General features: G+C 53.7%; 52 protein-coding genes, 1 tRNA gene, 1 other RNA gene and 1 pseudogene (2 of these 55 cut by a window edge). 26 read left to right on the top strand and 29 right to left on the bottom strand.

Annotated elements, in window-relative coordinates:
• A protein-coding gene (rpoD, locus tag AC0XWG_RS10435; RefSeq protein WP_028017129.1) for an RNA polymerase sigma factor RpoD crosses the window boundary here: on the top strand, positions 1-1294 show its 3' portion. It extends 554 nt beyond the left edge of the window; the window shows 1294 of its 1848 coding nt (coding positions 555-1848); its start codon lies beyond the left edge, outside the window; the stop codon is at positions 1292-1294.
• Between the two features lie 88 nt (positions 1295-1382).
• Here the strand turns inward: rpoD and mug are convergent, their stop codons facing one another.
• Positions 1383-1889, bottom strand: a complete 507-nt coding sequence (gene mug, locus AC0XWG_RS10430; RefSeq protein ID WP_028021370.1) for a G/U mismatch-specific DNA glycosylase — start codon at positions 1887-1889, stop codon at positions 1383-1385.
• Positions 1890-2013: 124 nt separating this feature from the next.
• Here mug and AC0XWG_RS10425 point away from each other — a divergent pair.
• Positions 2014-2089 (top strand) — tRNA-Ile (locus AC0XWG_RS10425).
• A 296-nt stretch (positions 2090-2385) separates the two neighbouring features.
• Here the strand turns inward: AC0XWG_RS10425 and AC0XWG_RS10420 are convergent.
• Positions 2386-2874, bottom strand: coding sequence for a hypothetical protein (locus AC0XWG_RS10420; protein ID WP_032666808.1), 489 nt, complete (start codon positions 2872-2874; stop codon positions 2386-2388).
• Between the two features lie 525 nt (positions 2875-3399).
• Here AC0XWG_RS10420 and AC0XWG_RS10415 point away from each other — a divergent pair.
• Positions 3400-4224 carry a hypothetical protein gene (locus tag AC0XWG_RS10415; protein ID WP_028017127.1) on the top strand — a complete coding sequence of 275 codons (825 nt, stop codon included), beginning with the start codon at positions 3400-3402 and terminating at the stop codon, positions 4222-4224.
• An 89-nt stretch (positions 4225-4313) separates the two neighbouring features.
• On the opposite strand, the gene AC0XWG_RS10410 is transcribed toward AC0XWG_RS10415, so the two are convergent.
• Positions 4314-4997 (bottom strand): outer membrane protein, encoded by a 684-nt coding sequence (locus AC0XWG_RS10410; RefSeq protein WP_028017126.1) that lies wholly within the window; start codon positions 4995-4997, stop codon positions 4314-4316.
• 367 nt (positions 4998-5364) lie between these two features.
• Here AC0XWG_RS10410 and AC0XWG_RS10405 point away from each other — a divergent pair, with 367 nt between their 5' ends.
• On the top strand, positions 5365-6534 hold the full coding sequence (locus AC0XWG_RS10405; protein ID WP_128348157.1) for a coiled-coil domain-containing protein: 1170 nt from the start codon (positions 5365-5367) through the stop codon (positions 6532-6534).
• On the opposite strand, the gene AC0XWG_RS10400 is transcribed toward AC0XWG_RS10405, so the two are convergent.
• Positions 6535-7299, bottom strand: coding sequence for a siderophore-interacting protein (locus AC0XWG_RS10400; RefSeq protein WP_134708011.1), 765 nt, complete (start codon positions 7297-7299; stop codon positions 6535-6537).
• 146 nt (positions 7300-7445) lie between these two features.
• Between AC0XWG_RS10400 and AC0XWG_RS10395 the strand changes: the two genes are divergently transcribed.
• Positions 7446-7940, top strand: a complete 495-nt coding sequence (locus tag AC0XWG_RS10395) for a PadR family transcriptional regulator (protein ID WP_049007650.1) — start codon at positions 7446-7448, stop codon at positions 7938-7940.
• On the opposite strand, the gene AC0XWG_RS10390 is transcribed toward AC0XWG_RS10395, so the two are convergent.
• Together AC0XWG_RS10390 and AC0XWG_RS10385 are read right to left on the bottom strand one after the other, a co-directional pair.
• The gene (locus AC0XWG_RS10390) at positions 7937-9496 is read right to left on the bottom strand and encodes a methyl-accepting chemotaxis protein (protein ID WP_475680564.1); all 1560 of its coding nucleotides are present in this window, start codon (positions 9494-9496) and stop codon (positions 7937-7939) included. The two genes, AC0XWG_RS10395 and AC0XWG_RS10390, sit on opposite strands and share 4 nt — an antisense overlap.
• Positions 9497-9832: 336 nt before the next feature.
• A complete protein-coding gene (locus AC0XWG_RS10385; RefSeq protein WP_134708013.1) occupies positions 9833-11353 on the bottom strand; it encodes a methyl-accepting chemotaxis protein in 1521 nt (506 codons plus the stop codon).
• Positions 11354-11788: 435 nt separating this feature from the next.
• Between AC0XWG_RS10385 and ygjG the strand changes: the two genes are divergently transcribed.
• The gene (gene ygjG / locus AC0XWG_RS10380; protein WP_049007648.1) at positions 11789-13168 is read left to right on the top strand and encodes a putrescine aminotransferase; all 1380 of its coding nucleotides are present in this window, start codon (positions 11789-11791) and stop codon (positions 13166-13168) included.
• Between the two features lie 36 nt (positions 13169-13204).
• Here the strand turns inward: ygjG and lsrG are convergent, their stop codons facing one another.
• From lsrG to lsrA, 6 genes are read right to left on the bottom strand one after another with little or no spacing between them, the layout of a single operon-like run.
• Positions 13205-13498 carry a (4S)-4-hydroxy-5-phosphonooxypentane-2,3-dione isomerase gene (lsrG, locus tag AC0XWG_RS10375; RefSeq protein ID WP_008503162.1) on the bottom strand — a complete coding sequence of 98 codons (294 nt, stop codon included), beginning with the start codon at positions 13496-13498 and terminating at the stop codon, positions 13205-13207.
• On the bottom strand, positions 13495-14382 hold the full coding sequence (gene lsrF, locus AC0XWG_RS10370) for a 3-hydroxy-5-phosphonooxypentane-2,4-dione thiolase (protein WP_028017118.1): 888 nt from the start codon (positions 14380-14382) through the stop codon (positions 13495-13497). The genes lsrG and lsrF overlap by 4 nt, the downstream gene beginning before the upstream one ends.
• An 11-nt stretch (positions 14383-14393) precedes the next feature.
• Positions 14394-15395, bottom strand: a complete 1002-nt coding sequence (gene lsrB / locus AC0XWG_RS10365; protein WP_028017117.1) for an autoinducer 2 ABC transporter substrate-binding protein LsrB — start codon at positions 15393-15395, stop codon at positions 14394-14396.
• A gap of 1 nt (position 15396) precedes the next feature.
• On the bottom strand, positions 15397-16374 hold the full coding sequence (gene lsrD, locus AC0XWG_RS10360) for an autoinducer 2 ABC transporter permease LsrD (RefSeq protein ID WP_128348162.1): 978 nt from the start codon (positions 16372-16374) through the stop codon (positions 15397-15399).
• The gene (gene lsrC, locus AC0XWG_RS10355) at positions 16375-17406 is read right to left on the bottom strand and encodes an autoinducer 2 ABC transporter permease LsrC (protein ID WP_475680563.1); all 1032 of its coding nucleotides are present in this window, start codon (positions 17404-17406) and stop codon (positions 16375-16377) included.
• Positions 17403-18890 carry an autoinducer 2 ABC transporter ATP-binding protein LsrA gene (lsrA, locus tag AC0XWG_RS10350; RefSeq protein WP_475680773.1) on the bottom strand — a complete coding sequence of 496 codons (1488 nt, stop codon included), beginning with the start codon at positions 18888-18890 and terminating at the stop codon, positions 17403-17405. The genes lsrC and lsrA overlap by 4 nt, the downstream gene beginning before the upstream one ends.
• A gap of 215 nt (positions 18891-19105) precedes the next feature.
• Here lsrA and lsrR point away from each other — a divergent pair, with 215 nt between their 5' ends.
• The 3 genes from lsrR (at position 19106) to AC0XWG_RS10335 (ending at position 23889) form a co-directional block, all read left to right on the top strand.
• Complete coding sequence (gene lsrR, locus AC0XWG_RS10345) at positions 19106-20077, top strand: transcriptional regulator LsrR (RefSeq protein ID WP_028017113.1); 972 nt, start codon at positions 19106-19108, stop codon at positions 20075-20077.
• Between the two features lie 32 nt (positions 20078-20109).
• On the top strand, positions 20110-21702 hold the full coding sequence (gene lsrK, locus AC0XWG_RS10340) for an autoinducer-2 kinase (protein ID WP_475680562.1): 1593 nt from the start codon (positions 20110-20112) through the stop codon (positions 21700-21702).
• Between the two features lie 165 nt (positions 21703-21867).
• Positions 21868-23889 carry an oxidoreductase gene (locus AC0XWG_RS10335; RefSeq protein ID WP_475680561.1) on the top strand — a complete coding sequence of 674 codons (2022 nt, stop codon included), beginning with the start codon at positions 21868-21870 and terminating at the stop codon, positions 23887-23889.
• Here AC0XWG_RS10335 and rlmG read toward each other — a convergent pair.
• Positions 23886-25022, bottom strand: a complete 1137-nt coding sequence (gene rlmG, locus AC0XWG_RS10330) for a 23S rRNA (guanine(1835)-N(2))-methyltransferase RlmG (protein ID WP_475680560.1) — start codon at positions 25020-25022, stop codon at positions 23886-23888. The two genes, AC0XWG_RS10335 and rlmG, sit on opposite strands and share 4 nt — an antisense overlap.
• 82 nt (positions 25023-25104) lie before the next feature.
• Between rlmG and AC0XWG_RS10325 the strand changes: the two genes are divergently transcribed.
• The 4 genes from AC0XWG_RS10325 to sstT all read left to right on the top strand — a co-directional run bounded on the left by AC0XWG_RS10325 (position 25105) and on the right by sstT (position 29347).
• Positions 25105-25608: a YgjP-like metallopeptidase domain-containing protein gene (locus tag AC0XWG_RS10325; protein WP_475680559.1), complete on the top strand. Its 504-nt coding sequence runs from the start codon at positions 25105-25107 to the stop codon at positions 25606-25608.
• 70 nt (positions 25609-25678) lie between these two features.
• Positions 25679-26677, top strand: coding sequence for a Gfo/Idh/MocA family protein (locus tag AC0XWG_RS10320; protein WP_108090505.1), 999 nt, complete (start codon positions 25679-25681; stop codon positions 26675-26677).
• Positions 26678-26929: 252 nt separating this feature from the next.
• Positions 26930-27895, top strand: a complete 966-nt coding sequence (locus AC0XWG_RS10315) for a TerC family protein (protein WP_028017107.1) — start codon at positions 26930-26932, stop codon at positions 27893-27895.
• 210 nt (positions 27896-28105) lie between these two features.
• Complete coding sequence (gene sstT / locus AC0XWG_RS10310) at positions 28106-29347, top strand: serine/threonine transporter SstT (RefSeq protein WP_475680558.1); 1242 nt, start codon at positions 28106-28108, stop codon at positions 29345-29347.
• Positions 29348-29433: 86 nt separating this feature from the next.
• Here sstT and AC0XWG_RS10305 read toward each other — a convergent pair whose 3' ends face one another.
• Complete coding sequence (locus AC0XWG_RS10305; protein ID WP_128348167.1) at positions 29434-30921, bottom strand: UxaA family hydrolase; 1488 nt, start codon at positions 30919-30921, stop codon at positions 29434-29436.
• Between the two features lie 17 nt (positions 30922-30938).
• Positions 30939-32351 carry a glucuronate isomerase gene (gene uxaC / locus AC0XWG_RS10300; RefSeq protein WP_475680557.1) on the bottom strand — a complete coding sequence of 471 codons (1413 nt, stop codon included), beginning with the start codon at positions 32349-32351 and terminating at the stop codon, positions 30939-30941.
• A gap of 477 nt (positions 32352-32828) precedes the next feature.
• Here uxaC and AC0XWG_RS10295 point away from each other — a divergent pair, with 477 nt between their 5' ends.
• From AC0XWG_RS10295 to AC0XWG_RS10245, 11 genes are all read left to right on the top strand, one after another.
• Positions 32829-34127: an MFS transporter gene (locus tag AC0XWG_RS10295; RefSeq protein ID WP_028017103.1), complete on the top strand. Its 1299-nt coding sequence runs from the start codon at positions 32829-32831 to the stop codon at positions 34125-34127.
• Positions 34128-34244: 117 nt separating this feature from the next.
• Positions 34245-35021: a transcriptional regulator ExuR gene (exuR, locus tag AC0XWG_RS10290; protein WP_028017102.1), complete on the top strand. Its 777-nt coding sequence runs from the start codon at positions 34245-34247 to the stop codon at positions 35019-35021.
• A 343-nt stretch (positions 35022-35364) separates the two neighbouring features.
• Positions 35365-36027 carry a DedA family general envelope maintenance protein YqjA gene (gene yqjA / locus AC0XWG_RS10285; RefSeq protein ID WP_028017101.1) on the top strand — a complete coding sequence of 221 codons (663 nt, stop codon included), beginning with the start codon at positions 35365-35367 and terminating at the stop codon, positions 36025-36027.
• A 2-nt stretch (positions 36028-36029) separates the two neighbouring features.
• A complete protein-coding gene (mzrA, locus tag AC0XWG_RS10280) occupies positions 36030-36413 on the top strand; it encodes an EnvZ/OmpR regulon moderator MzrA (protein WP_028017100.1) in 384 nt (127 codons plus the stop codon).
• 143 nt (positions 36414-36556) lie between these two features.
• Positions 36557-36925: a DUF1090 domain-containing protein gene (locus AC0XWG_RS10275; RefSeq protein ID WP_028017099.1), complete on the top strand. Its 369-nt coding sequence runs from the start codon at positions 36557-36559 to the stop codon at positions 36923-36925.
• A gap of 29 nt (positions 36926-36954) precedes the next feature.
• Positions 36955-37260 carry an ElaB/YgaM/YqjD family protein gene (locus AC0XWG_RS10270; protein ID WP_028017098.1) on the top strand — a complete coding sequence of 102 codons (306 nt, stop codon included), beginning with the start codon at positions 36955-36957 and terminating at the stop codon, positions 37258-37260.
• A gap of 2 nt (positions 37261-37262) precedes the next feature.
• Positions 37263-37661, top strand: a complete 399-nt coding sequence (locus AC0XWG_RS10265) for a phage holin family protein (RefSeq protein ID WP_128348169.1) — start codon at positions 37263-37265, stop codon at positions 37659-37661.
• The gene (locus tag AC0XWG_RS10260; RefSeq protein ID WP_028017096.1) at positions 37658-37954 is read left to right on the top strand and encodes a YqjK-like family protein; all 297 of its coding nucleotides are present in this window, start codon (positions 37658-37660) and stop codon (positions 37952-37954) included. Before AC0XWG_RS10265 ends, AC0XWG_RS10260 begins: the two co-directional genes overlap by 4 nt.
• 203 nt (positions 37955-38157) lie before the next feature.
• Positions 38158-38550 (top strand): DoxX family protein, encoded by a 393-nt coding sequence (locus AC0XWG_RS10255; RefSeq protein ID WP_023309292.1) that lies wholly within the window; start codon positions 38158-38160, stop codon positions 38548-38550.
• 74 nt (positions 38551-38624) lie between these two features.
• Positions 38625-39611 carry a glutathione S-transferase family protein gene (locus AC0XWG_RS10250; protein ID WP_028017094.1) on the top strand — a complete coding sequence of 329 codons (987 nt, stop codon included), beginning with the start codon at positions 38625-38627 and terminating at the stop codon, positions 39609-39611.
• A gap of 107 nt (positions 39612-39718) precedes the next feature.
• Positions 39719-40084: a DUF805 domain-containing protein gene (locus AC0XWG_RS10245; RefSeq protein ID WP_028017093.1), complete on the top strand. Its 366-nt coding sequence runs from the start codon at positions 39719-39721 to the stop codon at positions 40082-40084.
• Positions 40085-40125: 41 nt separating this feature from the next.
• Here the strand turns inward: AC0XWG_RS10245 and AC0XWG_RS10240 are convergent, their stop codons facing one another.
• Positions 40126-41028: a LysR family transcriptional regulator gene (locus tag AC0XWG_RS10240; RefSeq protein WP_028017092.1), complete on the bottom strand. Its 903-nt coding sequence runs from the start codon at positions 41026-41028 to the stop codon at positions 40126-40128.
• Positions 41029-41132: 104 nt separating this feature from the next.
• Between AC0XWG_RS10240 and AC0XWG_RS10235 the strand changes: the two genes are divergently transcribed.
• Complete coding sequence (locus AC0XWG_RS10235; RefSeq protein ID WP_028017091.1) at positions 41133-41834, top strand: pirin family protein; 702 nt, start codon at positions 41133-41135, stop codon at positions 41832-41834.
• A 32-nt stretch (positions 41835-41866) separates the two neighbouring features.
• On the opposite strand, the gene AC0XWG_RS10230 is transcribed toward AC0XWG_RS10235, so the two are convergent.
• The 8 genes from AC0XWG_RS10230 to tdcA form a co-directional block, all read right to left on the bottom strand.
• Positions 41867-43171 (bottom strand): L-cysteine desulfidase family protein, encoded by a 1305-nt coding sequence (locus AC0XWG_RS10230; RefSeq protein ID WP_128348170.1) that lies wholly within the window; start codon positions 43169-43171, stop codon positions 41867-41869.
• 20 nt (positions 43172-43191) lie between these two features.
• Positions 43192-44523, bottom strand: coding sequence for an SLC5/6 family protein (locus AC0XWG_RS10225; protein ID WP_475680556.1), 1332 nt, complete (start codon positions 44521-44523; stop codon positions 43192-43194).
• Between the two features lie 261 nt (positions 44524-44784).
• Positions 44785-45195: a Spy/CpxP family protein refolding chaperone gene (locus tag AC0XWG_RS10220; protein WP_049007632.1), complete on the bottom strand. Its 411-nt coding sequence runs from the start codon at positions 45193-45195 to the stop codon at positions 44785-44787.
• Positions 45196-45347: 152 nt separating this feature from the next.
• Positions 45348-47642 (bottom strand): formate C-acetyltransferase, encoded by a 2295-nt coding sequence (gene pflB / locus AC0XWG_RS10215; protein ID WP_128348171.1) that lies wholly within the window; start codon positions 47640-47642, stop codon positions 45348-45350.
• Between the two features lie 15 nt (positions 47643-47657).
• Positions 47658-48866: a propionate kinase gene (gene tdcD, locus AC0XWG_RS10210; protein ID WP_475680555.1), complete on the bottom strand. Its 1209-nt coding sequence runs from the start codon at positions 48864-48866 to the stop codon at positions 47658-47660.
• Positions 48867-48896: 30 nt separating this feature from the next.
• The gene (gene tdcC / locus AC0XWG_RS10205) at positions 48897-50228 is read right to left on the bottom strand and encodes a threonine/serine transporter TdcC (protein ID WP_028017082.1); all 1332 of its coding nucleotides are present in this window, start codon (positions 50226-50228) and stop codon (positions 48897-48899) included.
• Positions 50229-50237: 9 nt separating this feature from the next.
• Positions 50238-51227: a bifunctional threonine ammonia-lyase/L-serine ammonia-lyase TdcB gene (gene tdcB, locus AC0XWG_RS10200; protein ID WP_475680554.1), complete on the bottom strand. Its 990-nt coding sequence runs from the start codon at positions 51225-51227 to the stop codon at positions 50238-50240.
• A gap of 116 nt (positions 51228-51343) precedes the next feature.
• Positions 51344-52174, bottom strand: a complete 831-nt coding sequence (gene tdcA, locus AC0XWG_RS10195; protein WP_475680772.1) for a transcriptional regulator TdcA — start codon at positions 52172-52174, stop codon at positions 51344-51346.
• A 35-nt stretch (positions 52175-52209) separates the two neighbouring features.
• Here tdcA and AC0XWG_RS10190 point away from each other — a divergent pair, with 35 nt between their 5' ends.
• Positions 52210-53178, top strand: coding sequence for an IS5 family transposase (locus tag AC0XWG_RS10190; RefSeq protein WP_000654811.1), 969 nt, complete (start codon positions 52210-52212; stop codon positions 53176-53178).
• Between the two features lie 55 nt (positions 53179-53233).
• Here AC0XWG_RS10190 and AC0XWG_RS10185 read toward each other — a convergent pair.
• The 5 genes and pseudogenes from AC0XWG_RS10185 to rnpB form a co-directional block, all read right to left on the bottom strand.
• Positions 53234-53329, bottom strand: a pseudogene (locus AC0XWG_RS10185) (transcriptional regulator TdcA); the annotation flags it as partial.
• Between the two features lie 795 nt (positions 53330-54124).
• On the bottom strand, positions 54125-54529 hold the full coding sequence (locus AC0XWG_RS10180) for a hypothetical protein (RefSeq protein ID WP_128348172.1): 405 nt from the start codon (positions 54527-54529) through the stop codon (positions 54125-54127).
• Positions 54522-55955 (bottom strand): PAAR domain-containing protein, encoded by a 1434-nt coding sequence (locus AC0XWG_RS10175; protein ID WP_128348173.1) that lies wholly within the window; start codon positions 55953-55955, stop codon positions 54522-54524. Before AC0XWG_RS10175 ends, AC0XWG_RS10180 begins: the two co-directional genes overlap by 8 nt.
• Positions 55955-56428 carry a PAAR domain-containing protein gene (locus tag AC0XWG_RS10170; RefSeq protein ID WP_128348174.1) on the bottom strand — a complete coding sequence of 158 codons (474 nt, stop codon included), beginning with the start codon at positions 56426-56428 and terminating at the stop codon, positions 55955-55957. Before AC0XWG_RS10170 ends, AC0XWG_RS10175 begins: the two co-directional genes overlap by 1 nt.
• 361 nt (positions 56429-56789) lie before the next feature.
• An RNA gene (gene rnpB / locus AC0XWG_RS10165) (RNase P RNA component class A) lies at positions 56790-57115 on the bottom strand; it runs 51 nt beyond the window's last position.

Raw genomic sequence — 57115 nt, 5'->3', positions numbered from 1 at the left:
TGAACTGTCTCAGGAAGAGATGGATGATGACGAAGACGAAGATGAGGAAGACGGCGACGACGACAGCAGCGATGATGACAACAGCATCGACCCTGAACTGGCGCGTGAGAAGTTTGCCGAACTGCGTACCCAGTACGAAGTGACGCGTGACACCATCAAAGCGAAAGGCCGCAGCCATGCCGCCGCTCAGGAAGAGATCCTGAAACTGTCTGAAGTGTTCAAACAGTTCCGCCTGGTGCCAAAACAGTTCGACTACCTGGTGAACAGCATGCGCGTGATGATGGATCGCGTACGTACCCAGGAACGCATCATCATGAAGCTGTGCGTTGAGCAGTGCAAAATGCCGAAGAAGAACTTCATCACCCTCTTCACCGGCAACGAAACCAGCGAAACCTGGTTCAACGCAGCTATCGCGATGAACAAGCCGTGGTCTGAAAAACTGCACGACGTGAAGGACGATGTGCATCGTGGCCTGCAGAAGCTGCAACAGATTGAAGAAGAGACCGGCCTGACCATCGAACAGGTTAAAGACATCAACCGTCGTATGTCCATTGGTGAAGCGAAAGCCCGCCGTGCGAAGAAAGAGATGGTTGAAGCGAACTTGCGTCTGGTTATCTCTATCGCTAAGAAATACACCAACCGTGGTCTGCAGTTCCTGGATCTGATTCAGGAAGGCAACATCGGTCTGATGAAAGCGGTAGATAAGTTTGAATACCGTCGTGGCTACAAGTTCTCCACCTATGCAACCTGGTGGATCCGTCAGGCGATCACCCGCTCTATCGCGGATCAGGCGCGCACCATCCGTATTCCGGTGCATATGATTGAGACCATCAACAAGCTCAACCGTATTTCTCGCCAGATGCTGCAGGAGATGGGTCGCGAACCGACGCCGGAAGAGCTGGCTGAGCGCATGCTGATGCCAGAAGACAAAATCCGTAAAGTGCTGAAGATCGCCAAAGAGCCAATCTCCATGGAAACACCAATCGGTGATGATGAAGATTCGCATCTGGGTGATTTCATCGAGGATACCACCCTCGAGCTGCCGCTGGACTCTGCCACCACCGAGAGCCTGCGTGCCGCTACGCACGACGTTCTGGCTGGCCTGACCGCCCGTGAAGCAAAAGTTCTGCGTATGCGTTTCGGTATCGACATGAACACCGACCACACGCTGGAAGAAGTGGGTAAACAGTTTGACGTTACCCGCGAACGTATCCGTCAGATCGAAGCGAAGGCGCTGCGTAAACTGCGTCATCCAAGCCGCTCTGAAGTGCTGCGTAGCTTCCTGGACGACTAACCAGTCCTGACAGTGAAAAAGCTCCCTTCGGGGAGCTTTTTTTTTGTTTATTCCCTCTCAGGGCGAGGGCATCAGGCCGGAGAGGCCCCTAAAGCCCCCGCACCATCAACGCCTCATCCAGCTCCCGATAAGCCTCTACCAGCTTATCCAGTGTTGCTCTGTTGAGCCCGCTCGGGTTCGGCAACACCCATACCTGCGTAACGCCAATCATAATGCTCTGCTTGCCCCACTTCGTTCCACGCTGGCTAAACGCCTGCTCGTAGGCCTGCTTACCGAGGATTGCCAGAGCTGCCGGCTGATAATCGTCTATTTTCTTGATCAGCTCCCGCCCGCCGCTACGCAGTTCATGCAGGTTGACCTCCGTTGCCTGCACCGTAGGACGCTCGACCAGCATGGTGATACCGCAGCGCGTATCCAGAAGGTGTTGCTCTTCTTCGGGCTTGAGCAAACGGTCAGTAAACCCCGCCTGATGGATAACCTTCCAGAAACGATTCCCCGGATGGGCGAAGTGAAAACCGGTGTGCGCCGAGGACTTACCCGGGTTAATTCCGCAGAACACCACCCGCAGGCCAGGGGCCAGAATGTCGTTGATCATCTTTACTCCCACTGATACATCATTATGGAAGTATAAAGGATTGATTATGCATTGTTTATAAAAACAGCAGGCAGGTTTGAATGGCTGGATTGCTGCAAGGAGTTACTTTATAATTCACCGCCACGGCCCCTTAGCTCAGTGGTTAGAGCAGGCGACTCATAATCGCTTGGTCGCTGGTTCAAGTCCAGCAGGGGCCACCAAATTTTAGCTTTATAATCATATAATTAAGCCACTCTAGTGAGTGGCTTTTTTGTTGTGGGAATTGCGAGTGTCCCCTTTTTGTCCCCTGGATTTTTTTCTCAAGCATTCGCCAGGCTGCATCCTGCATAGCATTGTATGATTTTTTTATTACCCGCCTCTGATTTTTGCCGCCCCGTATGAAAGCACATAGCCAACTATCAATGCCCCAAAACACCCGGCGAATTTCATCCATGTACTTTCAAACCAGAAGAATGACCCCATAGCAAAAATCACAGCCAGAGAGGTGATGGTTCCCTCAATTGCGTGGGACATTAACGATTTTACAAATTTCATTCTGTATTCCTTTGCAATCCATAGGATGTCCTTCAATGAACACGAGGTAAGGCTCTAACTGCTGTTCAACGAGAAAGTAGACCATATCCAGATTCTCTTTTGACACCCTGGCGTATGTAGAGGGATATTTGGCTTTCATCCGTCTTGACGCTCTGGCTGATTCTTCAATAATCCCCTGAAACATCACGACGTTTAACGCGGCTGAAGCACTGAACCGGATAAAATGTTTGTACGCCTGATCAATCGCCAAGCGATTCAACATCAGACTTGCGGTTGTCTGAGCCAGTACAATTTGCCCACCTGTTCGCCCACCAATGCTTCCGGCTCCGTAACCCAATTTATTGTTTACGGCCTCTTTACCTTCATCATTGAGTTTCTGATAGAACGAGGTGAAAACGATAGTAATCAGCCTTCGCAAAGGTGACTCAGCATTACCCAAGCTCTTGAGCATATAGAAAAAACGCTACGTCTCAACCTGGTTTCTTTGTTTGGCGCTTTCCCCGGCAAGTCCGCTTCCCTCCCAGCTTCTTACAACTCCCATGTAAGCTGTATTTGGTATAGAGGAGATCCCATCGAGAATCCCTAATGCAACCGGTTTAGCGTCCATATCTCATCCCTATTGCTCTGAACTCGAACAAAGAATAACCAGTCATTAGCAACGTATCCAAGAATTTTTTTCAGTTTCAGACTCCAACACAATATCACGCCAGCCCGCACCACGATTGGCATCGCGCATTTTTGTATATGGTTTGCTTAAACGCCGCCAGCACTGACACGGTCTGGCGATATGTTTTGAAGAAAAAAATGAAAAATGCTTAGGCTCCAAAACCTTAGGCGGGTGCGAATCATGTTGCGCAGCGCATGAGCGAGTTGCTGAGAGATGCGAGAGCATTTATAAGCAACCAATTACTCCACACGTTAAAGATTTTCGACTTAATGCCGTTTTATAACGTATCACACAACATTGAGGCTAAACATGATCGGTAATTTATTGGGCAATAAGGATTTTACACGTTACGTTGTCTACGCAACTCTCTTTGCTGTAGCCCTGAATAGGGCGCATGGTTTGTCGAATTTATTACGATTTGCATTACGCTATTTTGGTGTAGGGTATACAGACTCAAAAATGAAACACATGGATAATAAATGGTTTGATATTCAATTATTTAAAATCATAAATGGCATCAACATCTCAAATATTAATGACATCCGTTTAATCCAGCTTGGACTGAATGAAGGAAAATTAAAACCATCATCTTTCCTCCTTACTAGCTCCTGGGGCGATATCACCAAAAAAATGCCTACCAGGAAAAAAATAACATCAATTATTCTCGGCACGATGTTAATTTTGACAGGTTCTTTTTTTTGGTATACGCAAAACTCTATAGCGTATGGTTTTGCTAAAATTGATTTTGGAACATTTACTTATTATTTATCCAAAGATACATTAATAATTACATCGCAATCTGGTACTATTAACAATGCAACAATCCATAGCAAAGAAGATTGTATAAACTCCCGTAAGCTAATACCTAATGACTCAGTTTTTGCTCTGGCATGCAATAAGCTGTTGAATAACAGCCAATCTTATCAACGGTGGCTTGAACAAGAAATAGCCACAATAAACACATCTAAAAAATATTTACTTGCTTTGGCATATATATACCTGACTATCGGTGTAGTATGGTTGTTTTCACTGTGGCAATTTATTCGTGCTAATTTACAGGTTGTAAACTACAAGCGTTCTTTGGAAAATAAAAATGAAATTAAAAATAATAAAGAAGAACGAATATCAATGTAGCCAATCTGAGTTTAAAAAAAACACAAAAAAGCCAACCCCGTATTCCCACGGCGTTGGCCCTGTTTTAAAGCAGTGACATTTACAACAGGTTAAAAGACATAACGCATGCCAAGGGTAAATTCATTAGAGACGATGTGCGCTTTCATCTGCTCATCTTTTAAGCCACGCATGTTCGCATAGTTGTTATATCCACTTTCGATCTTACCCATATCGATATAGCGATAACCCAAATCGACATAGAGACGATCAACCGGCGTGTAACTTACGCCTGCGCCTAATGCGTAAGTCAGGTTGTTTTGCGTCGTCGAACCGTATTCACGGCCAGGATTACCCTGCCAGCCGTCGGCTTTAATCCTGCTCACACCAAGCCCTGCGGTACCGTAAACAGAGACGCCGTAGCCCAACTCATAATCACGATAGACGTTCAGCATCAGACGTTCTGTTTCAGTCTGAAGATGATCAAAACCGTTAGGGAAGGCGCTGGAGCCGTTGGTGTATTCGGTTTTCTGCTTAAAGGTGTATTCACCTTCAGTGCGCCAGCCATTACCAAACCGGTATCCCGCAGCAATCGCCGCACCGCCTAAGTGCTCTTTTTGTTTACCACCCACAAACTGCCCGACACCCGGACGGGAACTGGTATCCATCTCTTTGGCTCGCTGTTCAATCTGCAGGTATTTTGCGGAACCGTAATACCCTTCTTCGGTATTTGCTGCCAGAACCGTAGCCGGGATCATCGCGATCGGCAGGGCGGCTAAAATAGCTTTCATACTCATCTCTACTCCGTTGAAAAAATATTCCGCACGTCGAACAGTCGTCCGCCGATGTCAGGAAAAATAGTCAGTGAGAGGGATAGTAAATGGCCCGTCACGGGCAAACTATTCGGGTGATTATGGGTTTTACCTGGTAATATTACGTAGGGACTGGTCTTATTTTTCTAACAATAATTAGTAGTTTCAATGAATTAATATATGAGATTTTCAACGGACTGCGTGAAGCGTCTCACTTCCCCTCCACCTTCACAAACTGCAAAACTAAAGAAATCCCCCATCGCGCCGATCATCATCCGTGTGTATTATTTCCTGTAGCTTTTACAACAACTAACCTTAACTCAAATACTTAAGCGCCAAAGCGAAAGGCATCATGAGCACACCGATCAAACGGCTAGAAATCATTAAAAATGCCATTGAACTGGAAGATGACGACATCATCCAGAGCCAGCTGACACGCCTGAAAAATGAAGCGTTTGACGATGAGCTACAGGCAATCGTCGTGGCGCTTGAGCAGAAGAACTACACCGCGGCCATGGCGGCCATTACCGCCTGGCTACAGAGCCAACGCGCAATCACCCAGTGGCGCGATCCGCAGGTGGCGGCCAGCAAGCTGGAGCTGAAGGCGCTGGAAGAGCGTCTGCGCGATCTGATAGATCGCCGCAATGCGCGGGTGCAGCAGCTGGATGAGTTCAACGATCTCTACTTCTCCCGCCTCGGCCCGCTGATGCAGCAGATCCTCGCCCTGCGCAAAACGCTGGCGGAGCTGAACCTGCGTCGTCAACAGGCGGAAGCGCGTCGTCGCGAGGAAGATTACCGTCGCTGCCAGCAGTATATGGCGCAGGCTGTAGAAGTACTGGCAACGCTCACCCAGCGCTGGCGCGATCTGCCTGCCGATTCCGTGCAAGCCGCTGAAGCACGCAAACATTTGCAGCAGCAAAGTAACCTGATTGCCAACCTGCTGGCCGAAGCGCTGGAGCTTGAAAGCGGCTTAACGCGCGAAGAAGAGCCCGCGCGTCAGGCGTGCGACGAAGCCAACGAAGAGTACGAGAAATACCGCGAGCAGCACCACGATGCCGAAGTGCGTCTGCGTAAAGGAAAGGATCTCCCGGAAGAAGATCAGAACGAACTGAAGCGCCTCTGGCGCCAGGCGAGCAAGCTTTGCCACCCGGATCTGGTGGCCGACGACCTGAAAGAAGAAGCCAACGCGATGATGGTGCAGCTCAACCAGGCCAAACAGCGTGGCGACGTCAAAGCCATACGCTCTCTGGTGGCGCGCCTGCAGCAAGGCTTCGAGCCGCTGATGGCCAGCGACAGGCTGAACGATCTGGAACGTATCCGCAAAAAAATGGCGCAGGTCCGCGAGCAAATCGACATTTTAGTGAACGAGCTGGCGGAGCTGGAGAAAGAGGAATCCTGGCTTCTGGTGTCGTCGCTGAGCAATATGGAAGCCTACTTCGCTCAGCAGGAGAAAGCGTTGCACGAAGTTCGCGCCTCGCTCGAACATCAGGTGAGCGAAGCGCAACTGGATTCCGCAGCCTGATTATTTGGCGTGCCAGTAAGCGCTGGCACGCACCAGCTGCGGATCAATCGTTTCGGTTTCAAACTGGCGGCTCAGGCTTTTGACCACCTTCCCTTCACCGGTCAGCCAGATAAAGTAATCTTCCGCCGGAACGGTTAGCGTCGCCAGATGGTCCGCCACCGCCTGCTCGCTATGGCCAACAATCCAGGTGATGTCGAACGTGCTCAGGTGTGCCAGATAATCCTTATAAGATTCATCCCCAACCGTCACCACTGCATGAACGTCCGGGCGAACAGGCAGTTTTGCGATGCCTTCTAAACGGCGGCGCAGTGCGGGCATGCCGGACTCATCGCAGACATACAGCTGCCAGGCATAATCTTCCGGTACCACCAGCGAACCGCGTGGACCGCCGATCGTCAGCTTATCACCCGCCTTCGCCTCGACCGCCCAGTGGCTGGCAATACCGCCATCATGAACGAAGAAATCGAGCACCAGCTCATGATTTACCGCGTCATACAGCGGCGTATAGTCGCGCGCCTGAGGACGTACGCCGTCACCCCAGTCGATGCCGTCATCGGTGACTACCGGAGGCACAAACGTCGTCCCTGGAGCCGGGAAAAAGACTTTGGTGTGGTCATCAAAGCCACGGGAGCTAAAGCCCTCCAGCGCCTCGCCGCCTAAAACAATGCGCTGGAAACCCGCGCTAACGCGCTCAGCACGGAGCACCGTCAGCTCGCGAAAACGCAGGTCATTACGAACACGCTGTGGGTAACGGGTAGATGTCATTTTTAGACCCTTCTCAGGTGAATACGATATATCTAAATCAATTTTAAATGATAATGATTGCTAATCAGCAAGAATGCAAGATCTTTTAGATTGCATCTGAATATATCTTAGATATAGTTTAGATATATCAAAATGAAGGGCACAGTATGCGACACGAACACGATGGCGGCGGACGTCGACCGCGCTTTTTTGGCCACGGCGATCTGCGTCTGGTGATTCTGGATATCCTGACGCGTAATGCGAGCCACGGCTACGAGCTGATCAAAGAGATCGAAAACATGACTCAGGGGAATTACACCCCAAGCCCGGGCGTAATCTACCCGACTCTGGATTATCTACAGGATCAGGCCTTTATCCTCATTAAGGAAGAAGAAAACGGCCGTAAGAGCATTACGATTACCGTGGCGGGTCAGCAGTGGCTGGATGAAAATCAGGAACAGCTGACGCACATACAGGCACGTATCAAAGCGCGTTCCGTCGGTTTCCAGTTGCGAAAAAACCCGCAGATGAAGCGGGCGCTAGATAACTTCAAAGCGGTATTAGATCTGAAGGTCAATCAGGGAGAGCTCAGCGATGCGCAGCTTAAGCAGATCATCGGCGTAATCGACCGCGCAGCGCTGGAGATCTCCCAGCTGGATTAAGCCGGTGCGCGCTCGCTCACGCGGAAGATGCGTACCAGCTCTTTCAGGTGCATCGCCTGTTCGTTAAGGGATGCCGCCGCCGCGACAGACTCCTCCACCAGCGCAGAGTTTTGCTGGGTGGTGGCATCAATCAGGCCAATCGCACTATTAATCTGCGAGATCCCCTCCGTCTGCTCATGGCTGGCCTGGCGGATCTCACGCAGAATAACGTCCATCTCTTCCACGTTGCCGACCATCCCGTTGATCAGCCCACTCGCTTTTTCAACCAGGTTCATCCCGTCCTGGGTCTGGCTAGTGGAGCTCTCAATCAGCTCGCGAATTTCACTGGCAGACGATGCGCTTTTCTGAGCAAGCTGACGCACCTCGCCCGCCACAACCGCAAAACCACGGCCATGCTCACCCGCACGTGCCGCTTCCACTGCCGCGTTCAACGCCAGGATGTTAGTCTGGAAAGCAATGGCGTCGATCAGGTCGATAATGTCGGACATCCGGTTCGAGGTCTCGTTAATCAGGCGCATTTTGCTGGTCACCTGCTTCATCATCTCACCGTTGTTTTTAACCACCGTGGCGGCATCTGCTGAGAGGGTGGTCGCCTCACCGGTATGCGACGCGGTGTTTTTCACCGTAGCGGTGATCTGCTCCATGGAAGCGGCGGTCTGTTCAACAGAGCTTGCCTGCTCTTCCGTGCGCGCGGCCAGATCCTGGTTACCGGCGACAATCTGCGCGGCAGCGCTGGAGATATTCTCTGAGCCAGTTTGCACCTGCTGCACAATGTCCATCAGGCGTGTTTTCATCTCCATCAGCGCATGCAGCAGTTGACCCGTTTCGTCTTTACCGTGCGGCGTGATGCTGCCGGTCAGGTCACCCTCGGCGATGGCTTCAGCAAAAGTCACGGCCTGGCCCAGAGGACGGGTAATCGAGCGTACGATAAACCAGCCAATCAGGCTGCCTGCCGCCACGCTGAAAAGGGTAATCAGGATCAGCAGCAGACGGTTGGTTCTGAAGTCCCCCTCCACCTGCGCACCTGCGTCGTGCATTTCGGTGTTCTGAATGGCAATCAGCGCCTGCACCTTCGCTTTGTACTCCTGCTGCAGGTTAAGGGTCGTGGTCATCATCTCCCTGATAGCACCCGCGCGATCGTTATTCTGCACTGCCTGTAAAATACGGTAACGCGAGTCCAGATACTGCTGACGCACACCGCGGATATCCGCCAGTGCCTGCTGTGATTTTGCATCATGCAGCGCGTTGTTCAGCTCCCCCAGGATCACGGTGATATTCCCGCTGATCTCCTTCAGACGCTGTTGCGATTGCGCCGTATAGGTTCCCTGATCATCCAGCAACATGAGCTGCTGAGTGCTAATAAATTCCTGGAAGTTGTCGATTAACTGGTTCGCTTTTACCGTCGTAGGATAGTCACTGGTAATGATAGATTGCATCCCGTTATTGGCCCGGTTCAGGCTCAGCAAGGACAAACTCGCACTCACTACCATCAGGACAATTAATAGTCCAAATGCCAGAAATAATTTCGTGCCGATCTTTACGTCATGTAAGAACATATTTTCTCCATCGATATGATTATTTCTCAGACGATCGCTGTTATCGGTAACGAATTCGCTAACTTTATGACTTTGATCGTTTTTTTATTTCATAACCATCACAATGGATAGGTGGAGACTATTAATATTGCCCTATCGATCGTTACTCAACCATCGAATGCGGCTTTTTCAAAATAGCATCGTGGAAAATTGGCTTAGGCAGGAATAAATAACTGAGGTAATTTTTTTAGTTATTTAATATTAAATTAACAATAAAACACATCAATAATTACAACCTCAAATAATAAAGCCGTTTACCCCGTAGGGAATAAACGGCTTTTCTGGAACATGACCCACTCAATGGAGAACCGTCACCGCATCCTTAAGACGTCCGGCGCGGTGTTTCACCATGGCGGAAATGTGTGCGCTCTCCTCGACCAGGTCGGCGTTTTTCTGCGTGATGCTGTCCAGCTCTGCCACGGCACGGGTTAACTCAGACAATCCAGTTGCCTGCTCGGAGGTCGCGTGGCTAATCTGGGCAATAAGCTGGGTCACGTTTTTCACCTGCTCAACGATGTCATCCATTGTACGGCCTGCGGCGTGAACCTGTTCAGAGCCGGACTGCACCTTGCTGGCGCTGGCATCAATGAGCTTACGAATATCATTAGCCGCACTGGCGCTGCGGCTGGCGAGATGGCGAACTTCGCCCGCGACCACGGCAAAACCTTTGCCCTGTTCACCCGCCCTTGCTGCTTCAACCGCCGCGTTGAGCGCCAGAATATTGGTCTGGAAAGCGATGTCATTAATCAAGGAGGTAATCGAACCAATGCGCTGCGTGCTGTCGGCGATATCATCCATGGTTTTCACCACGGTCTGCATCGCATTCCCCCCCTTCGTTGCCGCACTGCTTGCGGCCACGGAAAGTTTGTCCACTTCTGCGGCGGTTTCAGAGTTACTCTGAACAGAAGCCGCCATCTGGTTCATTGTCGCGACGGTCTGCTGTACATTCGCTACGGTCTGGCGCGTGCGATCGTTCAAATCTTCATTACCCTGCGCAAGCTTGTCGCTACCATCGCGCACGCTCACCACCTGGCTTGATACGTCATTGATTAACCAGCGGCACATCAGCCCCAGTTGTCCTACCGCACGCAAGGTGAGCCCCAGTTCGTCGCTGCGGTTCAGGTGCTGTACGCTGTTGCGCTCACCGGTCGCCACTTTCAACGCCTGGCGCGCCACGTTCTCTACCGGACGGACAATCTGCTGCTCAAACATCAGCGTTCCCAGCAGCATCACCACCGCAGCCGCCGCGATCGGTATCCAGCCTGCGGAAGTCGTGACCAGCGTGGCCGCGAGCACAGCAAAAAGCGCCGCCATCACGCTGCGAACGCGCCAGCGCAGCGGCATTGCCGGGAGTTTCCCCAACCAGCCTTTACGTACCACCAGCCCTTTATGAATACGTTTCTTACAGCTTCCGTCATTCAGCGCCCGGTAGAGAGGCTCCACGGTGGCAATCTCTTGTTCCGTGGCTCTGGTGCGGATGGACATATAGCCCGTCACCTGCCCGTGACGCACCATCGGCACTGCGTTAGCACGAACCCAGTAGTGGTCGCCGTTTTTACGTCGGTTTTTGACAATCCCGCTCCACGGCTCGCCCTGTTGCAGGGTGTACCACATATCGGCAAATGCCGCCTTTGGCATATCCGGGTGGCGCACCATATTGTGCGGCTGGCCCGTCAGCGCGTCGAGCTCATAACCGCTCACCTGCACAAACGTGTCGTTAGCGTGTGTAATGTAGCTATGGATGTCTGTGGTAGACATTAAGGTGGTGTCATCATCCAGAGGATATTCATTCTGGCTGACATAGATTGGAGAAGACATCGTGAGCATCCCTTGCAGGTTATTTGAATGTTAATTTTGTGGATTTATGTTTTTTCGGCGGTAAACAATTTATCTTTAGTTGTTAAACTTGATAGAGATCGCAGATTTCACTTAAACCGCACTTTTTGTGAGATTTTATAATTCATTGATTTCAAATACTTTCGTAAAGAAATTACCTGCAAAGCATGATGTGTTAACGCCCACTTAAGTAGCAGCAAATGCCCCACTTTGGTGCGATTGCCTTTTCCCGCGTCTTTTTAAGCTCGCTGCCCTGGATAGCGAAATCCCGTTTCGGTTGTATCGGCATGATTAAATATTGTGCAACATAATTTTAACCTGGCGTTTATCCCGATTTTCGTTAAGTCAGCTGAAGTGGCGTAATCCCTGCAATACTTAACGCAGTATCATGTGATACGCGATCCCCGGGAGCACATTTTGAACAGGTTACCTTCCAGCGCCTCGGCTCTTGCCTGTACCGCGCACGCATTGAATCTCATTGAGAAGCGAACGCTTGATCATGAGGAGATGAAACAACTTAACCGAGAGGTCATCGATTACTTTAAAGAGCACGTCAATCCAGGTTTTCTGGAGTATCGCAAATCTGTTACCGCCGGCGGGGATTACGGAGCCGTAGAGTGGCAAGCGGGGAGTCTGAACACGCTTGTCGACACCCAGGGACAGGAGTTTATCGATTGCCTTGGTGGTTTTGGTATCTTCAACGTGGGGCACCGTAATCCAGTTGTGGTTTCCGCCGTACAGAATCAACTTGCGAAACAACCTCTCCATAGCCAGGAACTGCTCGACCCGCTTCGCGCCATGCTCGCGAAAACGCTGGCGGCCTTAACGCCCGGCAAACTGAAGTACAGCTTCTTTAGCAACAGCGGCACGGAATCGGTCGAAGCGGCGATTAAACTCGCCAAAGCGTACCAGTCGCCGCGCGGGAAATTCACCTTTATCGCCACCAGCGGCGCGTTCCACGGTAAATCTTTGGGTGCACTGTCTGCTACCGCTAAATCCACCTTCCGTAAACCGTTTATGCCGCTGCTGCCGGGCTTCCGCCACGTGCCGTTTGGTGACATTAACGCTATGCGCACCGTGCTGAGCGAATGCCGTAAAACCGGTGATGACGTGGCGGCGGTGATCCTGGAGCCGATTCAGGGTGAAGGCGGTGTGATCCTCCCTCCGCAGGGTTATCTGCCTGCCGTGCGTCAGCTGTGCGATGAGTTTGGCGCACTACTGATCCTCGATGAAGTCCAGACCGGGATGGGGCGTACCGGCAAGATGTTTGCCTGCGAGCACGAGAACGTTCAGCCGGATATTCTGTGTCTTGCGAAAGCGCTCGGCGGCGGCGTGATGCCGATTGGCGCGACGGTTGCTACCGAGGAAGTATTCTCTGTGCTGTTCGGAAACCCCTTCCTGCACACCACAACCTTTGGCGGTAATCCGCTGGCCTGTGCAGCGGCGCTGGCGACCATCAACGTGCTGCTGGATCAAAACCTGCCTGCTCAGGCGGAGCAGAAAGGTGACATGCTGCTGGACGGCTTCCGCCAGTTAGGACGGGAATACCCGGATCTGGTTCAGGACGCACGCGGCAAAGGGATGCTGATGGCAATTGAGTTTGTTGATAACGAAATCGGTTATAGCTTCGCAAGCGAGATGTTCCGCCAGCGGGTACTGGTGGCCGGGACGCTCAACAACTCGAAAACCATCCGTGTTGAACCACCGTTGACGCTGACCATTGAGCAGTGTGAGCAGGTGCTGAAAGCGGCGCGTAAAGCGCTGGCAGCGCTGCGGGTGAGCGTGGAAGAAGCGTGATCTGAATTCCCCCTCCCCGTTGGAGGGGGAAAGTTTTTACTCCGGTAACAAACCCACAAAACTGCGTTTTTTGCGCGGCTCTGACATCAACTCCTCGAGCTTATCCACGCACGCCAGATAATGCGGGGTTTGCTTATGCGCCAGCACCGCCTCCTCGTCTTTATAGGCCTCGTAGATAAAGAACCGGGTTTTCACCCTTGGATCTTGCAACACGTCAAAACGCAGGTTTCCCGGCTCCTGGATCGCCCCTTCGTGGTTGGCGCGAAATACTTCCAGAAACTCGTCCACCCGTTCAGGCTTGATGTTGATCTCCACTAACGTCACGTTCATTTTGCTTCTCCCTGTTTCTCTTCCTGCCAGAACTGGAACGCATCCCGAGCGCTCATATTCTCGTGAACCACTTTCTTCACCGCTTTCAGCATCGCCAGCGGCGCGCTGGACTGGAAGATATTACGTCCCATATCCACACCGGATGCGCCCTGGTCGATAGCCCGCCAGCACATCTCCAGCGCCTCATGCTCCGGCAGTTTTTTGCCCCCGGCGATGACGATCGGCACCGGGCAGCTGGCGGTCACTTTTTCAAAGCCTTCGTCCACATAATAGGTTTTGACGAACTGCGCCCCCATTTCTGCGGCAATGCGGCTGGCCAGCGAGAAATAGCGTGCGTCGCGCGCCATCTCCTTGCCCACGCCCGTCACTGCCAGCGTCGGCATGCCGTAGCGCGCGCCCGCATCGACAAGCTTGATGATGTTGTTGATCGACTGATGCTCGAACTCGCTGCCGATGTACACCTGTGCCGCCACCGCGCAGACGTTCAGGCGCAGCGCGTCTTCCATCGCTACCGCCACGCACTCGTTGGAGAGTTCACCCAGAATAGAGTTACCGCCGGAGGCGCGCAGCACCACCGGTTTGTTCGTCGCGGCAGGTACGGTGCTCCGCAAGATACCGCGGGTGCACATCAGCACGTCGGTTTCACCAAACAGCGGGGCAATCGAAAGATCGATACGCTCAAGACCGGTGGTCGGCCCCTGGAAATAGCCGTGATCAAAGGCCAGCATCACCGTGCGGTTGCTTTTCGGGTTGAAGATGCGCGCCAGCCTGGACTGCATGCCCCAGTCCAGCGAGCCGCAGCCTTTCAGGGTGAACGGCACGTTCTGCTGCGGGGTGCCAATGCCAAAATCTTTACCGTCTTTGATGTCGTCTAAATCAGCCATTTGCTCCCCCGTCAGAAATCATATTTATTGATGTTCTCTTTGGTGAACACCACACGCTCCGGCAGCAGCACAATGCCGTTGCCCTTCGCTTCATACTGGTAGCCCTGCACGCTGTTCGGCTCGACCTTCAGCGCCCCGATATTTTTTACGTCCACGCTGTCGCCAACGTTAAGATCGCCTTTTTTCAGTAAACGATCGGCGACATTGACCGCAATTTTGCCTTGCTGCACGACATCCCACAGACCGAAGGCTTTCACCGTGCCGCGCTCAACGTACGGACGCATCACGTTCGGCGTACTAAAACCAACGATCGCCACCCCCTCCCGCTTGAGGTTTTCCGCCGCCTGCGCTGCCGCAGGCAACGCGTTGGCATCCGGGGCGATGATCGCATCCAGATCCGGATACGCTTTTAAGATCCCCTCTGCGGTTTGCAGGGATTTGGTGGCATCGTTATAGCCAAACTGCGTGGTGACGATCTGCCACTGAGGATGATCTTTCTCGATTTTGGCTTTCGCCTCTTTCACCCACTGGTTCTGGTCGGTGACGGTAGGGCTGGAGTAGAAGAACGCCACTTTGGCATTCGGTTTCGTCACTTGCTTCGATGCCATCTCCACCAGCAGGCCACCAAGCTGTTCCGGCGTTCCCTGGTTGATGTAAATGCTGCGGCACTCCGGTTTGGTGTCGGAGTCCCAGGTCAGGACTTTTACGCCGCGCTGCATCGCGCGCTTCAGCGCCGGACAAAGGCCATCCGGTGACACGGCGGAGACGATAATCGCGTTATATCCCTGGTTAACGAAGTTATTGATGAGCTGCACCTGGCCAGAGACGCTTGGCTCGGTCGGGCCATCGTAGGTGACATCCACACCCAGATCTTTTCCCGCCTCTTTTGCACCGTTGCCGCCGCTGGTGAAGAAACCCACGCCCACCAGTTTCGGGATAAAGGCAATGCGGTCCGCCGCCTGCGCCGATGCGATGCTAAGGGCCATCGCCAGGACTATCAGTTTTGTTTTCATCTTACGCTCCGGGTAGTTTTGTGAAGAGAGATCGCACCCAGTCACGGTGCAGACTCAACGAACGTCCCATCACCACCACAACCAACAGCGCCCCTGACAGCGCGCTCGACACCTGGTTGGGGATGCCGACCATCTGTAAACCCTGTTGCAGATACCCCACCAGCAGTGCCGCCAGTGCAGTACCGATTACCGAACCTGAACCGCCGTAGATATTGGCCCCACCAAGTACAGCGGCGGTCAGTGCAGGCATCAGTAAATCGCGCCCTAAATCCGAGCGCGCGGAACCGAAATAGGAGACCATCACCAGCGCGGCAATCGCCGAGGCAACCCCGACCAGGCCATACAGCACGTACGGCATGCCGTTGACCGACAGCGCCGCATAGCGCGCTGCGCGCGGGTTTTGCCCAATCAGAAACAGATGACGGCCAAAGCGCCCGCGATGGGTAATCAGCCAGAAGAAAACGGTGATCGCCGCGAACAGCACCAGCGGGAGCGGCAAGCCGAGAAGTGTGAGGTTAGCGAATGCGGTAAAGCTGTCCGGGAAGCCACCGATGCCCTCATAGCCCGTCGCCCCCGCCATACCGGAGAGCAGCAGCGCCCCGCCGCCGTAGAGGTAGAGCGTGCCGAGAGTGATCACCAGTGGGCTAATGCCGGTGTAGTGGATAAGCGCGGCGTTGAATAAACCGCACAGCAGGCCGAGCAGTAAGGTCAGCGGAATTGCCACCGCCATCGGCCACCCCGACTGCATCATCACTCCCAGCGCGATGGCGCACAGGCCAATGGTCGAGCCGAGGGAGATATCGATCCCGCCGCTGATAATCACCAGCGTCAGCGGCAGTGCCACAATGCCAATGCAGATGAAATCGCTGGTGCTGAACAGCAACATATTGATATCCAGCATACGCGGGTTGATGGCACCAAAAAGCAGGATCTCCAGCACCAGTAAAATCAGCAGCGTGCTTTCCCAGTTAAGCTTCATTTACGCCACCTCTTTTTTGCGTTTCGGAAACGGGGTGACGTGCTTTCCCCCTTTGTTTCCCGGCTGGAAACGGCTGTACTTCAGCGCCCGCTGATGGCGCGCCAGCGCCTGGCGCAGACGTCCGTCGAGCACCAGCACGCCAAGTAGCACCAGCCCGGCAATAAAGTCGTTCCACCAGGCCGGGAGCTTAAACAACACCAGCACGGTGTCGATTTGCGTCAGGAAGAAGGCGCCAAGTAACGCGCCAATTAGCGTGCCCGTGCCACCCAAAAGCGAAATACCGCCGAGCACGCAGGCGGCGATAGCTTTCATCTCCAGCCCGCTTCCGGTCTGGTTCGGCACAAAACCGATCTGCGCGGCAAAGACAATCCCGGCACAGGCCGCCAGCATGCCGTTCAGCGTGAAGGCGATCATCCGCGTGCGATTCACCGCCACACCCAACTGGCGCGCGGCTGCCAGGTTATCGCCAACGGCATAAAAATCACGACCAAAGGCGGTGCGCGACAGCGTCCACGCCCCTGCCGCCGCGAAAAACAGCACCACCATACCGAGCGGTGATATACCGAAGGCGACAGGTTCAGAGAGAGATTTCAGCTGCGGCGGCAGCCCTTCAATCCACTTCCCGCCCGTCCAGAGCAGCATCGCCCCACGATACAGCCCCAGCGTACCGAGCGTGGCGACAATCGCCGGGATGCGCAGGCCCACGACCAGAAAACCGTTGAATGCCCCCGCCAGCGCCCCAACCGATAACGCAAAAAGCATGGATACCGACAAGGTGTAGCCGCTGTTAAGCGCCACGCCCACGGCAATGGCAGACAGCCCGACGGTCGAACCCACAGAGACATCAATATTGCGGGTCAGCATCACCAGCGCGGCACCGAGTGCCAGCAGGATCAGAATTTGCGAACTGGCGAAGATCATCCCCAGCGTCTGCAGGCTGAAATACCCAGGATTGAGCGCCACCAGCACAGCAAACAGGGCGAGGATCGCCAGAAAGGCGCTCAGCTCGCGGTTTTTCAGTAAGGTCTTCATGATTGCCCTCCAAACGCCAGCGCCATCATTCTGTCGAGGCTGACGGCGTGGCGCGGCAATTCGCCGCTGAGTACGCCCTGGTGCATCACCAGCACCCGGTCAGCAAGCCCGGGAAACTCATCGAGATCGCTTGAGATCATCAACACCGCCACGTTCTGTGCCGCCACGCTTTTGAGCAGTTGATAGATATCGGCGCGTGCCGAGACATCCACGCCGCGCGTCGGCTCATCAACAATCAGCAGTAACGGATTGGCCTCCAGACAGCGCGCCAGCAGCACCTTCTGCTGGTTGCCCCCGGAGAGTGTGCGCACGGTTTGCTCCGCATGGTTAAGCTTGATCCCCAGCGCCCGGTGGTAACGCTCCACCACCGCAGATTCCCGCTTGCGCTGCTGCCAGAGGGAAGGTTCGTTCAGCGCCACGGTGTTCCAGCGGACAGGCGCATCCAGAAATAAGCCGGAAACCTGCCGATCTTCCGGCAGATATACCAGACCTTTATCGAGCCGTGAAAATACCGGATCGTCGGTGATCTCCTGATTTTCGAGCCAGACGCGGCCGCCGCGCACAGGACGCAAGCCGTATAGGGTTTCGGCTAGCTCGGTGCGTCCGGACCCCACCAGCCCGGCAAGACCGACGATCTCGCCTGCGTAAATATCCAGATTCAGATCGATAAAACCTTCCCCGGTGAGATCTTCCACGCGCAACACCGGGAAATCCTGCGGCTGGGTGCGGCGGTTGCCCGGCAGCGCCAGCCACAGTTTTTGTGCATCGCTTAAGCCTTTTTCCCGGCTCACCGGCGTCATGGCGGCGATCAGGGCGCTATCGTCAAACTGCGCAGTTTCGCCGCTGAGTACCACCGCGCCGTCTCGCATTACCGAGACGTGACTCGAAAGCGTGCGGATTTCCGGCAATTTATGCGAGATAAAGACAATGCCAACACCGAGATCCTGCAGGGCGCGGATCTGCCGGAACAACCGCTCGGTTTCGCCGGGCGTGAGGGAAGCCGTGGGTTCGTCGAGGATCAGGATCGTCGCGTTGCGCATCAGCCCGCGGAGGATCTCCACCATCTGTTGATCCGCCACCTCCAGGGTGCTGGCAGTGGCATCCAGATTAAGCTGGCACTGCAACTGGCGAAGTTTCTCCGCCAGGCGTTTATCCAGATCGCGTTCACGCGGCAGGCGAAAAAGGATGTTTTCCCGCACCGTCAGGTTGGGAAACAGCAATGGCTCCTGCGGCACCAGATAAATGCCGAGCTTGTGTGCCTGCGCTGGGGTAAGCCGCGCAAATGACTGTCCGGATACCGAAAGTTCACCGCTGTCCGGCGTCTCCACCCCGGCAATGATCTTCATCAGCGTCGATTTCCCCGCGCCATTACCGCCCATCAGCGCATGCACCTGACCCGCAAACAGCGTGAAATCAATGCCTTTTAAGACCGGCACGCCGGAGAATTGCTTGCAGATATCACGCGCTTCGAGAAGTAAGGTCATCATCGCCCCGCCATTGAACAAATGATTTTTAGATTTAATAATGTTCAAAAGCGTAGACGGTGAACTATATTTACAACCGTGCAGGGATCACAGTTTTATTGATTAAGATCCAGATAAACCCGAAACAAACTAAAAGATCCGTTTTGCCGCGCGGCTCACACTTTCCACCCGCGTCATCACGAACATATGATCTAAATTTTTATAAGAGTTCAATTATGAGCGATAAACGCACTGCGGAAGAAGGTCGGTTTGCCGGGCTGGCGCTGGCGGAAGAGGAGCTGGTGGCTCGCGTGGCGTGGTGTTACTACCACGATGGATTGACCCAGAACGATATTGGCGAACGGCTCGGATTGCCGCGTCTGAAGATCTCGCGCCTGCTGGAAAAGGGCCGCCAGTCCGGAGTGATACGCGTGCAGATCAACTCTCGTTATGAGGGCTGTCTGGCGCTGGAAACCGAATTGCAGCAGCGTTTTGGGCTCAAGCTGGTGCGCGTGATGCCTGCCCTGAATACGCCGCCAATGAACGTCCGACTGGGCATTGGTGCCGCGCAGTCGCTGATGGGCGTGCTGGAACCCGGACAGCTTTTAGCGGTGGGATTTGGTGAAACCACCATGAGCAGCCTGCAGCACTTAAGCGGTTTTATTAGCTCGCAGCAGATCCGTCTGGTGACGCTCTCCGGTGGTGTCGGGCCGTATATGACCGGCATCGGCCAGCTCGATGCGGCCTGTAGCGTCAGTATGATCCCTGCCCCGCTTCGCGTTTCATCCGCTTCTGTTGCCGGGATCTTAAAACGCGAAACCAGCGTGCGGGACGTGATCCTCGCCGCGAAGGCGGCTGATGTCGCAGTGGTGGGGATTGGTTCCGTGAACCAGCGCCGTGACGCGACGATCTTGCGCTCTGGCTATATCAGCGAAGGCGAACAGCTGATGTATGCCCGCAAAGGCGCGGTGGGGGACATTCTCGGTTACTTCCTGAATGCCGAAGGGGAATGCGTCGAGGAGCTGGAGATCCATAAAGAATTACTGGGCGTCACGCTCGATGAACTGGCGCAGTTGCCCACCATCGTTGGCGTGGCCGGAGGTGAAGAGAAAGCCGATGCGATTTATGCCGCACTCAAAGGTCGCCGTATCAATGGCCTGGTGACGGAAGAGACGACAGCCCGCGCGGTGCTGGCTCTGGCCGGATAAGAGCAGCCCTGCGCCTGACACGAGGCAAGCTCATGAGTTACCTTTTAGCGTTAGATGCAGGGACAGGCAGCGTTCGCGCCGTTATTTTTGATTTGCAGGGCAACCAGATTGCCGTCGGCCAGGCCGAGTGGAAACACCTGAGCGTGGAGAACGTGCCGGGCTCGATGGAATTTGACCTCGACACCAACTGGCAGCTCACCTGCCAGTGCATTCGCCAGGCGCTGGAGCGCGCGCGACTGAGCGCGGCGGATATTCAGTCCGTTGCCTGCTGCTCCATGCGCGAGGGAATAGTTCTGTATGATCGCAACGGCGAAGCCATCTGGGCCTGCGCCAACGTCGATGCCCGCGCCAGCCGCGAGGTGGCTGAACTCAAAGAGATCCACGACGACCGTTTTGAATCCGAAGTGTATGACGTCTCCGGCCAGACCCTGGCCCTGAGCGCCATGCCGCGCCTGCTGTGGCTGGCGCACCATCGTCCGGATATCTACCGCAAAGCGGCGACCATCACCATGATTAGCGACTGGCTGGCGGCGAAGCTCTCCGGCGAGCTGGCGGTAGATCCGTCGAACGCGGGCACGACCGGCATGTTGGATCTGTTCTCCCGTGACTGGCGACCCGCACTGCTGGACATGGCCGGGCTGCGCGCCGATATCCTCTCCCCGGTAAAAGAAACCGGCACCGTGCTGGGCACGATCGCCAAAGCCGCCGCACAGCAGAGCGGTCTGCGCGAAGGGACGCCGGTGGTGATGGGCGGTGGTGACGTGCAGCTTGGGTGTCTGGGGCTGGGCGTGGTGCGCGCCGGGCAAACGGCAGTGTTAGGCGGGACGTTCTGGCAACAGGTGGTCAACCTTCCGCAGGTACGAACCGATCCTGAGATGAATATCCGCGTAAACCCACACGTTATTCCTGGCATGGTTCAGGCGGAGTCAATCAGCTTCTTCACCGGGCTTACTATGCGCTGGTTCCGTGATGCCTTCTGCGCAGAGGAAAAGCTGATTGCCGAGCGGATGGGCATGGATACCTACACCCTGCTGGAAGAGATGGCCAGCCGCGTGCCTGCGGGCTCACATGGGGTGATGCCGATCTTCTCCGATGCCATGCATTTTAAGCAGTGGTATCACGCTGCGCCGTCGTTTATTAACCTCTCTATCGACCCGGAAAAGTGCAACAAGGCGACGCTGTTCCGTGCGCTGGAAGAGAACGCCGCAATTGTTTCGGCCTGCAATCTGGCACAGATTTCGCGTTTTTCCGGCGTGACGTTTGAGAGCCTCGTCTTCGCCGGTGGGGGAGCGAAAGGTGCCTTGTGGAGCCAGATTTTAAGCGACGTCACCGGGCTGCCGGTACGCGTTCCGGAAGTGAAAGAGGCCACGGCACTGGGCTGTGCGATTGCGGCCGGAACGGGGGCGGGACTGTTTGCAGATATGGCCTCAACGGGCGAGCGGCTGGTGAAGTGGAGCCGGGAGTTTACGCCGAACCCGGAACACCGCGACTTGTACGACGGCATGATGCAGAAGTGGCAGGCGGTGTATGCCGACCAGCTTGGGCTGGTGGACAGCGGGCTGACGACGTCGATGTGGCAGGCTCCGGGGCTGGTGCGCACCCCCTCCCCCCGGCCCTCTCCCTGAGGGAGAGGGAGATTAAGTTTTGTAGCCCCGGTAAGCGCAGCGCCACCGGGGAAGTTCTTTGAGTTCTATCACAATCATTTGATCCCGCTTTTACCTTTCTGCTGACGCTGGCTAAATTAGTAACTCATCCGACCACATAACAATAATTTTACACTGGAAGACACTATGAGCCGCTACCCGTCGCTATTCGCCCCCCTTGATCTGGGGTTCACAACGCTCAAAAACCGCGTGTTAATGGGCTCTATGCACACCGGTCTGGAGGAGCATCCGGACGGGGCTGAACGTCTCGCGGCCTTCTACGCCGAGCGTGCCCGGCACGGGGTGGCGCTGATTGTTACTGGTGGCGTCGCGCCTGCGCCTTCCGGCGTCGGCATGGAGGGCGGTGCGGTGTTGAACGATGTGTCACAGCTGCCTCACCACCGCATTGTGACCGATGCGGTGCACAATGAAGGCGGGAAAATCGCCCTGCAAATCCTGCATACCGGCCGCTACAGCTATCAACCGAATCTGGTCGCCCCCTCGGCGATTCAGGCTCCCATTAACCGCTTCAAACCGCATGCCCTCAGCCACGACGAGATCCTGGCGCTGATCGATGACTTTGCCCGCTGCGCCGCGCTGGCACGTGAAGCGGGCTACGATGGCGTCGAGGTGATGGGTTCAGAAGGCTACCTGATTAACGAATTCCTCGCCGCCCGCACTAACTACCGTGACGACGAATGGGGTGGCGATTATGCCCGCCGCATGCGCTTTGCGGTGGAAGTGGTGCGCGCCGTGCGTGAACGTGCGGGTGCTGATTTTATTATCGTCTTCCGCCTGTCGATGCTCGATCTGGTGGAGGGAGGAGGAACATTAGACGAAACCGTGCAACTGGCACAGGCGATTGAAACCGCAGGTGCAACCATCATTAACACCGGCATCGGCTGGCACGAAGCGCGCATTCCGACCATCGCCACGCCGGTGCCACGCGCGGCGTTCAGCTGGGTGACGCGCAAGCTGAAAGGCAAAGTCTCTATTCCGCTGGTGACCACCAACCGTATTAACGATCCGCAGGTGGCGGACGATGTTATTTCACGCGGCGATGCCGATATGGTGTCGATGGCACGTCCGTTCCTGGCCGATGCCGAACTGCTATCCAAAGCGCAGAGCGGCCGCGCGGATGAGATCAACACCTGCATCGGCTGTAACCAGGCGTGTCTGGATCAGATCTTCGTCGGCAAAGTCACCTCTTGTCTCGTCAACCCGCGCGCCTGCCACGAAACCAAAATGCCCGTCGTACGGGTGGTCAACCAAAAACGCCTCGCCGTGGTCGGCGCGGGTCCGGCAGGGCTGGCATTCGCGGTGAATGCCGCCTCACGGGGACATAGCGTGACGCTGTTTGATGCCGCAACGGAGATCGGCGGACAGTTTAATATCGCCAAACAGATCCCCGGCAAAGAGGAGTTCTATGAAACTCTGCGCTACTACCGCCGGATGATCGAACTCACAGGGGTCGATCTGCGTCTTAACCAGTTTGTGAAGGCAGACGATCTGGTGGATTTTGACGAAGTGATCCTGGCGAGCGGGATCGCCCCGCGTACACCAGCGATCGAGGGCGTCGATCACCCGAAAGTGTTGAGCTACCTGGATGTATTGCGTGACAAAGTACCGGTCGGCGAAAAGGTGGCGATTATCGGCTGCGGCGGGATCGGTTTTGATACCGCGATGTATTTAAGCCAGCCGGGAGAAGCAACCAGCCAGAATATTGCCGAGTTTTGCGTGGAATGGGGCATCGACACCAGCCTGAATCAGTCCGGTGGGTTACGCCCTGAAGGGCAGCAACTCCCCAAAAGCCCGCGTCAGATCGTGATGTTGCAGCGTAAAGCCAGCAAACCAGGCGAAGGACTGGGCAAAACCACCGGCTGGATCCATCGCGCCACCCTGCTCTCTCGCGGCGTGAAGATGATCCCGGCGGTCAGTTATCAGAAGATCGATGATGAGGGGCTGCACGTGCTGATCGGCGGTGAACCGCAGCTGCTGCAGGTTGATCATGTGATTTTATGTGCCGGGCAGGAACCGAAGCGCGATCTGGCCGATCCGCTGCGTGAAGCGGGCAAAACGGTGCATTTGATTGGCGGATGTGATGTGGCGATGGAGCTGGATGCACGGCGCGCAATTGCGCAGGGCACCCAGCTGGCACTGAAGATTTAGCGACGACGGCCCAGCTTCACGGATTTCAGCACCACGAATTTGTTGTTGGTGGCAATCGTGGTGCAGTTACCGAAAATTTTCTTCAGCTTGTGGAAGTAGTCCAGATGGCGGTTCGCTACGATGTACAGCTCGCCGTTAATTTTCAGGCAACGGCGCGCGTGGTGGAACATCTCCCAGGCGACGTTATCCGTCAGGGCGTGCTTCTGGTGGAACGGCGGGTTACACAGAACGGCATTGAAGCGGAAAGGCTCCACACCCGACAGCGCGTTGTTGATCATAAACTCGCAGCGATCAAGCGCCTCTGGCATGTTGGTTTCTACGTTCAGACGACTGGAAGCCACCGCCATTGGCGATTCATCGCTGAACACCACGCTGGCTTGCGGGTTTTTCGCCAGCAGCGTCAGGCCAATTACGCCGTTACCGCAGCCCAGATCTACAATTTCGCCTTCCAGATTTTCCGGCAGATGTTCGATAAAGAAACGCGCCCCGATATCCAGACCGGTGCGGGAAAAGACGTTCGCGTGGTTGTGGATAGTCCAGTCGGTTCCTTCCAGCTTCCAGCTCAGCGTCTCTGGCGCATCAGCCAGCTCCGGTGCACTGAAGGTACAGTTGATCAGACGCGCTTTTTTCCACGCCAGCGTGGTCGTGGTTGGGCCGAGCACTTTCTCAAACAGCTCCAGCGTCGAGGTGTGAATATCACGCGCTTTGGCCCCTGCAATGATGCGGGTTTCTGGGGTGACGACTTTACGCAGCGCGCTCAGTTGTTGCTCCAGCAACGCCATGGTTTTGGGTACTTTAATCAGCACCACGCCAGGCGCCTGCGGGTACTCCGCCGTGCTGTCGAGAAACTTCACGCTGGACTCTTCGATGTCGTTATGGCGCAGGTTTTCACGCGTCGCCAGCTCGCTTAAGTAGGAATCGCCGATGCTGTATGGCGTATGTTCCGCCAGCGCACAGCCCAGCGCGCCAAACGCATCATTCAGGATCAAAACCGGGCCGCTGATTTCAGTGTCATCCAACTGCTGCAGCAGATATTCATCTGCCGCTTCCCACGCCTGAAGTGGGTTAACGTCGTCCGTTTCCGGGAAACGTTTAAGGTTGAGTGAACGGAAACCGTTGTCTAAGTGGCTCATCGGCCCTCCTGAATGGTAAAATTTGGCGTATCCCTGAAAAGGGTGCGTGAGTATACCGTTTTATTGTCGATTTGGGGCGTTGATGAACCAACTTACTTATCTCCAGGGCTACCCGGAGCATTTACTTTCTCAGGTTCGCAGCCTGATTGCCGGGCAGAGGCTCGGCGCGGTGCTGGAAAAACGCTACCCCGGGACCCACGATTTCACGACCGACAAAGCCCTCTGGCAGTATACGCAGGATCTGAAAAGCCGGTATCTGAAGAGCGCGCCGCCGATCAACAAGGTAATGTACGACAACAAGATCCACGTGCTGAAAAACGCCCTCGGCCTGCATACCGCCATCTCCCGCGTGCAGGGCGGCAAGCTGAAAGCCAAAGCGGAGATCCGGGTTGCGACCGTATTTCGTAACGCACCAGAAGCGTTCCTGCGGATGATCGTGGTGCACGAACTGGCGCATCTGAAAGAGAAAGAGCACGACAAAGCGTTTTACTCCCTGTGCTGCCATATGGAGCCGCAGTACCATCAGCTGGAGTTTGATACCCGTTTGTGGCTTACGCATTTATCGTTAAAGGGTAATGCGCAGTAGCGCACGCGAATTGTCATGATGACGTGCTACAGTGGCTAAAGGTTCCCAGCTACGGAGTACGTAAACGTTTATGATACGTTTCGCAGTCATTGGAACGAACTGGATCACACGCCAGTTCGTCGACGCCGCCCACGAAACCGGCAAATATAAACTCACCGCAGTCTATTCCCGCAGCCTCGAGCAGGCGCAGACCTTCGCGAACGATTACCTGGTCGAACATCTGTTCACCTCGCTCGACGAGATGGCGCAAAGCGATGCCATTGACGCGGTCTATATTGCCAGCCCGAACTCCCTGCACTTCCCGCAAACCAGGCTGTTCCTCAGCCATAAAAAGCATGTGATTTGCGAGAAGCCGCTGGCCTCGAATATTCAGGAAGTGGAAGCCGCCATTGCGCTTGCCCGCGAAAACCAGGTGGTGCTGTTCGAAGCGTTCAAAACCGCCAGCCTGCCGAACTTCCTGCTGTTGCAGCAGTCCCTGCCGAAAATTGGCAAAGTGCGTAAAGCCTTTATTAACTACTGCCAGTACTCATCTCGCTATCAGCGTTACCTCGACGGCGAGAACCCGAACACCTTCAACCCGGCCTTCTCTAACGGCTCGATTATGGATATCGGTTTCTACTGCCTAGCTTCCGCCGTGGCACTGTGGGGCGAGCCACACAGCGTCAGTGCACAAGCCAGCCTGCTGGAAAGCGGCGTAGATGCGCACGGCGTAGTGACGCTGGATTACGGGGATTTCAGCGTCACGCTGCAACATTCAAAAGTGAGTGATTCTGTGCTGCCAAGTGAAATTCAGGGTGAAGCGGGATCGCTGGTTATCGAAAAAATTTCTGAGTGTCAGAAGCTGAGCTTTGTTCCGCGCGGCGGTAAAGCGCAAGAGCTGACGCAGCCTCAGCATATTAACACTATGCTCTATGAGGCAGAGGTCTTTGCCCGTCTGGTCGAAGACAACGAAGTGAACCACCCTGGACTCGCGGTCAGTCGCACCACGGCGAAACTGCAAACGGAGATCCGCCGTCAGACTGGCGTGGTCTTCCCGGCAGATGACGTGAGCGCAGAAGCTATCGCGTAAAGCTGTGTAATGAAACCCTGTCAACCATTGACGAAACCGATGGTCTGACATATTTTGTTACCCGCAAAGGGGAGTAACTTCCTTGCCGGTGGATCGTCATTACGATGCGTGCAATACCGCATCCGGTCGCCGGGCAACCCTCGTGGTTGTAAGTGAGACCTTGCCGGAAGGCGAGGTCTATGCATAAAAAGCTAACGGCTATCGTCTTCTGACCATAGCCGTTTTTGTTTTTTTATGTGTAAGGAAAATAGTATGCATTCTGTCGGCACTCCAATGTTGTGGGGCGGATTCGCGGTTGTCGTGCTCATCATGCTGGCGATCGACCTCTTTTTGCAGGGGCGTCGTGGCGAACACGGCATGACCATGAAACAGGCTGCCGTCTGGTCGCTGGTGTGGGTTACCCTCTCCCTGCTCTTCTGTGCTGCCTTCTGGTGGTATCTGGCCTCGACTGAAGGCCGTGCGGTGGCCGATCCTCAAGCGCTCGCCTTCCTCACCGGTTATCTGATTGAAAAAGCCCTGGCGGTTGATAACGTCTTCGTCTGGCTGATGCTGTTCAGCTACTTTGCCGTGCCTGCAGCCCTGCAGCGCCGCGTGTTGGTCTACGGCGTGCTGGGCGCGATCGTTCTGCGTACCATCATGATCTTCGCCGGTAGCTGGCTGATTACGCAGTTTGAATGGCTGCTGTATGTCTTCGGTGCGTTCCTGCTGTTCACCGGGGTCAAAATGGCTCTGGCAAAAGAAGATGGCTCAGCGATTGGCGATCGCCCGCTGGTGAAGTGGATCCGTGGCCATCTGCGCATGACCGACAAGATCGAGAGTGAGCATTTCTTTGTACGTAAGAACGGCCTGCTGTTTGCCACCCCGCTGCTGCTGGTGCTGATTCTGGTGGAGCTGAGTGACGTGATTTTCGCGGTAGACAGTATCCCGGCTATCTTCGCCGTGACCACTGACCCGTTTATCGTTCTGACCTCTAACCTGTTCGCCATTCTTGGCCTGCGTGCCATGTACTTCCTGCTGGCGGGCGCGGCGGAGCGCTTCTCAATGCTGAAGTACGGCCTGTCGGTGATCCTGGTATTTATCGGTATCAAGATGCTGATTGTCGATTTCTACCATATCCCGATCGCCATTTCGCTCGGCGTGGTGTTTGGCATTCTGATCGTGACGCTGATTATCAATACCTGGGTTAACCGCCAGCACGATAGAAAGCAGCAGGTTTAGTGTGTTTTGCCCGGTAGCGCTGCGCTTACCGGGCATTCTCGTTAACTAATAGTTAAAAAACATGACGCAACACGTAAAATCCAGCATTTTACGCTTCCCTCCAGATGCGGTTTCCCTATACTCAACCAGGCAAACATTTACTTACATCTGGACATAAATGTGACTTAGAGCACATCCAGGATGGAACACAATCTCACTCAGGAATTATGTATGAGCACACAATCAACTGGGCTTTTTGCGCGCCTGGCGCAGGGGAGTCTTGTAAAACAAATTCTGACAGGACTGGTACTGGGTATTCTGCTGGCGATGGTGTCAAAGCCTGCAGCAGAAGCAACGGGATTACTTGGTACGCTTTTCGTTGGCGCACTGAAAGCCGTCGCGCCGGTACTGGTTCTGATGCTGGTTATGGCGTCGATTGCCAACCATCAGCACGGACAAAAAACCAACATTCGCCCTATTCTGTTCCTGTATCTTCTGGGTACCTTCTCTGCTGCATTAACAGCCGTTGTGTTTAGCTTCCTCTTCCCGTCCACGCTGCATCTGACCAGCGCCGCTGGCGATATCACACCGCCATCCGGGATTGTGGAAGTGCTGCGCGGTCTGCTGATGAGCATGGTATCCAACCCAATCACGGCGCTAATGAGCGGAAACTACATCGGCATCCTGGTCTGGGCGATTGGTCTGGGCTTTGCGCTGCGTCACGGTAACGACACCACCAAAAATCTGGTCAAAGATATGTCCAACGCCGTGACCTTCATGGTGAAACTGGTGATTCGTTTTGCGCCAATCGGGATCTTCGGTCTGGTCTCCTCCACGCTGGCAACCACCGGCTTTGACGCGCTGTGGGGCTACGCGCAGCTGCTGGTCGTTCTGGTTGGCTGTATGCTGCTGGTGGCACTGGTGATCAACCCGCTGCTGGTGTTCTGGCAGATCCGCCGCAACCCGTATCCGCTGGTACTGACCTGTCTGCGTGAAAGCGGCGTCTACGCCTTCTTCACCCGTAGTTCGGCAGCGAACATCCCGGTGAACATGGCGCTGGCGGAGAAACTGAACCTGGATCGCGATACCTATTCCGTATCAATCCCACTGGGTGCCACCGTGAACATGGCGGGGGCGGCCATCACTATCACCGTCCTGACGCTGGCGGCGGTGCATACGCTGGGTATTCCGGTGGATCTGCCAACCGCACTGCTGTTGAGCGTGGTGGCGTCGCTGTGTGCCTGTGGCGCATCCGGCGTGGCGGGCGGTTCACTGCTGTTGATCCCGCTGGCCTGTAATATGTTCGGTATCCCGAATGAGATTGCCATGCAGGTTGTGGCCGTCGGCTTTATTATCGGCGTGCTGCAGGACTCCTGCGAAACCGCGCTGAACTCCTCTACCGACGTGCTGTTCACCGCAGCGGCATGTCAGGCGGAAGACGCGCGTTTAGCGAAGAACGCCCTGCGCAGCTAAAAAGAAAAGCCCGGTGGCGGCTACGCCTTACCGGGCCTACAAGGTTCAGTAGGTCGGGTAAGCGTTAGCGCCACCCGACAATACACTTACAGCGTCACACCACTCTTAAAGATCGCCAGCTCGCGGAAATCGTTCTTCTCGTTGCAGGTCTGCTTGCCGTTGGCAAACTCCACGATTGTATCCACAAACTCCGTCAGCAATGACGACATCGCTTTGCCGTGAATGAGCTGACCGGCATCAAAGTCGATCCAGTGCTTTTTCTTTGCTGCCAGCTCGCTGTTGGTGGCGATTTTCACTGTTGGCACAAAACCACCGTATGGCGTACCTCGGCCCGTACTGAACAGCACCATATGACAGCCAGCCCCGGCCAGCGCACTGGTTGCCACGGCATCGTTACCCGGTGCACTCAGCAGGTTTAGGCCGTGCGTTTTCAGCCGCTCACCGTAACGCAGAACGTCCACCACCTGGCTGGCCCCCGCTTTCTGGGTGCAGCCGAGAGATTTTTCTTCCAGCGTGGTGATACCACCCGCTTTGTTACCCGGCGACGGGTTCTCATAAATCGGCTGGTTGTGGGCGATGAAGTACTGTTTAAAGTCATTCACCATGGTGACGGTTTTTTCAAACGTCTCTTCGTCGCGGCAGTGGCTCATCAAAATACGTTCCGCGCCGAACATTTCCGGCACTTCGGTCAGTACCGTCGTGCCGCCGTTGTCGATCACGTAATCCGAGAAGCGGCCCAGCATCGGATTAGCGGTGATACCAGACAGGCCATCAGACCCGCCGCACTCCAGACCAAACTTCAGCTCGCTCAACTTGCCCGGCTCGCGTTTGTCGTGGCGCATCACCTCATACAGCTGGTGGAGTTGCTCAATACCCGCTTCCACTTCGTCATCCTGGTGCTGGCATACCATAAAATGTACGCGCTCAGGGTCAAACACGCCCAGCGTGTCACGGAAGGCATCGACCTGATTGTTTTCGCACCCCAGACCGATCACCAGCACCGCACCGGCATTCGGATGGCGCACCATATTTTGCAGCATGGTGCGCGTGTTGATATGGTCGTCGCCGAGCTGTGAGCAGCCGTAAGTATGGCTGAACAGATGTACGCCATCGGTGCCTTCAGCATTATTGGTCTCTTTCAGAAAGCGGGTCTGAATTTGACGTGCAATCCCATTCACGCAACCGACGGTAGGGAGGATCCACAGCTCATTGCGGATCCCCACTTCACCACTGGTGCGACGGTAGATCTGCACTTCACGATCCGCCGCCTGACTCTCTTTCGCGGGTAAATCAGGTTGATAGCTGTACTCGTCCAGATCGCTCAGATTAGTACGGGTATTGTGAGAATGAATGTATTCACCCGGCACAATATCCGCGAGCGCATGACCAATCGGCAAACCATACTTCACCACGTTCTCCCCTTTAGCGATGGGGGTCAGGGCAAATTTATGTCCGCGTCCAATGGCCTGGCGTAACGTGACCGACTGATTATCAAAAGTGACTTTCGTCCCCTCGGTCAGATCTGCCAGCGCTACGGCAACGTTATCCAGCGAATGGATTTTGATGTATTGCATATCAACCTCAAACAGCCTTAGTTCAGTTCAATGGCGAAGTAGTCACGCGCATTGTTAAAGCAGATGTTTCTCACCATTTCACCCAGCAACTGGATATCTGCCGGCGCTTCGCCTGCGTGAACCCAGCGACCAATCATCTGGCACAGAATGCGGCGGAAATATTCATGACGGGTATAGGAGAGGAAGCTGCGGCTGTCGGTCAGCATGCCAACAAAGCGGCTTAACAGGCCAAGCTGCGCCAGCTGCGTCATCTGACGCTCCATGCCATCTTTCTGGTCGTTGAACCACCAGCCGGAGCCGAACTGCATCTTGCCCGGCATCCCTTCCCCCTGGAAGTTGCCGACCATGGTGCCCAACACTTCGTTATCGCGCGGGTTCAGGCAGTAGAGAATGGTTTTTGGCAGCAGGTTTTGTTCGTTCTGCTTGCTCAGCAACTTAGACAGCTCTTCTGCCAGCGGACGATCGTTGATGGAGTCGAAGCCCACATCCGCGCCCAGCAGCTTGAACTGGCGCTGGTTATTATTACGCAGTGCACCAATGTGGTACTGCTGTACCCAGCCGCGACGGGCATATTCTGCGCCGAGGAATACCAGTACCGCCGTTTTGAACTGAGCAACCTGGTGTTCGTTCAGGGATTCACCGGACAAGCGACGTGCCAGGATGCTATCCAGCTCGGCTTCGTTTGATTCCGCAAACAGCACGACGTCCAGCGCGTGGTCAGAGACTTTACAGCCGTGCGCGGCAAAGTGGTCCAGACGTTTGGTCAGCGCGGTTTGCAGGTCTGCGAAACGACGAATGTCGGTATCAGAGACTTCCGCCAGCTTCGCCATGTAGTCGGTGAAGGTGGTCTGCTCGATGTTGAAGGCTTTATCCGGACGCCAGCTTGGCAGCACTTTGATATCAAACGCAGTGTCTTTGGCGATCGCGGCGTGGTGCTCCAGGGAGTCAATCGGATCGTCGGTCGTACCCACCATCTTCACGTTCATCTGCTTCATGATACCGCGCGCAGAAAATTGCTCCTGCGCCAGCAGCGCGTTGCACTGATTCCAGATTTCATCCGCCGTTGTCGGGGAAAGCAGCTTACCCGTAATGCCAAATGGACGACGCAGTTCAAGGTGCGTCCAGTGATATAGCGGGTTGCCGATGGTATGCGGAACCGCCGCTGCCCATGCGTCAAACTTCTCACGGTCAGTCGCATCGCCAGTACACAGACGTTCAGCCACACCATTGGTACGCATCGCGCGCCATTTGTAGTGGTCACCTTTCAGCCAGATGTCATACAGATTTTTGAAACGGTAATTTTCGGCAACCTGCTGCGGGGGCAAATGGCAGTGGTAGTCGAAAATTGGCTGGTCTTTTGCGTAGTCGTGGTACAGGCGGCGGGCAAATTCAGTATCTAACAGAAAATCTTCGGTCATAAACGGCGTCATTATCGTCTTCCTCGTAACGGGAGCGTCAGAAAGCGTATGTTCATATGCTGCAAAGTTATCACACCAATTTCCATCGACCGAAGCTTTTTTCGTGAGTGAGATCAATAAACGTCAACAAATAAATTACCCTATATGGAGTAAACCCTTCTCCAGGCCGCGCCAGAACTAGCTTTGCACGCAACAGATAATGTCCCTACAAAGAATCATACATTTGTGATGTCACTCACCTTTTGAAGTTGTATGACAAGTTATCTTTTTCGCCGTCGCAAACACTCAGCCGACGGAATGCATTACCGATGTGAGAGGCATCGGGTTTAACGGTACGGATACCGACTTATGCACGCTTACTTATGGCAAGGTTCGGGCCGTTCCGGGACATTCTCCCGGCTACGCCCCTCCCGTTACACAACTGCTCCCGGAAACGGTTGAGACGTTGCCGTGCTCTGGCGCGGAAATAACATAACGATGAGGTTTTAGATGCGTAAAATTAAAGGGTTACGTTGGTATATGATCGCACTGGTGACGTTAGGCACCGTGCTGGGCTACCTGACGCGTAACACCGTGGCAGCTGCAGCGCCAACGTTGATGGAAGAGCTGCATATCTCCACGCAGCAATACTCCTACATCATTGCCGCCTATTCCGCGGCTTATACCATCATGCAGCCTGTTGCTGGCTATGTGCTGGATATTCTCGGTACCAAAATCGGTTATGCCTTCTTCGCTATCGCCTGGGCGGTGTTCTGCGGTGCAACCGCGCTGGCAGGCAGTTGGGGCGGTTTGGCAGTAGCGCGTGGTGCGGTCGGTGCGGCAGAAGCCGCGATGATCCCCGCTGGGCTGAAAGCCAGCTCCGAGTGGTTCCCGGCGAAAGAGCGTTCCATTGCAGTCGGTTACTTCAACGTGGGCTCGTCCATCGGTGCGATGATTGCGCCACCGCTGGTGGTGTGGGCTATCGTGATGCACAGCTGGCAAATGGCGTTCATCATTTCTGGCGTGCTGAGTTTTGCCTGGGCAATGGCGTGGCTGGTTTTCTATAAGCATCCGCGCGATCAGAAAAAACTGTCTGAAGAAGAGCGTGACTACATTATTGGTGGTCAGGAAGCGCAGCATCAGACCAACAACGGCAAAAAAATGTCTGTCTGGCAGATCCTGGGCACCCGCCAGTTCTGGGGTATCGCCCTGCCACGTTTCCTGGCTGAACCGGCCTGGGGGACCTTTAACGCGTGGATCCCGCTGTTCATGTTCAAAGTCTACGGCTTTAACCTGAAAGAGATCGCGATGTTCGCCTGGATGCCGATGCTGTTTGCTGACCTGGGCTGTATCGTGGGGGGTTACCTGCCACCGCTGTTCCAGCGCTGGTTTGGCGTGAACCTGATTGTTTCCCGTAAAATGGTCGTGACCATGGGTGCGCTGCTGATGATTGGCCCGGGCATGATCGGTCTGTTCACCAGCCCATATGTGGCTATCGCCCTGCTGTGCATTGGTGGTTTTGCTCACCAGTCACTGTCCGGTGCGCTGATTACGCTTTCCTCTGACGTCTTCGGTCGTAACGAAGTCGCTACAGCAAACGGCCTGACCGGTATGGCAGCCTGGACCGCAAGTACGATGTTCGCACTGGTGGTGGGTGCGCTGGCAGATACCATCGGCTTCAGCCCGCTGTTCGCCGTACTGGCTATTTTCGACCTGATGGGGGCGGTGGTTATCTGGACGGTGCTGAAAAGTAAGTCAGCCGAGGAGCTGGCGAAAGAGTCCCTTGGGAATCCGGCAACACAAAGTTAGTAAAAAATCTCACATCAAAGAAGCCGCCTTCGGGCGGCTTTTTTCATGGCGAAATCTGGAGACTGGCACGTAAAAGTGGTATAACAAATCATCCGCCGTACCCTGCCTGGAGCGCATATGGAAATCACCGAACCACGTCGTTTATATCAGCAACTTGCTGCCGAGCTGAAAGATCGTATCGAGCAAGGTGTCTATCTTGTCGGTGATAAACTCCCCGCCGAGCGCTTCATTGCTGATGAAAAAAGCGTGAGCCGTACCGTTGTCCGCGAAGCGATTATCATGCTGGAAGTGGAAGGCTACGTTGAGGTACGCAAAGGCTCCGGCATTCACGTGATTTCTAATCAGCCGAAACACTCTCCGGTCGCAGACGAAAGTCTGGAGTTCGCCAGCTATGGTCCGTTTGAGCTGCTCCAGGCTCGCCAACTGATCGAAAGCAATATTGCGGAATTCGCCGCGACGCAGGTGACCAAGCAGGACATCATGAAATTGATGGAAATCCAGGAGAATGCCCGTAAGGAAAAATGTTTCCGGGATTCAGAGTGGGATCTGCAATTCCACGTTCAGGTCGCCCTGGCAACTCAAAATACGGCGCTGGCGGCAATCGTTGAGAAAATGTGGACTCAGCGTGTTCACAACCCGTACTGGAAGAAACTTCACGACCATATTGATTCCCGCACTGTCGACAACTGGTGTGACGATCACGATCAAATCCTTAAGGCGCTGATTCGTAAAGACCCGCATGCCGCTAAACTGGCGATGTGGCAGCACCTGGAAAACACGAAGCTGATGCTGTTCAATGAAACCAGCGACGACTTTGAATTTAACGCTGACCGCTATCTTTTTGCCGATAATCCCGTCGTTCATCTCGATACGGCATCCAGTGCCGCAAAATAGATCACCTTTTCGCTGGCAGGCGCTTCGTTGCGCCTTCCGGCTTACGTGGGTAAGCAAAACATATATAGTGTCAGCCTTTGTAAATCCCCTCGCTCACTTCCTGGGCTTGCGCCAAAATCATCCCACCCCGCAAATTCTGTGACGCAGACCGTTGGGCTTTGTTACAATTGGATTCAATTCCTTATTTTGTAAGTTAGTGCTTGCTAACCAGCCAATTAACAGGGAACAGTGTTGGCCACACCGCAATGTGTCCGCGAGCGACCATAATGAAATCACTACAATGTCGCCGTGCTGTTTGTCCCGGATAACAGGCGTGACGTTAACCGATTTCCAGGAACACTGAATGGAACTTTTGACCCAACTACTGCATGCCCTCTGGGCACAGGATTTTGAAACGCTGGCCAACCCTTCCATGATTGGCATGCTCTATTTCGTCTTGTTTATGATCCTGTTCCTTGAGAACGGTTTACTGCCTGCCGCCTTTTTACCCGGTGACAGCTTGCTGGTGCTTGTCGGCGTGCTGTGCGCCAAAGGGGCAATGGCGTTTCCACAAACTATTTTACTCCTGACCGTCGCCGCAAGCCTCGGCTGCTGGGTGAGTTACATCCAGGGACGATGGCTGGGCAATACCAGGCTCGTGCAGAACTGGCTCTCTCATCTTCCTGCCCATTATCACCAGCGAGCGCACCACCTTTTCCATAAGCACGGGCTCTCCGCGCTGCTGATTGGCCGCTTTATCGCCTTTGTACGCACTCTGTTGCCAACCATTGCAGGTCTTTCCGGATTGAGCAGCACACGCTTCCAGTTCTTTAACTGGATGAGCGGTCTGCTATGGGTTCTGATCCTGACAACGCTGGGTTATGCTCTGGGTAAAACCCCCGTCTTCATGAAGTATGAAGATCAGCTGATGTCGTGCCTGATGCTGCTGCCCGTTGTTTTGCTGGTCTTCGGTCTGATTGGTTCACTGGTTGTCCTGTGGAAGAAAAAATACGGAGCCAGGAGCTAACAATGGTTATCTCCGCGCTCTCCCTGCGTCGTTGTGCATACGCCCTGATCGCCCTGGTGCTTATTAGTGCCATGCTTCTGGTCTGGAGCGCGCTTTCGCATCAGGAGTCTACGCTGGCCATTCGTCCGGTCAATCAGGGTGCCAGTGTGCCAGACGGTTTTTCCGTCTGGCATCATCTGGATGCGAACGGGATCCGCTTCAAGAGCATCACACCGAAGGATGATGTTTTACTGATCACGTTTGATTCTCGTGCGCAAAGTGCCGCCGCAAAAGTGGTTCTCGACCGAACGCTGCCGCAAGGATATATCATTGCCCAGCAGGAAGATGACAGCCAGCCTACAGCCTGGTTATCATTGATTCGTGATACGTCGCATCGGCTTGGATAATTTCCAGGATTCCGAATCTTTTCACTCACTTTGGTGAATCCCCCGTTTACTTACTATGCTTAAGTACGCGGAGCACCCCTCAAATGTACTCCGCATAACTTTGGATAGCGGCTTTCGCCGCAACACAATGGAAGGTTTCGATAATGAAATTCCGCATGACTCTGGCTCTGGCCCTTTTTTCTTTAAGCACAGCATCCTTCGCAAACGCTCTCTGCCAGGAGAAAGAACAGGATATTCAGCGTGAGATCGGTTATGCCGAAAAGCATAACAATCACCATCGTGTTGAGGGTCTTAAAAAAGCGCTGAGCGAAGTGAAAGCGAACTGTTCAGACAGCAAGCTACGTGCCGATCACCAGAAAAAAATCGCTGAACAGAAGGACGAGATAGCCGAGCGCCGTCGCGACCTGCAGGAAGCGAAAGAGAAAGGGGATGCGGAAAAAATTGCTAAGCGCGAGAAGAAGTTGAAAGAAGCGCAGGATGACCTGAAAGCGCTGGAAGCTCGCGATTATTGAGTTAACGGAAATCTCAACAGGAGAAAATCATGTCAAAAGATACGACGTCTGAAAATCTGCGCGCTGAACTGAAATCCCTGGCCGACACTCTGGAAGAGGTGCTGAACTCCTCCGCCGATAAATCCAAGGAAGAAGTGAGCAAACTGCGTAGCAAAGCGGAACAAGCCCTGAAAGAGAGCCGCCATCGTCTGGGTGAAACGGGTGATGCGCTGGCGAAGCAAACCCGCGAAGCCGCTGCTCGTGCTGATGAATATGTTCGGGATAATCCCTGGACAGGCGTAGGTATTGGTGCCGCGGTAGGTGTGGTGCTGGGTGTCCTGCTCACGCGTCGTTGATTATGGAAGATCCTCGTCACGCACAAGGGCCTGCTAAAAACGTCCTCGGCATCGGCCAGCGTATTTTAACCACGCTGGTCGCCATCGCCGAAACCCGCATCCGACTGGCCGTCGTTGAGCTGGAAGAGGAGAAAGCAAACCTCTTCCAGATGCTGCTGATGCTCGGGCTGACCATGCTCTTCGCTGCGTTCGGCCTGATGAGCCTGATGGTACTCATCATCTGGGCCATTGACTCGCAGTATCGTCTTAACGCGATGATTGCCACCACCGTCGTCCTGCTGCTGGCAGCGTTGATTGGCGGGGTATGGACACTGCGTAAAGCACGCAAATCCACTTTCCTGCGTCATACGCGCCAGGAGCTGGCTAACGATCGCACCCTGCTGGAGGATGATAAGCCGTGAGCGACAAAGCCGAGCGCCAGAAACGTAAAGCGTTTCTGTTAAGCCAGATCCAGCAGCAGAGGCTGGATCTGTCAGCCAGCCGCCGCGACTGGCTCGAGGCAACGCGTCCGCTCGATCGTGGCTGGAATACCTTCCTGAACGTTCGTTCCTGGGCGCTGGTCGGCACCAGCATTATGGCTATCTGGGGCGTTCGTCACCCAAGTAAGCTCATTCGCTGGACGCGTCGGGGCTTTGGAGTCTGGAGCGCCTGGCGTCTGGTGAAAGCAACGCTGCGCCAGCAGCAGTTGCGGTAGCCTTCTCGCCGGGTGGCGCTGCGCCACCCGGCAAAATCCCCCTCCCTTCCTCAATATCTTTGAAAAAGATTGACAGTTTTCCTTGCTAACAATTACCACCCGCCCCGTTTATTATCCTCTCCATCGACAGCAACGCCGCGGTATCTACGCGGAATTGCAGACAAATAATGTTCAGCCGCTCATGTGGTTTCCTGGAGAGTAAAATGAAAAAATTAGAAGATGTTGGTGTACTGGTCGCACGTATTCTGATGCCAATTCTGTTCATCGTTGCAGGTTGGGGCAAAATCACCGGTTATGCGGGTACCCAGCAGTATATGGAAGCCATGGGCGTGCCGGGGTTCCTGCTGCCACTGACCATTTTGCTTGAGTTCGGCGGCGGTCTGGCAGTGCTGTTCGGCTTCCTGACCCGTACCACCGCGTTGTTTACCGCAGGCTTTACCGTGCTGACAGCGTTTATCTTCCACAGCAACTTTGCGGAAGGCGTGAACTCTCTGATGTTCATGAAAAACCTGACCATCGCGGGTGGCTTCCTGCTGCTGGCCGTCACTGGCCCGGGCGCATACAGCATCGACCGCGTTCTGAACAAGAAATGGTAAGCACACGCTATACTGAATGAACACAAAGCGAGGAGATATCTCCTCGCTTTTGCTATCTGACGGAGGAGAAAAAAATGGGACAACTCGTAGACGGCATCTGGCAGGATGTCTGGTATGACACCAAATCTACCGGAGGCCGCTTCAAGCGCTCAGTTTCCGCCTTCCGTAACTGGCTGACTGCCGATGGTGCCCCAGGCCCGAGCGGCGAAGGCGGTTTTGCGGCCGAGAAAGATCGTTACCATCTTTATGTTTCACTCGCCTGTCCGTGGGCACACCGCACGCTGATTGTACGCAAGCTTAAAGGCCTTGAGTCTTTAATTCCCGTTTCGGTGGTGAACCCGCTGATGCTGGAAAATGGCTGGACGTTTGACGCCGATTTCCCTGCAGCAACGGGGGACGATCTCTATCACCACGATTTCCTGTACCAACTGTATCTGCGTGCCGATCCGCACTACACCGGGCGCGTTACCGTTCCGGTATTGTGGGACAAGAAAAACCAGACAATCGTCAGCAATGAGTCTGCGGAGATTATCCGCATGTTCAACACCGCGTTTGATGCCCATGGCGCTCGCGCCGGAGATTATTACCCGGTTGAACTGCGTGAGAAAATTGATGAGCTGAACAGCTGGATTTACGACAACGTCAATAACGGTGTCTACAAGGCCGGTTTTGCCACCAGCCAGGAAGCGTATGACGAAGCGGTCGGGAAAGTGTTTGAATCGCTGGCGCGTCTGGAACAACTGCTCGGCCAGCATCGCTACCTGACAGGCAACCAACTGACGGAAGCGGATATTCGTCTGTGGACTACCCTCGTGCGCTTTGATCCGGTGTATGTCACCCACTTTAAATGCGACAAGCACCGCATCAGTGACTACCTGAACCTGTATGGTTTTCTGCGTGACATCTACCAGACACCGGGTATTGCCGAAACGGTCGATTTTGACCACATTCGCACCCACTACTACCGCAGCCATAAGACCATCAACCCAACGGGCATTATCTCCATTGGCCCGTGGCAGGATCTGAATGAGCCGCACGGTCGTGACGTCCGTTTCCGCTAAATATTAGGGGCATCAATAGATGCCCTTTTTTAATTCACAATCTCCATCTATCCTTATCTCGATCGCTTAGAAAACAAGTGATTGACCGATTACAGAGGCAGGGAAAAATGGACTGGTATTTAAAAGTACTGCGTAACTACATTGGATTTGGTGGCCGTGCGCGCCGTAAAGAGTACTGGATGTTCGTTCTGGTGAACTTCATCCTCATCCTGGTGCTGGGGATTGTGGATAAAATTCTGGGTTGGGAGCGGGCAAGCGGGGAAGGTGTTCTCACCTCCATTTACGGCATATTTATTCTGTTGCCCTCCTGGGCCGTACAGTTCCGCCGACTACACGATACCGATCGTTCAGCGTGGTGGTTACTGCTGCTGTTGATCCCGGTTGTGGGCTGGATTGTCATCTTGATCTTCAACTGTCAGAGCGGCACGCCAGGCGAAAACCGCTTTGGTGCCGACCCTAAACTCAATGCCTGATTCAATGCCCGGTGGCGCTTGCGCTTACCGGGCCTACAGATCTATTTATTATAATGAGCGAAAAGCTTCGGGATTTCGCGTAAACACCATGATTTGGCTTCGCCCATGCTATCGCGACGCCACGCCATAATGATATCCACCTCGTGGCTATATTCCGGGCTGACAACGCGCAGCCGACCTTCTGCAATGTCTTTTTCGACAAACGGGTACGGCATGGTCGCCACGCCCAGGCCAGCCAGCAGCGCCTGCCGTTTATCTTCCAGTGAAGTCACCGTCAAACGAGGTTGTTTATCCAGCAGTTGCACCGTTAGCACCGGACGTTCACGTGCGGTATCCGCTACCGCCACGCCGCGATACTTCACGCGCGTCACTTCAGAGAGCGGCTCAGGCTCCTGATGGATCGGGTGATTGGGTGCAGCGACATAGACGTTCATCACGCTGTAGAGCTTGCGGGAGTTGATTTCCGACGAGGAACGGAAGTGCATGTCCGGGGCAATGACGATATCCGCCCTGCCCGTCTCCAGACGCTCCCAGGCACCTGCCAGTACCTCAGTAATGATCGACAGTTGGGTATTCGCCTTATCTGCGAGGCGGTCCACCAGCGGAAACAGTGCTTCGGTGGGTACCAGTGCTTCGGTGACCAGCGTCAGATGGGTTTCCCAGCCTCGTGCCAGTGCTTCGGCATCCGTCGTCAGCTTGTCCGCCGCTTCCAGCAGGACGCGACCGCGCTCCAGCAGCATCCGCCCAACGTTGGTGAATTTTGTTCGATGACCGGAGCGGTCAAACAGCACCACGTCCAGCTCTTCCTCCAGCTTCTGCATGGTGTAGCTTAGCGCAGACGGAACGCGCCCCAGTTCATCTGCCGCCGCCGCAAAACTGCCACGTCGGTCAATCGCGTCCATGACGCGAAGCGCCTCAAGCGTCAATGCTCTCTCTTTAGCCATCTCGTTCTCATTCAGGAAATTTGAACATACCCGGCAGAATATCTGGCTAACAATGAAGCGTCCATACCTTTACCATTGTTTTAGTGTAAAGAGAGGTCAAGTTTATGATTACGACAAGAACAGCTAAACAGTGCGGACAAGCCGATTTCGGTTGGCTGCAGGCCCGCTACACCTTTTCCTTTGGACACTACTTTGACCCGAAACTCCTCGGTTACGCTTCATTGCGCGTGTTAAATCAGGAAGTGCTCGCCCCGGGCGCCTCCTTCCAGCCGCGTACGTATCCGAAAGTCGATATCCTGAACCTGATCCTGGAAGGCGAGGCAGAATACCGCGATAGCGAGGGCAATCATGTCCAGGCAAAGGCTGGCGAAGCGTTGTTGATTTCCACGCAGCCAGGCATCAGCTACAGCGAGCATAACCTCAGCAAAGAGAAGACGCTGACCCGTATGCAACTCTGGCTCGATGCCTGTCCGGAGCGGGAAAATCCACCGGTACAGAAGGTTGACCTGACGGGCGATAAGCAGCAGCTGATTGCCTCCCCGGACGGTAGCAAAGGCAGCCTGCAACTGCGCCAGCAGGTATGGCTGCATCACATTGAACTGAAGAAAGGCGAACAGGCAAGCTTCCAGCTTCATGGCCCGCGCGCCTATCTGCAGTCAATTCACGGCACGGTGCATGCGGTGACGCACACGGAAGAGAAAGAAGCGCTCACCTGTGGTGACGGGGCGTTTATTCGTGATGAAGCGAATATCACACTGGTTGCTGATACACCACTGCGCGCGTTGTTGATTGATTTGCCGGTGTAATATATTCCCCCTCTGAAGAGAGGGGGAAAAATTCACGACACTTTGCTCGCCATAATCTCAATAATTTGCTGATCCGTTGCCTGCATTGAGCGGCACGCCAGCGCGCACAAGTTCGCTATTGACTGCTCTACATCGTGCGCCACGATCCCTTCATTTCCCGTCACAGCAGAATCATCCAGCGCCATCATCACCGCTTTCCAGCTACTTGCCACGCTGGTAGAAACCTTCATGGCGCAGCTGTTAGACGCCCCATCGCAGATCATCCCGCTGACGTCACCGATCATACTGCCAATCGCCATTGAGATAGTCTGGTAGCTTCCGCCCAACAGCCAGGCCATTCCTGCCGCAGCCCCCATCGCTGCCGTGGTAGCCGCACACAGTGCCGACAAACGTGGAAGCTGGGAATGAATGTAGATTGCCGAAAGATGTGACAACATCAGGGCTCGTGCGAGTCGTTCGTCATCAGCCTGAACGTGTTCAGCGACGACCACTACCGGCAGGGTAGCAGTGATCCCCTGATTCCCGGATCCTGAATTGCTCATCGCAGGTAGCGTCGCACCGCCCATCCTGGCGTCGGATGCCGCGCTGGTGCGGATAACAATGTCCGACCCCAGATCCTGCGCCATCCACCCACGCGAGCGCTGTTTATTGAGTGTTGCGCCAATGTGCAGCCCCCACTTCCCGCTGAGCCCTTCACGGGAGAGGGCATCATTCAACTTTCCGGCCTCCAGGATAAAACGGATAGCCTCAAACGGAACGTGTTCTACAAACTCAAGGATCTGCGACAGCGTAGTGTTTGACAGCACCGCCAGCGGATCGTCACTCACTTCGCCTTGCCGATCGTCAAGCGCAAAGCGCGTTGTCCCCTGGCAAACCACCTCCACTACTCGCGTATGTCCACCAGCGATAGTCACCATTGCCGAGGAATTCCCGGCGTAAACGCAGGCTCTGGAGTAAAGAATTTCATCGCACGGCGCCTGCAGTTTCACCTGCACCTGACCTGCATCCAGCAGAGCTTTAGCACGTGACAGCGCATCGGCAGTGACATCTTTCAACACCTCCAGCCCGGCCTGCGCGTTACCACCAATGGCCCCCAGTGCGGCCGCAATGGGTAACCCGACCATGCCGGTGCCCGGCACCGTCACGCCAAGCCCGTTTTTCATCAGATTCGGTGATACCCACGCCTCAATCTGCGTGACGTCACCCGGCAGATGCGCCGCAGCAATCGCGCAGGCCAACGCCAGAGACACCGGTTCGGTACACCCAAGTGCAGGTTTAACTTCTTCCTGCACCGTGCGAATAAATTGCTTCCATAAAGTTTGACTTTGCTCAGACATCGTTACGACCTTATTTACCCTCAGGAGAATGCGAGGAAAGGAGAAACACAAAGCAGCAACCCGGTGATGACAATGATCACCAGCGATACGCCTTTATATTTGTGCAGCGCCGGGACTTTGTAGACCAGCCATGCAGGGATTAGGCAGCCCACCATGCCGAAGATGGGGCTACAAATAGAGGTGAAACTCAGCACCGGCGCGTTTAATACAATTGCGCTCCAGGCCAGCAGGATGGCGAACAGCATAATGCCGCGCTGAACGTGGTTTTCATTGATTTTTTCTGCCGGTAATTTGCGGCGCAGGATGTTCATCACGATACCCTGCGTAGCCTCGCGAAAACCGAGATAGACCCCGAAGAATGCGGTCATTACGGCAAAGATATTCAGGATCACGCTGACAATCTTGACCCAGCCTGCACCATCACCACTGATAAACTGCGCCGCGATCGCCAGGGCAGAAATATTCTGTTCGTAAGCTTTTACCGCCTCATCGTGGCCCATTGCCAGCGTGAAGGAGACAGCATAGAAAAAGACCGTCACAAACAGCACGCCAAAAGCAATATTCATTGCCCGTAATGCTTTGTGCCGCGCCACTTCAACCGATTTTTCCCGTGAACGATAGGAGATGACCATCGGACTTAAGGTCTGAATAAAGAGAATGGATGTTAGGGTAAAAGGCAGCGTAATAATGGCGTTTTTAATCAGCAGGCCCATTGGTGGCAGCATGCCGACATTGGCTAAATGCCAAAGACCCATCATTGACAGCCCCAGCGCGGTAACCACGAATAATTTGGTCAGCACCATCAGGCTGGATACTTTAAACAGCAGTTGTTCACCGCGCGACGAAATGGCGACCAGAATGCAGATCAGGAATAAACCATAGAACGGGTTTTCCGAAAGCAGAGTGTCTGTGACACCAAAGGTATGTAAATACGAGGCGCTGTCGTTGGTGATGGCCGTGGAATAGACAAACATCCAGATCACCAGCATCACGAAATAGAGCGCGCCTAATAAGATGCCCCAGTTTTTACCTAAATAACCGCTAATGACGCTCGGGTAATCTTTGCATTCCGGGGATTCGGCCAGCGTATTAATAAACAGACGCTGGAACAGATACATGGCCGGATAACCAATAATCGAGGAAAGTAAAAAGACCCACAGCCCCATTAATCCTACCTGTACCGGGAGAAAAACAATCCCCGCACCGATAGCCATCCCGATACTCATGATGACCCAACCTGTGTCGGTGCTGTCGAATTTAATCGCCTCTTGCCATTCGCTTTCACGCATTCCCGCCCGTCTTGCCGCCGGGGAATCATTTACAATCACACTGCTGTTTGTTGCCGTATCCATTGGGCACTCGCTTATTTTGTAGGGTAAACAGTTGTTTTTATAGGATTCCGATCGCCAGCGATTGCGATTCAGACAGCTGCAGGTGTGTGTTATTGGTGTGGGAAGATCATATCTGGAGAGGGGGAGAAAAAAGTCACAAGTTTTGTGAGGATTTACTGAGTCGAAAGGAAAATTTACTCCTCAATTAAGAGAAAGGTCATTAATTTTCTAAAAGTGATGACGATCAAGAAATAAAAACCCGCGCAAGGCGCGGGTACGAAATCAGTTTGCCAGCGCATTCGCCATATCGGTCCTAATCTGCTTACGCTGTTCCGGCGTCAGAACCTGGCTGACATCGAAGTAATATTTCACGCGATAGTAACGGGTCTGCTCTTCAATTTTGCTGAAGGCAGCAAGCTGACTTTTCACCGTGTTTTCATCCCATTTTCCTGCCTGGAACATATCAATTAGCGCCCGATCCTTTACGCCGGTCATTGGGATCTTGCTAACATTTTGTTCCAGCTGATTATGCAGACCTTCAATCTTCTTAACCTGCTCATTGCTGAGCTTAAGGTGTTGTACCAGTGGATCCTGTGACGGTGATGGAGCGGCTTCCACGTTAGCGGCCTGCGCCGTAAAACTGCATGCTGCCAGCGATACTGCAACCAAAGCAATACGGGTCATTTTCATCATCTTACTGTCCTTACATTCTGTTATAGGGAAAAGCAGGAGCATTGTTTTTCAAGAGCGGATGAATATGTGTGAATAATTATATAAACAATTTTGTATGTTTAGCGGGCAAAAAAATGCCCCCTGTCAGGAAGGGGGCATGAAGGCTCATTTCGTCAGATTGACTGAGTGAACGTTCGCGAAATCACATCCTGCTGCTGCTCACGCGTCAGCGCATTAAAGCGCACCGCATACCCTGAAACGCGAATCGTCAGGTTTGGGTAATTCTCCGGATGCGCAATGGCATCCAGGAGCATTTCCCGGTTCATGACGTTGACGTTCAGATGCTGTCCGCCTTCGATAGCCGCTTCGTGGTGGAAGTAGCCGTCCAGTAGCCCCACCAGGTTGGTTTTGCGCACCAGTTCGTCCTTACCCAACGCCTGCGGCACAATCGAGAAGGTATAGGAGATGCCGTCTTTCGCATAGGTGAACGGTAGCTTGGCAACCGACGTCAGCGAGGCCACCGCCCCTTTTCTGTCGCGGCCGTGCATCGGGTTCGCGCCTGGGGCAAACGGCGTGCCGCCGCGGCGTCCGTCCGGCGTGTTCCCGGTCTTCTGGCCGTACACCACGTTAGAAGTGATGGTGAGGATCGACTGGGTCGGTACTGCATTTCGGTAGGTTGGCAGCGCCTGAATTTTTTTCATAAAGCGCTCGACCAGATCGCAGGCAATACTGTCCACGCGGTCGTCATTGTTGCCGTACTGCGGGTAATCACCTTCAATCACGAAATCAACCGCCAGACCGGTATGGTCACGCACCGGTTTCACCGCGGCATATTTAATGGCCGACAGGGAGTCCGCCGCTACCGACAGGCCGGCAATGCCGCAGGCCATGGTGCGGTATACGTCCCGGTCGTGTAGCGCCATCAGCGAGGCTTCGTAGCTGTACTTATCATGCATGTAGTGAATGAGATTCAGCGCGCTGATGTACTGCACCGCCAGCCAGTCCATAAAGTGATCGAGGCTCGCCATCACGGTATCGTAATCCAACACTTCATCCAGCAACGGCTCGGTTTTCGGGCCCACCTGGATCTTCAGTTTCTCATCCATCCCGCCGTTGATTGCGTACAGCAGCGTTTTCGCCAGGTTGGCGCGGGCGCCAAAGAACTGCATCTGCTTGCCGATCACCATCGGACTGACGCAGCAGGCTATCGCGTAGTCGTCACTGTTGAAGTCGGCCCGCATCAGGTCGTCGTTCTCATACTGCAGCGACGAGGTGACGATCGACACCTGCGCGGCATATTTCTTGAACGCAATCGGCAGTTTTTCAGACCAGAGGATCGTCAGGTTTGGCTCCGGCGCTGGTCCCATGGTGTGCAGGGTGTGTAAATAGCGGAAGCTGTTTTTGGTCACCAGCGTGCGCCCATCCAGCCCCATGCCGCCGATCACTTCCGTCGCCCAGATCGGATCGCCGGAGAAGAGCGTATCGAACTCCGGCGTACGCAGGAAACGCACCATGCGGATCTTCATAATGAAGTGGTCGATCAACTCCTGTGCCTGGACCTCATTCAGACGCCCGGCCTGCATGTCACGTTCAATATAAATATCGAGGAACGAGGCCGTACGCCCCAGCGACATCGCCCCGCCATTTTGAGATTTCACCGCCGCCAGGTAGGCAAAGTAGACCCATTGCACCGCTTCCTGGGCATTCATCGCCGGACGAGAAATATCAAAGCCATAGTTCGCCGCCATCTGCTGGATCTGCAGCAGCGCACGCTTGTGTTCCGCCAGCTCTTCGCGCAGGCGGATCGTCGCCTCCAGATCTTCGCCGCGCTCCAGCCTACCCTGCAGATCCGCAAACTGAAGTTCGCGCTCGCGCACCAGATAAGCGATCCCGTACAGCGCCACGCGGCGGTAATCGCCGATGATGCGTCCGCGTCCGTAGCCGTCCGGCAAACCGGTCAACACGCCGGACTTACGGCAGCGCATCATCTCCGGCGAATAGACGTCAAACACCCCCTGGTTATGGGTTTTACGCAGGTCGGTAAACAGGTATTCAAACTGCGGATCCATTTCGCGGCCATAGGCTTCGAACGAGCTGCGGATCATGTTGATCCCGCCATACGGATGCAGGGCGCGTTTGAGCGGTTTGTCAGTCTGCAGGCCGACAATGGTCTCCAGATCCTGGTCGATATATCCAGGCCCATGCGCGGTAATTGTGGTGGCGATGTTAGTATCAAAATCCACCGGGGCATGGGTGGCATTCTCCAGGCGAATGCCGACCATTACCTTCTGCCAGAGCGCCGTCGTTGCAGGCGTCGCCTGCGCGAGGAAAGCTTCATCGCCTTCATAAGGGGTGTAGTTATGCTGAATAAAATCGCGCACGTTGACGGCGTTTTTCCATTCTTCACCGCGAAACCCGGCCCATGCGTCGCTGTATGGCGCGACGCCTGTATCAATTGTTACTTTCATTTGATTCTCGCTTTATCAGGCGTAAGCCGCAGCCGGAGTCACCTTCCCAAGACGGAGGGCATCCAGCGCGATCATTTTTTCTTCGTTGGTAGGGATCACCGCGCAGACCACGCGGGACGAATCAGTGCTAATGACGCGCTCACCCGCACTGCCCGGCAGGGCGTTTTTAGCCTCATCGAGGGTGATACCGAAGACCTTGAGATGGTCAGCCACCAGCGTACGGATGAGCCTGGAGTTCTCGCCAATACCGCCGGTGAACACCACGCCATCCAGACGATGCAGCGACGCTGCGTGACCCGCGATATGCCGCGCGATGCGGTGTACAAAAGTGTGTATTGCCAGTTGCGCCCGTTCATTGCCCTCGTGCCAGGCTTTTTCCAGCGCCCGCAGATCTGAGGAAATCCCGGAGATCCCCAGCAGACCGGACTCTTTGTTTACCACCCGCTCCAGATCCTCGAATGACTGACCTGTCTGCTGGGCAATCCACGCCATTGCGCCAAAATCCACATCGCCACAGCGCGTGCCCATCACCAGCCCCTCAAGCGGCGTCATCCCCATCGAGGTATCGACGCTTTCACCGTTGCGCACCGCGCAGATGGACGCCCCGTTGCCGAGATGGGCAATCACCAGGCCGCTGTCATCGGGGGACAGCCCGAGAAGCGTATGTGCCTGCCCGGCCACATAGCGATGAGAAGTGCCGTGGAAGCCGTAGCGACGCACGCCCAGCGCTTCAAAATAGCGGTACGGCAAACCATACAGATAGGCCTGCGGCGGCAGCGTCTGATGGAAGCTGGTATCGAACACTGCAACCTGCTGTATACCTGGGAACAGGCGCTCAGCGGCTTCTACACCGCTGAGATTGGCGTAGTTATGCAGTGGTGCCAGGGGAGAAACCTGACGGATCTGTTCAATCACCTTATCCGTAATCAGGGTCGACTCGCTGAAGAGGTCGCCGCCATGAGCAATACGATGGCCAATCAAGGCCACGCTGCTCATCAGGTCACGCTTCTCCAGTTCCAGGGCGATGGCAGCCAACGCCCCTTCGTAGTCATGGTGAGCCAGTGTGGTTGGCTCACCCCCATTCACGGAAATAAAGGTTTTTTCAGTGTTGATGCCGTCTGCAATCCCCGTCATCAGGGCATCGCAACTGCTGGCATCGAGCACCGAAAACTTAACAGAGGACGAACCGCAGTTAATAACCAGTACAACCGGAAACTCAATCATGGTGTTACTCCGCTCTTCCTGAGCAATGATTTAGAACAGTTTGTAAACGATATTCAGAATGGTCAGCAGGCCAACAACCGTAACGAAGATGTTCTCGGGTCTGCCCTTAAATTTCGCCATAGCCGGTGCTTTGCGGATGGCATACATCGGCAACAGACACAGCAGAGAGGCGATGATTGGCGCACCCATGGCTTCGATAAGGTCGAGAATGTTCGGGTTGGCGTAAGCCACAACCCAGGTGGAGCCCATGATGAATACCATGCTGATGGTGTTCAGCTTGCCTACAGAGACTTTCTTCTTATCACCCTTGTAACCAAACTTGAGGATCAGACCGTTCAGCCCTTCCAGCGTGCCCAGATAGTGACCGAAGAAAGATTTGAAGATAGCGACCAGCGCAATGATGGAAGCACCGTATTCCAGCACCGTAGCAAACGTCGATTTGGTTCCCGACATGGAGGCGAAGTGGTTCGCCAGGTATGAAAGCACCGGAATGTTCTGCGCTTTGGCATCCGCCATGTTCTGCGGAGAGAGCGTAAACAGGCAGCTAAAGGCGAAGAACATCACCACGGCGACCATCAGCATGCTGGCGCGACCGATGATTTTGGAGCATTTCTGCTCGGTAAATTCTTTACCGAACTCAGGTTCGTACTCTTCGCGTTTGGAAACCACGAATGAGGAGACAATCGGCGAGAAGTTAAAGGAGAAGACCATGATGGAGATCCCCAGCCACACCGTGACCAGAATGCCGTCATGCCCGGTGAAAGCAATATCGCTCAGGTTGACCTGGTCGATTACCGCTGAGTTCCAGTAAGGGATCAGCGACAGGGAGATCAGCACCAGACTGGCGATAAACGGGAACACCAGGAAGCTCATGACCTTCACCATCAGGTCTTTACCGAACCAGATAACAAAGGCCATCAACAGCAGCAGAAACAGCGCCACCACGCCGCGGTTAAGCGCAGGTAGCTGGAGCTGGTTTTCCCAGAAAGTCATAAAGGTGTTAGTAATGGTGACACCGTAAATCCACAGCAGCGGGCAAATGGCGAAGAAGTAAAGGAAAGTGATGACCACCCCGCCAGTCTTACCGAAATGCTCTTCCACCGTTTCGGTGATGTTGCCGGAGACGTTGCTGCCGGACAGACAGAGACGCGCCAGCGCGCGGTGGCAGTAAAACGCAATCGGGAACGCAAGAACCAGCATCAGCAGGATGGGGATCAACCCACCAAAGCCTGCGCGGATAGGGAAGAACAGCACGCCTGCGCCAATAGCGGTACCAAACAGGCCCAGGGTCCAGGTGGTATCAGACTTACGCCAGGAGGACGTCTTTGTCTGACCAACGATAATGCTTTCTGTGTTGCTCATAGGTCACCTTTATGCGTCAACGAAGCCGGTAATTTGGGAAACACGAGAGAGGTCGATATTGCCGCCGGAGATAATGCAGACGGTTTTACGACCCTGAATATAGTGGTCAAGTTTGCCGCTTAATAACGCGGCACAGGCCAGCGCGCCTGCGCCTTCCGTCACCACTTTATTTCGCTGAATAAGGGCTATCATGCTGTTACGAATATCATCTTCACTGACCAGCACAATGTCATCGACTAATTCACGAACAATTTCGAAGGTTAATTTACCCGGGCGAGAAACATCGCAACCGTCGGCTAATGTACCGGTGACGCGATGATTTATAATCTCTCCGGCCTGCCAGGAGGCCGCCATTCCGTGAACGTTTTCAGACTGTACGCCGATAATATTAATCGTCGGATTGATGGATTTAATCGCTGTCGCAATCCCGGCAATTAATCCGCCGCCGCCAATAGGAACAATCACGTTATCCACGTCGTACAAATCTTCGAGAATTTCCAGGCCGATGGTGCCCTGGCCGGCAATCACTTTCGGATCGTCGTAAGGCGGAATAAAAATACGCCCTTCCATCTCAACGATCTCACTGACTTTAGCGATGGTGTCGTTGAAATTATCACCTTGCAGCACGACTTCCGCAGAGTAGTCGCGCGTCGCGGCCACTTTGGATTTCGGCGCGCCCATTGGCATCACAACTTTGCCGTCGATGCCGAGCATGGCGCAGGAAAGAGATACCCCCTGTGCATGGTTTCCCGCGGAGCAGGCAACAACCCCTTTGCGTTTTTCAGCGTCAGTCAATGAGCTTAGTTTGTTAAACGCGCCGCGGATCTTAAACGAACCGGTACGCTGCATGTTCTCAAACTTCAGGAATATTTCGCCCTTACAACGTTCACTGAGATAATTCGAACGCGGCATGCCAGTTTTATATATTTTACCTGCCAGTCGTTTTCTGGCGTCCTGAATATCTTCAATGGTTACCGGGAGATCGTAGGTAATGTGCATAATATCCTCGTTGTAATAATTCATTCTTTTCGGGCAAAGTCAGGGTATCAGAGTATGAATAAAACAAACTCTGGGTGCTTTAAAACAGGTTTAATACTTATCTGGATTTTATTAAATCATCGTCGTCTTTCACTGGTGAGTGAAGCATATTGTTTTGCCAGTTCCACTAATACTGACGCTGATTTTTTAATTCTGTAATTTTTCGACCACACGGCGGCATAACGCGCCACGGGTAATTCATCTTCCACTGGCAGGACAATAAACTGATCGGAGCCGAACGGTGCAATCATATCGCGGGGAATGACCGTCAAATAATCGGCATTAAGCACAAGGTTATAAATGGTGACAACGGAATCGGTCTGGACGATGTTTTCAATGCTGATGTGATTGTCTTGCAGGGTGGTCAGGAGTTCTTTGTAGTAGCCCATATCGGTTTGCGGCATCACCCACTGCTCATGTGTGAGCGATGCCAGTGTTGTCGAACCGGTGCACGTTCGTGTTTTACTGGCGACGAGTACAAACTCGGACTCAAACAGCGGTTCAACGTGCAGATCCTGCAGAAGCATTTCATCGCTCAGTGTTCCGATGGCGAAATCCAGTCGACCGTCGCGAATGGCCGGGAGGAAGGATGAGAGCTGCGCTTCATACATTGAGACACGCGCTTTCGGGAACACTTCCTTGAATTTTTTGATCATTTCGGAAAGGAAGGTAAAGCCGATCAGAGACGGATAGCCAAAGGAGACATCCATAACGGTGCTGAAACTCAGGCTGTTGATCTCGCTCACCATGTTTTTCATCTCACGCGTGATCGACTCTGAGTATGAGAGCAGAACCTGGCCTGCGGCAGTCAGTTTTACGCCGGTGTTTTTACGCACCATCACTTCCACGCCGAAGTAGGACTCGATATCGCTGATGATTTTGCTGACCGCGGGTTGTGTCAGACCCAGTTGGGCTTTGTTGAATAAATCGAACTTTTGCTGAGTTGAAGGATCAGATCACGCATCCTCCCGACAACACAGACCATTCCGTGGCAAAGCAAAAGTTCAGAATCACCAACTGGTCCACCTACAACAAAGCTCTCATCAACCGTGGCTCCCTCACTTTCTGGCTGGATGATGAGGCGATTCAGGCCTGGTATGAGTCGGCAACGCCTTCATCACGAGGAAGGCCCCAGCGCTATTCTGATCTCGCCATCACCACCGTTCTGGTGATTAAACGCGTATTCCGGCTGACCCTGCGGGCTGCGCAGGGTTTTATTGATTCCATTTTTGCCCTGATGAACGTTCCGTTGCGCTGCCCGGATTACACCAGTGTCAGTAAGCGGGCAAAGTCGGTTAATGTCAGTTTCAAAACGTCCACCCGGGGTGAAATCGCACACCTGGTGATTGATTCCACCGGGCTGAAGGTCTTTGGTGAAGGCGAATGGAAAGTCAGAAAGCACGGCAAAGAGCGCCGTCGTATCTGGCGAAAGTTGCATCTTGCTGTTGACAGCAACACACATGAAGTTGTCTGTGCAGACCTGTCGCTGAATAACGTCACGGACTCAGAAGCCTTCCCGGGCCTTATCCGGCAGACTCACAGAAAAATCAGGGCAGCCGCGGCAGACGGGGCTTACGATACCCGGCTCTGTCACGATGAACTGCGCCGCAAAAAAATCAGCGCGCTTATTCCTCCCCGAAAAGGAGCAGGTTACTGGCCCGGTGAGTACGCAGACCGCAACCGTGCCGTTGCTAATCAGCGGCTGAGCGGAAGCAATGCACGGTGGAAATGGACAACGGAATATAACCGTCGCTCGATAGCGGAAACGGCAATGTACAGAATGAAGCAGTTGTTGGGAGATTCACTGACGCTGCGTGACTACGATGGTCAGGTAGCGGAAGCTATGGCCATGGTGCGTGCGTTGAACAGGATGACAAAGGCTGGGATGCCAGAAAGCGTGCGTATTGCCTGAAAATCCAGCCAGCTACAGGGTCGTTCGCACGAAATCTTATTTATTCAACAAAGCCACCCAGTTGTCTTGCCGCAGAACCTATGGAGCCACTTTTAATGACTTCCTGAAATACCACGAGGTGCTGTGTTTTCGGTAGAATAATAGTGTTCATAATATTCTGCGCTTATTTCCCTATGACGGGGTGGATTCTACTCAATATTGTTTAAAGGGGTATGTGCTGTTACTCACAATTTGCTTTTCAGGACCGCTAACCACCCGTACAAAACACCACCAAATAACTTAATCATCAATAAGTTAACTCAAATAAAATACGTCGATACGCTGATATTGATCAACAAAAATAGCGGTAATAAATTTATTTTATGGCGATAACCCTGATAAATTTATTTGGTCTAAAAAAATCAATAAAGGCTATCTTTCAGGCAATTAAAGGGCAATTAATAACCATTATTTGGTTATAACATTCTTTCAATTTATCAAATTTTTCAGGGCTGAATTTTCGGGTTTCTGAAAAAGAGTGGAATGCATCACATATTCACGGGGTAAATGTATTTGATTTCTAAATACGCATATCAAATCAGAAAACATTAGAGATCATAATGACAATATTCATAACAAATCCATAACACTGAGAATTCAGAATTTCTTAGCGTGAAATTTTGTGATTTCGATCCTCTACCTAGCCAGGATTGAGTTATTAACCAATAAAATAGTGAAATGTGCTTAGCGTCGCAATTTTGAGAATTGATGTCATTTGTAAACATGACCAGGGTGGTACAGAAAGCAAAAACCCCGCCGAAGCGGGGTTTTAAAAGAAGTTGAAGCTGACCGATAAGGCGGCTTCGTTAAACTGTACGTCAGGCATCTACAGCGCTGAAATTGTCTTGTGTCGCAGACTGTATCGCACTTAGTGTTATAGAGTAAAGCCTGCTAAGGGGCGCACCTTTCACACCCAACCGCGCTCTATCGCTACCATCAGTAGCCCCCCAATGATAAAGAAGATTAGACTTACGACAGCCAGATATATCTCGACGTAGAAAGGTCCGATAAGTCGTTTGGGAAGTCCTCTGATGAAGTCCTTGTCATCGTTTTTGGTCAGGATTGAACTGCGATTCCATAATAGAGGGATGTAGATGAACTGCACTTTCGTGCTATAGGCTATGTTGACGTAAAGCGTGTTGACGTTTTCGAACAGCAAGACGGCATCAGGAAGGCTGCCATATTTTTTTTTGTACAGGACGCAAATTTCGCTAAACCGTTTACGGTTGAAGACGGACACGACGATGCTCAAGGCACCTAATAACAATCCTGTAAGTGTGGCTATAACCGATACCATTTTTATACTAATCATCACTGGTAACCTCATAAAGACCGAGGGCCTCCCCAATGGATTCGCTCGCTTTTCCAACAGACCAGCTAAAAGCTTTATCGCTTCCGTATGCAATTCCGCCAGATACACTGAGCGTGCAAAGCAGCGCTCCCGCTCCTCCTGCCTCTATGGTTGCAGCCCCCAGAACCACAGCACAAATAGTATTTGCTGCGCCAGCGCCAATAATCCTAGCTCCCACAGCTCCACCTACTAGGCCACCTGAAAATTCACCGATGGAAGTAAACGAGGTTTTGGCGCAATCCCTGCCTACAGTGCAGGCTTCGGTGATCTTCGCTGCGGTATCAAAAGCAGAAAGACCAATGCCGATCTTCCCGGCTGTTTCCATCCACTTAACGTACTTCGCCAGCTTCTCGATATGGGTTGCGTAACCTTCAATATCGCTTACGCCTGTTTCGTTCCAGCGGTGTGTGATTGAACGGCTTGAGAAGCCAAGGGCACTTTTTAGATCTGCGTACTCGTTGAACATGAAGCGATGTTTCATGAACATCTTAAGAACGCTATCAAGCTGACCAAACAAGCGGCGGCGTTCAACGAAGAATTGTTCGCCAATCAGTGTGCCGCTGGTGATGTACTGGTTTTTGTAGGTCTTCTCGATCTCGACAAGGATTTTTTCTACCTCTTCGAAATACCCTTTCGCGGCTTCGGTTGCTTGTCCTGAGTATCCATAAGTATCGCTCGCCGTACTGGCAGCAGCGGCGAACATCTCAATGGTGTCTTTGTGTTTGAAAAGGAAGTTGGCTTGCTGAATGGAAAGAGGGGCTAACGCTGCATCAACTCGCGCTTTCGCAGCCTGCATATGTGCAATCTGTTCGCTGTCCTGCTTATTAGGGTCAACCACCAGCATAATAGAACCGGCTTTGTATCTTTCATCCGGGCCGTTCAGCGTTGCAAATAGTTCTTTGGCTCCTGCTGGTGGATTCTCAGTGAATAGCAGGCGCTGCCAGGCTTCTGTCGTACCACCGTAAGGGATAATGGTAAAACCCGCGTCGATACCCGTTTTCTTTTTAGCTGACTGGGCGTGTTGTTCCGGTTCTGGCTCGATTGGTCCAGGAAGTACAGGCATCTCAACAAGGTGCGATAGATCGGTGTACGTTACTGTTGCTTCTCCACCAAGTTCGTAATCATCATCCCAATTTGAGTTGATGAATTTGGATTTACACGGGCAGGAGCTATAGCTGTGCAACGTTCCGGCAATCCTTTTGCCGTGTATGTCATCATCAAGCCCACCACAGATACGGTAAATCCCTGGGTGTTTACCACAAGTTACTTTATGACCTTCGCAGGACATATCTCTGTCAAAATGCTGGTGGTCACTCCATCCTTCAGTGATAACGCCACCACATCGAGTTTTATCTCCCCTGAATAAATAATATCCCTTAACCCCCATCAGTGCTTACTCCCCGGCATGGTCAGGAACCCTTCCGGAAGTTCGCGACCTTCAGGAAAAACCAGTTTGCTGCATGATTGCAGGGTAGAGATTATTTCATCACCATTATCAAGCATGCTGCCAACGAGTGCAGCGGATTTGCCTTGCAAGACTCGGCCCTTGCCAGCTCCGGAAATAATGGTTGCCTCGCTGCCATCAGCATATACAACCTTGTCGCCAACCCGAGAAATTTGTAACCGTCCTGTGGTAGCGCCGCCTGAAGCATGGCGAATAACTCCCCCGCAACCGGTCACACTCCCAACGACTGCAAACCGAAAAATGTGAGCTAACGGGCGGCTTAAATACTGTTCGTTTATTTCTTCAAGTTCTTCCCGGGTTTTGTTGTCACAGAGGGACAAAAGCTCTTCATCATATGGAGGACGTGCATGGGCTTCACGGATTTCAGGCGTTATTTCGTTAGTGTATTGCTGCATAAATCCCTCTACTGATTGCAAATTTATTTTTATACGTGACTCATTGTACAAATAACACCCATGCGCCGGAAGTGGTTTTTTACAAAAATGAAACTACGTTTTAAATAATTTCCTAGGCGAATGTTTTATGTGTTTTCATTCAGCCAGTGAAGATATAAATCTTGCTCTGCTGGCTGAATCGCAGCCCAGAGACACGCGGAACAAACCACCTGAAGGTAGTCTGAAATGAAGGCTGTAGCGATTGCCACGCTTTAGGATATTGGGGATGGAACAGCCGTTGGTGTGTCTCTTTTGTATCACAGTCTGTGTCACAGTTTATCCTTAGAAAGCCTGAGACACACCAACGTATTGTTTTAAAAGAAGTTGAAGCTGACCGATAAGCCGGGTTCTGTCGTGGACAGTCATTCATCTAGGCCAGCAATCGCTCACTGGCTCAAGCAGCCTACCCGGGTTCAGTACGGGCCGTACCATGTGAACCCCTATTTGGCCTTGCTCCGGGTGGAGTTTACCGTGCCACGGACTGTTACCAGCCGCGCGGTGCGCTCTTACCGCACCCTTTCACCCTTACCTGATCCCGCTTGCGCGGGCCATCGGCGGTTTGCTCTCTGTTGCACTGGTCGTGGGTTTCCCCCCCAGGCGTTACCTGGCACCCTGCCCTATGGAGCCCGGACTTTCCTCCCCTCCGCC

It is taken from the genome of Enterobacter sp. DVT3837, from assembly GCF_056238685.1.
This window is presented reverse-complemented; position numbering and strand designations above follow the sequence as displayed.

What these genes read in the sequence shown, in the direction of transcription:
- tdcC (WP_028017082.1), bottom strand. Translation starts at nt 50,228, where the DNA reads ATGAGCAACACAGAAAGCATTATCGTTGGTCAGACAAAGACGTCCTCC.
- AC0XWG_RS10335 (WP_475680561.1), top strand. Translation starts at nt 21,868, where the DNA reads ATGAGCCGCTACCCGTCGCTATTCGCCCCCCTTGATCTGGGGTTCACA.
- AC0XWG_RS10180 (WP_128348172.1), bottom strand. Translation starts at nt 54,529, where the DNA reads ATGATTAGTATAAAAATGGTATCGGTTATAGCCACACTTACAGGATTG.
- AC0XWG_RS10275 (WP_028017099.1), top strand. Translation starts at nt 36,557, where the DNA reads ATGAAATTCCGCATGACTCTGGCTCTGGCCCTTTTTTCTTTAAGCACA.
- sstT (WP_475680558.1), top strand. Translation starts at nt 28,106, where the DNA reads ATGAGCACACAATCAACTGGGCTTTTTGCGCGCCTGGCGCAGGGGAGT.
- AC0XWG_RS10320 (WP_108090505.1), top strand. Translation starts at nt 25,679, where the DNA reads ATGATACGTTTCGCAGTCATTGGAACGAACTGGATCACACGCCAGTTC.
- AC0XWG_RS10315 (WP_028017107.1), top strand. Translation starts at nt 26,930, where the DNA reads ATGCATTCTGTCGGCACTCCAATGTTGTGGGGCGGATTCGCGGTTGTC.
- AC0XWG_RS10295 (WP_028017103.1), top strand. Translation starts at nt 32,829, where the DNA reads ATGCGTAAAATTAAAGGGTTACGTTGGTATATGATCGCACTGGTGACG.
- rlmG (WP_475680560.1), bottom strand. Translation starts at nt 25,022, where the DNA reads ATGAGCCACTTAGACAACGGTTTCCGTTCACTCAACCTTAAACGTTTC.
- AC0XWG_RS10225 (WP_475680556.1), bottom strand. Translation starts at nt 44,523, where the DNA reads ATGGATACGGCAACAAACAGCAGTGTGATTGTAAATGATTCCCCGGCG.
- AC0XWG_RS10390 (WP_475680564.1), bottom strand. Translation starts at nt 9,496, where the DNA reads ATGTTCTTACATGACGTAAAGATCGGCACGAAATTATTTCTGGCATTT.
- AC0XWG_RS10305 (WP_128348167.1), bottom strand. Translation starts at nt 30,921, where the DNA reads ATGCAATACATCAAAATCCATTCGCTGGATAACGTTGCCGTAGCGCTG.
- AC0XWG_RS10400 (WP_134708011.1), bottom strand. Translation starts at nt 7,299, where the DNA reads ATGACATCTACCCGTTACCCACAGCGTGTTCGTAATGACCTGCGTTTT.
- AC0XWG_RS10385 (WP_134708013.1), bottom strand. Translation starts at nt 11,353, where the DNA reads ATGTCTTCTCCAATCTATGTCAGCCAGAATGAATATCCTCTGGATGAT.
- uxaC (WP_475680557.1), bottom strand. Translation starts at nt 32,351, where the DNA reads ATGACGCCGTTTATGACCGAAGATTTTCTGTTAGATACTGAATTTGCC.
- lsrF (WP_028017118.1), bottom strand. Translation starts at nt 14,382, where the DNA reads ATGGCTGATTTAGACGACATCAAAGACGGTAAAGATTTTGGCATTGGC.
- AC0XWG_RS10250 (WP_028017094.1), top strand. Translation starts at nt 38,625, where the DNA reads ATGGGACAACTCGTAGACGGCATCTGGCAGGATGTCTGGTATGACACC.
- AC0XWG_RS10410 (WP_028017126.1), bottom strand. Translation starts at nt 4,997, where the DNA reads ATGAGTATGAAAGCTATTTTAGCCGCCCTGCCGATCGCGATGATCCCG.
- AC0XWG_RS10230 (WP_128348170.1), bottom strand. Translation starts at nt 43,171, where the DNA reads ATGTCTGAGCAAAGTCAAACTTTATGGAAGCAATTTATTCGCACGGTG.
- lsrB (WP_028017117.1), bottom strand. Translation starts at nt 15,395, where the DNA reads ATGAAAACAAAACTGATAGTCCTGGCGATGGCCCTTAGCATCGCATCG.
- pflB (WP_128348171.1), bottom strand. Translation starts at nt 47,642, where the DNA reads ATGAAAGTAACAATTGATACAGGCGTCGCGCCATACAGCGACGCATGG.
- lsrR (WP_028017113.1), top strand. Translation starts at nt 19,106, where the DNA reads ATGAGCGATAAACGCACTGCGGAAGAAGGTCGGTTTGCCGGGCTGGCG.
- mug (WP_028021370.1), bottom strand. Translation starts at nt 1,889, where the DNA reads ATGATCAACGACATTCTGGCCCCTGGCCTGCGGGTGGTGTTCTGCGGA.
- AC0XWG_RS10220 (WP_049007632.1), bottom strand. Translation starts at nt 45,195, where the DNA reads ATGATGAAAATGACCCGTATTGCTTTGGTTGCAGTATCGCTGGCAGCA.
- mzrA (WP_028017100.1), top strand. Translation starts at nt 36,030, where the DNA reads ATGGTTATCTCCGCGCTCTCCCTGCGTCGTTGTGCATACGCCCTGATC.
- lsrA (WP_475680773.1), bottom strand. Translation starts at nt 18,890, where the DNA reads ATGACCTTACTTCTCGAAGCGCGTGATATCTGCAAGCAATTCTCCGGC.
- exuR (WP_028017102.1), top strand. Translation starts at nt 34,245, where the DNA reads ATGGAAATCACCGAACCACGTCGTTTATATCAGCAACTTGCTGCCGAG.
- lsrK (WP_475680562.1), top strand. Translation starts at nt 20,110, where the DNA reads ATGAGTTACCTTTTAGCGTTAGATGCAGGGACAGGCAGCGTTCGCGCC.
- AC0XWG_RS10325 (WP_475680559.1), top strand. Translation starts at nt 25,105, where the DNA reads ATGAACCAACTTACTTATCTCCAGGGCTACCCGGAGCATTTACTTTCT.
- tdcD (WP_475680555.1), bottom strand. Translation starts at nt 48,866, where the DNA reads ATGATTGAGTTTCCGGTTGTACTGGTTATTAACTGCGGTTCGTCCTCT.
- AC0XWG_RS10405 (WP_128348157.1), top strand. Translation starts at nt 5,365, where the DNA reads ATGAGCACACCGATCAAACGGCTAGAAATCATTAAAAATGCCATTGAA.
- lsrD (WP_128348162.1), bottom strand. Translation starts at nt 16,374, where the DNA reads ATGAAGCTTAACTGGGAAAGCACGCTGCTGATTTTACTGGTGCTGGAG.
- AC0XWG_RS10170 (WP_128348174.1), bottom strand. Translation starts at nt 56,428, where the DNA reads ATGCAGCAATACACTAACGAAATAACGCCTGAAATCCGTGAAGCCCAT.
- AC0XWG_RS10175 (WP_128348173.1), bottom strand. Translation starts at nt 55,955, where the DNA reads ATGGGGGTTAAGGGATATTATTTATTCAGGGGAGATAAAACTCGATGT.
- yqjA (WP_028017101.1), top strand. Translation starts at nt 35,365, where the DNA reads ATGGAACTTTTGACCCAACTACTGCATGCCCTCTGGGCACAGGATTTT.
- AC0XWG_RS10395 (WP_049007650.1), top strand. Translation starts at nt 7,446, where the DNA reads ATGCGACACGAACACGATGGCGGCGGACGTCGACCGCGCTTTTTTGGC.
- AC0XWG_RS10255 (WP_023309292.1), top strand. Translation starts at nt 38,158, where the DNA reads ATGAAAAAATTAGAAGATGTTGGTGTACTGGTCGCACGTATTCTGATG.
- lsrG (WP_008503162.1), bottom strand. Translation starts at nt 13,498, where the DNA reads ATGAACGTGACGTTAGTGGAGATCAACATCAAGCCTGAACGGGTGGAC.
- AC0XWG_RS10245 (WP_028017093.1), top strand. Translation starts at nt 39,719, where the DNA reads ATGGACTGGTATTTAAAAGTACTGCGTAACTACATTGGATTTGGTGGC.
- AC0XWG_RS10270 (WP_028017098.1), top strand. Translation starts at nt 36,955, where the DNA reads ATGTCAAAAGATACGACGTCTGAAAATCTGCGCGCTGAACTGAAATCC.
- AC0XWG_RS10265 (WP_128348169.1), top strand. Translation starts at nt 37,263, where the DNA reads ATGGAAGATCCTCGTCACGCACAAGGGCCTGCTAAAAACGTCCTCGGC.
- AC0XWG_RS10235 (WP_028017091.1), top strand. Translation starts at nt 41,133, where the DNA reads ATGATTACGACAAGAACAGCTAAACAGTGCGGACAAGCCGATTTCGGT.
- AC0XWG_RS10240 (WP_028017092.1), bottom strand. Translation starts at nt 41,028, where the DNA reads ATGGCTAAAGAGAGAGCATTGACGCTTGAGGCGCTTCGCGTCATGGAC.
- AC0XWG_RS10415 (WP_028017127.1), top strand. Translation starts at nt 3,400, where the DNA reads ATGATCGGTAATTTATTGGGCAATAAGGATTTTACACGTTACGTTGTC.
- AC0XWG_RS10420 (WP_032666808.1), bottom strand. Translation starts at nt 2,874, where the DNA reads ATGCTCAAGAGCTTGGGTAATGCTGAGTCACCTTTGCGAAGGCTGATT.
- lsrC (WP_475680563.1), bottom strand. Translation starts at nt 17,406, where the DNA reads ATGAAGACCTTACTGAAAAACCGCGAGCTGAGCGCCTTTCTGGCGATC.
- tdcB (WP_475680554.1), bottom strand. Translation starts at nt 51,227, where the DNA reads ATGCACATTACCTACGATCTCCCGGTAACCATTGAAGATATTCAGGAC.